Raw genomic sequence first — 57,671 nt, forward strand, 5'->3', positions numbered from 1 at the left:
GTTCGGCACCGTGCTGATGGGCCGCATGCAGGGCGGGGCGGGTGCCGACCGGGGGCTGGGGATGTTCATCAACACCTTGCCGCTGCGGGTCGACATCGGCGGGCAAACGGTGCGCGACGGGGTCAAGGCCACCCACGCGCAACTCACCGCACTGCTCGGCCATGAGCACGCCTCGCTGGCGCTGGCCCAGCGTTGCAGTGGGGTGGCCGCGCCGGCGCCGCTGTTCAGCGCAATGCTCAACTATCGACACAGCGCCGCTGAACCCCTGCATTCGCAGGCCCATGACGCCTGGCAAGGCATCGAGACCCTGACCGCCGAAGAGCGCACCAACTACCCGTTGAGCCTTAACGTCGATGATCTGGGAGCCGGGTTCCGGCTCACCGCGATCACCTCGGCACAGATTGGTGCGCAGCGGATCTGCGATTACCTGCAAACCGCGCTGAGCAATCTGGTCGAAGCGCTGGAGCAGGCGCCGCAACAACCCCTCGATCGCCTGTCGATCCTGCCGGACGCAGAGCGCCAGCGGTTGCTGTTCGGACTCAATGCCACGGCGGTCGATTACAACCTGGAGCAGACCTTGCACGGGCTGTTCGAAGCGCAGGTGGCGCGCACGCCGCAAGCGCTGGCGTTGCAGAGCGACGGGTCGCGATTGAGCTTCAAACAGTTGAATGACCGCGCCAACTGTCTGGCCCATCATCTGCGCAGCCTCGGCGTGGGGCCGGATTCGCGGGTGGCGATCTGCGTCGAACGCAGCGCGCACATGGTCATCGGCCTGCTGGCGATCCTCAAGGCGGGCGGCGGTTATGTGCCGGTGGACCCGGATTACCCGCCGGAGCGGATCGCCTACATGCTGGCGGACAGCGCGCCGGTGGCCGTGCTGGTTCACGCCGCGACCCGCGAGGTGCCGGGGGCGCTGGCGGTGCCAGTGGTCGATCTGGATCGGGCCGACTGGCACGAGCTGCCGGCGGACAATCCGCAAGTGCCGGGTTTGACGGCGGCGCACCTGGCCTACGTGATCTACACCTCGGGTTCCACCGGCCAGCCCAAAGGCGTGGCCAACGAGCATGGAGCGGTGGTCAACCGCTTGCTGTGGATGCAGGACGCTTACCCGCTGACGGCCGAAGATGCGGTGCTGCAAAAGACCCCGTTCAGTTTCGACGTTTCGGTCTGGGAGTTTTTCTGGCCGCTGATGACCGGGGCGCGGCTGGTCGTGGCCCGTCCCGGCGGGCACAAGGAACCGACCTACCTGAGTGACGTGATCGCAGCCGAACGGATCACCACGCTGCATTTCGTGCCGTCGATGCTCGATGTGTTTCTTGCCCATGGGCAGACCGCTCGCTGCGCCGGACTGCGTCAGGTGATGTGCAGCGGCGAGGCGTTGCCCGGCGGCCTGGTGCGGCGCTTCAAGCAGCAATTGCCGGTCAGTCGGTTGCACAACCTGTACGGCCCGACCGAAGCGGCAGTGGATGTCACCGCGTGGGATTGCGCCGGGCCGCTGGCGGACACGCCGGACAACACGCCGATCGGCAAACCGATCGCCAACACCCGGATGTACATCCTCGACGCCTTGCAGCAACCGGTGCCGCAAGGTGTGGCCGGCGAGTTGTACATCGGTGGGGTGCAGGTGGCGCGCGGTTATCTGAATCGGCCGGAACTGAGCGCCGAGCGCTTCCTCAAGGACCCGTTCAGTGCATCGGCGCAAGCACGGATGTACCGCACCGGCGACGTCGCCCGTTACCGCGCGGACGGCAACATCGAGTACCTGGGACGCAACGACGATCAGGTGAAAATCCGTGGCCTGCGCATTGAACTGGGCGAAATCCAGGCACGGCTGACGCAGATTGCCGGCGTCCAGGAAGCGGCGGTGCTGGCCCGTGAGGACGTACCGGGAGACAAACGTCTGGTGGCCTATTACACCGGGGCGCGGCTGGAGATCGACATCTTGCGCGGGCATTTGCTGGAGCACCTGCCGGATTACATGGTGCCCGCCGTGTTCATCCACCTCGATGCCTTGCCGCTCAGCCCCAACGGCAAGCTTGAGCGCAAGGCCTTGCCGGCGCCGGATCTGGCGGCGCTCACGAGCCGTGAATACGAAGCCCCGGTCGGCGAAATGGAAATCCTCCTGGCGCGGCTGTGGTGCGAGTTGCTCAACGTCGAACGGGTCGGGCGGCACGATCATTTCTTCGAGCTGGGCGGGCATTCCTTGCTGGCGGTCAGTCTGATCGGCCGGCTGCAACAGGAAGGTGTGGAAGCCGATGTCCGGGCGCTGTTCGAGCAACCGACCCTGGCCGGTTACGCGGCCCTCACGGAAAGAATGGAGATCGTCCTGTGAATGTGAATGAACTGTTGGCGACATTGAAGGCAAAGGACATCCAGCTGGCGGTCGCGCAGGGGCAGTTGCGGGTCAACGGCAACAAACAGGCCTTGAGCGAGCCGGCATTGCTGGCGGCGTTGCGCGAGCACAAACCGGAGCTGATCGAGATGATCGAGGCTGGCGCGTATGCCGCGACCCGCACGGGGCAGGTCGAGGTGCCGGCCAATGGCATCGTCGCCGGAACCACGCGGATCACTCCGGCGATGCTGACGCTGGCCGACGTCAGCCAGGACACCCTCGATCACCTGGTCGAGGCGATTCCCGGTGGCGCCGCCAATGTCCAGGACATCTACCCGCTGACGCCGTTGCAGGAAGGCATCCTCTACCACCACGCCAGTGCCGTGCAGGGCGATCCGTATGTGATGCAGGCGCATTTTGCGTTCAGCACGCGGGAGCGGCTGCAAGCGTTCGTCCAGGCGTTGCAGGCTGTGATCGAGCGCCATGACATTTTGCGCACCGCCATCGTCTGGGAAGGCCTGGATACGCCGCTGCAAGTGGTGCTGAGAAACGCCGAACTGCCGCTGGAAGAGGTGCAACTCGATGCCGCCGAGGGTGACGTGCTGATGCAGTTGCATGAGCGCTTCGACGCCCGGCATTTCCGCCTCGACGTTACCCGGGCGCCGTTGCTGCGGCTGGTGCATGCCTGGGACGCGAAGGCTGAGCGCATCGTTGCGATGCTGCTGTTTCATCACATGGCGATGGACCACTCGGCGCTCGCGGTGGTCAGTCAGGAAATGCAGGCCTGTCTGTCAGGGCAGGGCGCGAAACTGGGGCCGCCCGTGCCGTTTCGCAACTATGTGGCCCAGGCACGCCTGGGCATCAGCGAGGCGGGGCACGAGGCGTTCTTCCGCGAAATGCTCGGCGATATCGACGAACCGACGCTGCCGTTCGGCCTGCAAGGCGTGCATGGCGACGGCAGCGACATCGAAGAACTCAGCGTGCCGCTTGCGCCGCTGTTGGGCCAACGCCTGCGCAGCCGGGCGCGATTGCTCGGGGTGAGCGTCGCCAGTCTGTTCCATCTCGCTTGGGGGCAAGTGCTCAATGCGCTCACCGGCAAGTCCCCTGTGGTGTTCGGCACCGTGCTGATGGGGCGCATGCAGGGCGCTGAGTCCACCGACCGGGCGCTGGGAATTTTCATCAATACCCTGCCGTTGCGGGTCGAGGTCGGTGCGCAGTCTGCAAGCGACGCGGTGAAGGCGACCCACGCACGCCTGACCACCCTGATGCGCCATGAGCACGCGCCGTTGGCACTGGCCCAGCGTTGCAGCGGCGTGGTCGGGTCCGCGCCGTTGTTCAGCTCGCTGCTCAATTACCGGCACAGCGCTTCAAGCGCCAATGCCGACGCCGCAGCGCTGTCTGCGTGGGAAGGCATCAGCGTCCTGCGTTCGGAGGAACGGACCAACTATCCGCTGACCTTGAGCATCGACGACTTCGGTGATCGCTTCAGCCTGACCCTGCTGGCGACCCGGGCCGTCGAGGCGCAACGGATCTGCACCTACATGCTCTGCGCGGTGGAGCAACTGCTGCTGGCACTGGAGCAGGCGCCGGATAGCCCGGTGAATCAGTTGTCGGTGATGTCCTCCACTGAACGCGAGCAGGTGCTGACGCACTTCAATGCCAGCCAGGTCGAGTACCCACGGGGGCAGACGATTCATCAACGTTTCGAAGCGCAGGTCGTGGCCCGACCGGACGCACTGGCGGCGGTGCATCTGGGGGCGCAATTGACGTTCGCCGCGCTGAACCAGCAGGCCAACGCCCTGGCCCATCAGTTGATCGGGCTGGGCGTGCGGCCCGATGACCGGGTGGCGGTGGTCGCCCGGCGAGGCCTGGACACCCTGGCCGGATTGCTCGCGGTGCTCAAGGCCGGGGCCGGTTATGTGCCGGTCGATCCGGCGCATCCGGCCGAACGCCTGAGCTATCTGCTCGGCGACTGCGCGCCGGTGGCGATCCTGACCACCCGCGATCTGCTGGCACGCTTGCCGGCGCTGGAGTTGCCGGTCCTCGACCTCGATCCGCGCGACTGGCCGTCCGGCCATGGCGCCAATCCCGACGTGCCGGGACTGTCCGATGCACACTTGGCGTATGTGATCTACACCTCCGGCTCCACCGGGTTGCCCAAGGGCGTGATGGTCGAACACCGCACGCTGGCCAATCTGGTCGACTGGCATTGCGACGCCTTCGACCTGTGCGCCGGCCGCCACACCTCGAGTCTGGCCGGCTTCGGTTTCGACGCCATGGCCTGGGAAGTCTGGCCGGCGCTGTGTGCCGGCGCGACCCTGCATCTGGCCCCCGTGCAGGAGGGCAGCGAAGACGTCGACGGGTTGCTCGCCTGGTGGCGTGCGCAACCGCTGGATGTGAGTTTTCTGCCGACCCCGGTCGCCGAATACGCCTTCAGCCAGAATCTCGAACACCCGACGTTGCGCACGCTGTTGATCGGCGGTGATCGCCTGCGCCAGTTCTCGCGCAACCGGACTTTCGATGTGATCAACAACTACGGCCCGACCGAGGCCTCGGTGGTCGCCACGTCCGGGCGGATCGAGGCGGGGGATGCGTTGCACATCGGCAAACCGGTGAGCAACACCACGATTTACCTGCTCGACGAGCAGCAACGGCCGGTGCCGATTGGCGTGGCCGGGGAACTGTATATCGGCGGCAGCGGCGTTGCCCGTGGTTACTTGAACCGGGCGCAACTGACCGCCGAGCGGTTCCTGCTCGACCCTTTCAGCAGCGTACCGAATGCCCGCCTGTATCGCACCGGCGACCTGGCGCGCTGGCGCGCCGACGGGACCCTCGAATACCTGGGACGCAACGACGATCAGGTGAAAATCCGTGGCGTGCGCATCGAGTTGGGAGAAATCGAAACCCGCCTCAACCAGCTCCCCGGTATTCAGGAAGCGGTGTTGCTGGCGCGCGAAGACCAACCCGGACAGCCGCGACTGGTGGCCTATTTCACTGAACAGCCGCAGGTCGAGGCGTTGGCGGTCGCACAATTGCGCGCCCATCTGGCGAGCCAGTTGCCGGACTACATGGTCCCGGCCGCGTTCGTCAGGCTCGACGCGATGCCGTTGACCACCAACGGCAAACTGGACCGCAAGGCCTTGCCGAAACCGGAACGGGCGGCGCTGTTCACCCGCGAATACGAGGCGCCCCAGGGCGAGGTGGAAACCACACTGGCGCAGATCTGGGCCGAGGTGTTGCAGGTTGAACGGGTCGGGCGCCAGGACCATTTCTTCGAGTTGGGCGGGCATTCGTTGCTGGCCATGCGCATGGTCGCCCAGGTGCGTCAGCGGCTGGGCATCGAACTGGCGCTCGGCGAGTTGTTCGCCAGTGCCGAACTGGCGGCAGTGGCTCAGGTGCTGACCCAGGCCGGGCGCTGCACGCAACCGGCGATCCTGCCGGTTTCGCGCGAGGGCGTGCTGCCGCTGTCCTTCTCCCAGCAACGCTTCTGGTTTCTGGCGCAGATGGAAGGCGCCAACACCGCCTACAACATTCCGATCGGCCTGCGTCTGCGTGGTGCGCTCGATACCGACGCCCTGCAACGGGCGCTGGCCCGGATCGTCGCCCGGCACGAAAGCCTGCGCAGCCGTTTCGCGCCGCTCGACGGCGAGGCGCAGGTATTGATTGCCCCGGCGGACAGCGGCGTGCTGCTGCGCGTCGAGGATTTGCGCCGGCATCCGCAGGCCGACGAAACGTTGCAGGCCCTCGTACAGGGTGAAGCCTCGGGGCCGTTCGACTTGCAGAACGACCCGTTGATCCGGGGCCGACTGGTGCGGCTGGCCGATGATCACCATGTGCTGTTGATCACCCTGCATCACATCATCTCCGACGGTTGGTCGATGGACGTGCTGACCCGCGAACTGATGGCGCTGTACCAGGCGTTCAGCCATGGCACGCCAGATCCGTTGCCGCCACTGACCTTGCAATACACCGACTACGCGGTGTGGCAGCGTCGCTGGCTGAGCGGCGAAGTGTTGCAGCGCCAGAGCGAGTACTGGAAAAACACCTTGGCCGAGGCTCCGGCCTTGCTGACACTGCCCACCGACCGCCCCCGGCCATTGCAGCAGGACTACGCCGGCAGCAGCCTCGAGATAGCGCTGGACGAACGCTTGAGCGCCGGACTCAAGGCCCTGAGCCAACGGCATGGGGTGACGCTGTACATGACCATGCTGAGCGCGTGGGCGATGTTGCTCAGTCGTCTGTCCGGGCAGGCCGATGTGGTGATCGGCTCGCCGGTGGCCAACCGCACGCGGGCCGAAGTCGAGGGCCTGATCGGGCTGTTCGTCAACACCCTGGCGCTGCGCGTCGATACGTCGGGCGAGTTGAGTGGCGAAGCGTTGCTGGCGCGGGTCAAGGCCCTGACACTGGAGGCCCAGGCGCATCAGGATCTGCCGTTCGAGCAAGTGGTGGAAATCGCCAGGCCGGCCCGCAGCCTGGCCCACAGCCCGTTGTTCCAGACCATGCTCAACTGGCGCAACGGCGACGGTCCGGCACTGACTTTGGGGGATCTGACCCTGGAGGCGGTGGCCGAGCCAAGTCATTTCGCCAAGTTCGACCTGACCCTGACATTGGGCGAGACGCAAGAGCGGATCGGTGGCTGGCTGGAGTACGCCACGGCACTGTTCGATGAAAGCACGGCGCAGCGATATGTCGGTTACTTCACGCGGCTGCTGGAGGCGATGGTCGCCAACGATCAGACGGTCCTTGAGCATGTGCCAATGCTTGACGATCAGGAGCGGCAACGGCTGCTGAGCGATTTCAACGCCACCGCGCGGACGTTTCCGCAAGCGCTGACGGTGCATCGGGTGTTCGAGCAGTACGCGGCGCAGCAACCGCAGGCTGTAGCGGCGGTCCACGGCGCGCGCTCGATGACCTACGCCGAACTGAATCGCAGCGCCAACCAGCTCGCCCATCATCTGATCGCCCAAGGCGTGCAGCCCGGCGATCATCTGGCGATCCTGCTGCCACGCTCGCTGGAGCTGTTGATCGCGCAATTGGCCGTGGGCAAGTGCGCGGCGGCGTATGTGCCGCTGGACATCAACGCGCCCGCCGAGCGCCAGGCGTTCATGGTCCAGGACTGTCAGGCGGTCGCGCTGCTCACCGGCAGTGGCGTGACAGTGGATTACCCGGTGCGCCGAATGGATCTGGACACCCTGGACCTCGCCGGGTCGGCTACCCACGATCCGGCACTGGCGCAGTCCTCCGAATCGCTGGCGTACATCATGTACACCTCCGGCTCCACCGGCACACCGAAAGGCGTGATGGTGCCGCATCGGGGCATCACCCGACTGGTGATCAACAACGGCTACGCCGACTTCAACCAGGATGACCGCGTGGCATTCGCCTCCAACCCGGCGTTCGACGCCAGCACCATGGACGTCTGGGGGGCGCTGCTCAACGGTGGGCAGGTGGCGGTGATCGATCACGCGACCCTGCTCGATCCACAGGCCTTCGGTCGCGAGCTGAGCCGGTGCGGGGCGACGATCCTGTTCGTCACCACCGCGCTGTTCAATCAATACGTGCAGTTGATTCCGCAAGCCCTCAAGGGCCTGCGCATTCTGCTGTGCGGTGGTGAGCGCGGGGATCCGGCAGCGTTCCGCAAACTGTTGGCCGACGCGCCGGAGCTGCGCCTGGTGCATTGCTACGGCCCGACCGAAACCACCACCTATGCCACCACTTTCGAGGTGCGGGACGTGGCGGCGGACGCCGACAGCGTGTCGATTGGCGGCCCGATTGCCAACACTCGGGTATATGTGCTCGACGCGCGGCAGCAGCCGGTGCCGCTCGGCGTCACCGGCGAGTTGTACATCGGCGGCCAGGGGGTTGCCTTGGGCTACCTGAACCGGCCGCAACTGAGCGCGGAAAAATTCCTCGACGATCCGTTCAGTGACGAACCCGAGGCGTTGATGTACCGCACCGGCGACCTGGTGCGCTGGCTGGCGCCGGGGCAGCTGGAGTGCATCGGCCGCAACGACGATCAAGTGAAAATCCGTGGTTTCCGCATCGAACTCGGGGAAATCGAAAGCCGCCTGCTCGGCTGCCCGGGCGTCAAGGAATCGGTGGTACTGGCCCGGCAAGAAGGCCAGGAACCGACCCGGCTGGTGGCATATTACACGGCGCACGATCCCGCGCTGGAAAGCGCGACCCTGCGCGCGTTGCTGCAAGCGCGACTGCCGGAGTACATGGTGCCGACCGCGTGGGTGGCGCTGGCAAGTCTGCCGCTGAACAACAACGGCAAAGTCGACCGCAAGGCGTTGCCGGCGCCAACGCAGCAAGCGTTGCTCAGCCGCGTCTATGAGGCGCCGGCCGGCCCGCTGGAAGAGTCTCTGGCGCAATGTTGGGCCGAGGTGCTGCAGGTGGAGCAGATCGGTCGTCACGACAACTTCTTCGAACTGGGCGGACATTCGCTGTTGGCGGTGCGTCTGGTGGGTCTGATGCAGCAGGCCGGCATGGCGATGTCGCTGGCCGAGTTGTTCCAGGCGCCGAGTGTCGAATCCGCCGCCACGCTGCTCAGCCGGCGCAATGGCGCGCTCGATCAGCAGGACGGATTGATCGTGGTGCGCACTGGTGAGCAGGGCACGCCGTTGTTCCTCGTCCACGAATTCAGCGGCCGGGAGCTGTACTTCCCGGCGCTGGGCATGCACATCGGCGGCGACTTCCCGATCTATGGCTTGCCGGGCATCGACCTCGGCCAGCCGCAACTGCGCACCATGGAATGCTTGGCGAGACGACTGGTCGGGATCATTCGCGCCCGTCAGCCCCACGGGCCGTACCGGCTGGCGGGGTGGTCGTTCGGTGGCGTGCTGGCCTATGAGATTGCCCAGCAACTGCTCGGCATGGATGAGGTGGTGGCTTTCGTCGGGCTGATCGATACCTATGTGCCGCGCCTGGCCGATCCTGACAAGGCGCGCTGGAACGATGCGCACGTACACAAGCGCCAATTGCTCCTGCACTGCACGGCGCATTGGGCCGGGCATGAAGCGCAGGGGCAGGAGGCTTTGGCTCGTCTGGCGCTGCTCCAGGCCGAACTCGAACACCTGGAGTTTGCCGAACTGTTCAAGCGCTGCCGGCAGCAAAAACTGCTGCGGCCCGAGTTGGCGGTGGTCGCTGCGGCGGACGCCTGGCATTACCTGGATCGCGAAGTGGCCCACGGGCATGCGCTCGCGCATTACCGGATCAGCCCGATCCCTGCGCCTTTGCATCTGTTGCGCGCCGAAGAGCGCTCGGCGCAAATGTCGCAGCTGAGCCTCACCCGGGGCTGGGCCGAAGAACTGCCAGGCAGCGAACTGCATTGCATCGAGGTGCCCGGCGATCACCAGAGCATGATGAAGGCGCCGCACATTCAGGCGTTGGGGCGTGCGCTGGGTGAGGCACTGGAGACAGCGGCCGCAACCGAATGCGCGGCGTATCAACCGCTGCTGACGATTCAGACCGGCCATCCCGGGCACGCGCCGATTTTCTGCTTGCCGGGGGCCGGCGACAGCGTGACCGGGTTCATCCACCTCACCGAGGCGCTGGGGCCGGAGTGGCCGATTCATGGTCTGCAACCCCGTGGCCTCGACGGCATCAGCGTGCCCCACAGCCAGGTGGAAAGCGCCGCCGGGTTTTATCTGCAAGCCATCGAAAAACTCTACCCGCAAGGGCCGGTGCATCTGATCGGGCACTCGTTCGGCGGGTGGGTGGCGCATGCCATGGCGACGCAGTTGCAGGCCGCCGGACGCGAAGTGGCGTCACTGACGCTGATCGACAGCGAGTCCCCCGGTGGCAATGGCGTGGTCGGCAAGCCGTATACCCCCACCGCCGCGTTGCAACGCTTGATCGAGACGCTGCAACTGTCCGTCGGCAAGTCGCTGGGGATCGACCCGGCGACGTTCGCCGAAGCCGATGACACCACGCAAATGCGCCTGTTGCACGAAGGGATGGTGCGCGCCGGGGTGCTGACTGAACGGGCGGCGCCGAATGCGATGTCCGGCCCGGTGCGCACCTTCGCCACCGCGTTGCGCACGGTGTATCGGCCGACTCGGGCCTACAGCGGTCCGGTGCGCCTGGCGCTGGTGGATGACCCGGTGCTGGACGCGGCGGGCAATCAGCGCGAGCAGGCGGCGATGGTCGAGGGCTGGCGGCGGCAGGTCACGGATCTGGCGGTGTGGTACGGGCCGGGCAACCACTTCACGATCCTCAAGGCACCCAATGTCTTCAGCCTCGCGGCGTGGTGGCATGACGGGCTGACGGTGCCGGCCGGCGAAGTGTTGTCCTGAACGATGTTTTTCTCCTGGAGCCCGGCCACTGGCCGGGTTCAACCCTGAACGGAATTGTGGTCATTTATGGAACGGACGAAGTTGCGCAAAGTCGGCATGGGGTTGGCGTTGGCGGTAGTGGCCGGTCTGGTTTTCTACACGGTGCAGGCGCCGGCCGAAGCGCCGCAGTACCTGACCGCCACGGTCGAACGCAGTGATATTGAAAGCGCGGTACTGGCTACCGGATTGCTCGAAGGCATCAAGCAAGTGGATGTCGGTGCGCAGGTCTCGGGGCAGTTGAAGTCGCTCAAGGTCAAGGTCGGCGACAAAGTGAAAAAGGGCCAGTGGCTGGCGGAAATCGATCCGCTGGTGTTGCAGAACACCTTGCGCCAGGCCCAGGTCGACGAGGAAAACCTCCAGGCCCAGCGCCGCGCGACTCAGGCGCAGCTCAAGCAGACCAAGGCGATCTACGAGCGCTATCAGGATCTGCAGCAGGATGCTTCGATCTCCCGCCAGGACTTCGAAACCGCGCAATCGAACTACGAAGTGCAGGCGGCGAATCTGTTGTCCCTCGATGCGCAGATCAAGAGCGCGCACATCCAGATCGACACGGCCAAGGTCAACCTGGCCTACACGCGGATCGTCGCGCCCATCGACGGCGATGTGGTGGGCATCGTCACCCAGGAAGGCCAGACCGTGATCGCCAATCAGTTGGCGCCGATCCTGCTGAAACTGGCAGATCTCGACACCATGACCGTCAAGGCTCAAGTGTCGGAGGCCGACGTGATTCACATCGAGCCGGGACAGGCGGTGTATTTCACTATCCTCGGCGAGGACCGGCGCTACTACGGCAAGCTGCGCGGCACTGAACCGGCGCCACAGAACTTCCTCGAAACGCCGCCCGCCGGCACGCCGAAGCAGACCACAGCGGTGTTCTACAACGCGTTGTTCGACGTGCCGAACCCCGATCATCGCCTGCGTATTTCCATGACCGCCCAGGTGCGGGTGGTGCTCGACACCGCGCAATCGGTACTGACCATTCCGGTGGCGGCGCTGGGGCCGCGCAACAGTGACGGCAGCTTCCCGGTGCGCGTGCTGGACGCCAAGGGCCAGGCCCAGGCGCGTAACGTACAGACCGGCATCAACAACAACGTCAAGGTGCAGATCAACGAAGGCCTGGCCGAAGGCGACCGGGTGGTGATCGGTGATCCGGTAACGCCCGTGGCGGGGTCTTGAACATGACTGAACCTCTGCTGCAACTGACCGGCATCAGCCGCAGTTTCATTGCCGGCGACCGCGAGTTTCTGGCGCTGAAAAACATCAACCTGACGATCAATGCCGGGGAGATGGTGGCGATCATTGGCGCTTCCGGCTCCGGCAAGTCGACCCTGATGAACCTCCTCGGTTGCCTTGATTACGCCACGGCCGGCAGCTACAAAATCAACGGCCGGGAAACCCGTGATCTCGACAACGAGGCCCTGGCCGAATTGCGTCGTGACTACTTTGGCTTCATCTTCCAGCGCTACCACCTGCTGCCGCACCTGAGTGCGATGCACAACGTCGAGATGCCGGCGATCTACTCCGGAACGCCGGAGCCGCAACGCCATGCCCGTGCCCGGGAGCTGCTGGCACGGCTGGGACTGGACGGTCACCTGACTCATCGGCCGAGCCAGCTCTCCGGCGGCCAGCAACAGCGGGTGAGTATTGCCCGGGCCTTGATGAACGGCGGCGAAGTGATCCTCGCGGATGAACCGACCGGCGCCCTCGACACCGCCAGCGGCAAGGAGGTGATGCGCATCCTGCTGGAGCTACACGCTGCCGGGCACACGGTCATTCTGGTGACCCACGACCCGAAAGTCGCGGCCAACGCCGAGCGCATCATCGAGGTCAGCGACGGTGAAATCCTCAGTGACCGGCGCAATGAGCGTGACACTGAACAGCTATCGGGCGACGAGACGCCACCACCGAAAAACACGGCGGCGCGACGCCTGGTGGCCAGTCTCGGGTTGTTCAAGGAAGCCTTCAACATGGCGTGGGTGGCGCTGATCTCGCACCGCATGCGCACCTTGCTGACCATGCTCGGGATCGTCATCGGCATCACCTCGGTGGTGTCGATTTCGGCCATCGGCGAGGGCGCCAAGCGCTATGTGCTCAAGGACATCGAGGCGATCGGCAGTAACACCATCGATATCTATTCCGGCACCAGTTTCGGTGACAGTCGCTCGACCGCCATCGAAACGCTGGTGCCCGCCGATGTCGCCGCGCTCAATCAGTTGTATTACGTCGACAGCGCCACCCCGGTGGTCGGGCGCAACCTGCTGCTGCGTTATCGCAACATCGATCTGGATGCGCAGGTCAACGGCGTGAGCGACCTGTATTTCCAGGTGCGCGGGATCAAGATGCAGGCCGGGATACCGTTCAGCGAAAGCGATGCCCGCCGCCAGGCGCAGGTGGTGGTGATCGATCACAAGACGCGCAATCGGTTGTTCGGCGAGCAGGTCGATCCGTTGGGGCAAGTGATCCTGGTCGGCAACTTGCCGTGTACGGTGATCGGCGTGGCGGCGGAGAACAAGAACCTGTTCGCCTCAAGCAAATCGCTCAACGTCTGGGTGCCCTACGAAACCGCCGCCGGACGCCTGCTGGGCCAACGTTATCTGGACAGCATCAGCGTGCGGATCAAGGACGGCCAGCCGAGCAAGGTCGTGGAAGACAACGTCAACAAGTTGATGCTGCAACGACACGGGACCAAGGATTTCTTCACCAACAACCTCGACAGCGTGATGCAGACCGTGCAGAAGACCAGCCGCTCGCTGGCGTTGCTGCTGTCGTTGATCGCGGTGATTTCCCTGATGGTCGGCGGGATCGGTGTGATGAACATCATGCTGGTGTCAGTCACCGAGCGCACCCGCGAGATCGGCATCCGCATGGCCGTCGGCGCGCGGCAATCGGACATTCGCCAACAGTTTCTGGTCGAGGCGGTGATGGTCTGTCTGTTGGGCGGGGCGATCGGTATTTCGTTGTCCTACGCCATCGGCTATCTGTTTTCGGTGTTCATCAAAGAGTGGGAAATGATTTTCTCGATGGGTTCGGTCATGACGGCGGTGATCTGTTCAACGCTGATCGGCATCGTTTTCGGCTTCGTGCCGGCGCGCAATGCGTCGCGCCTCGACCCGATCGAGGCGCTGGCGCGGGATTAGCCGGGAGAGCGCAGGTCAGGCAGCGGTGGAGGGATCGCTGTCGTCCTGCGGCGAGTACATCCAGCGCATGAGCGAGTGGCGACCGCTGATGCCCAGTTTGATCGCGGCGCGCTTGAGGTAGCTCTCCACGGTGTTGACCTTCAGTTGCAGCTGTTCGGCCAGTTCCGGGGCGGTACGACCGGCGAGCAGGCCGACGCAGACTTCCGTTTCACGGGTCGACAGGCGCAGGCCCAGTTGCTGCACGCGGTCGGCAAAGCGCAGGCGCAGGGTTTCCAGGCCTTGCCGGGCCGAATCCCGGGCCGACAGTGGTTGCCCTTCGGCGTCGTTACGGGCGGGTTGCAGGGCACTGATGTGTTTTTCCACCATCGGTAGCAGTACCGGGGAAATGTCTTGCAACAAACTTCGCTCATGGGCGGAGAAACGTTGCGACTCACCGTTGCGGTAGACCGAGATCACATAGCGGTATCCGTCCTTGCGCCGGGTCAGGTGCAATTGCGAGGCGTCGGCGACCCTCGCGGTTTCATGACCGGGCGAATCGCTGGAGGCGGGTGCGCTGCTGAGTTCCGAGAACACGGTTTCGGCGAGCAGTGCCGACTCCTTCGGGTGTTCGTTCTCGTTGCGCGGTTGCGCATGAGCGACCGGTTCGACCCGCATCTGGCGGATGTGCGTGGCGTCCACTGCCAGTTGGGCGCTGATCAGATCGTGCAGCATGCGCGGAAAATGGCGGCTGCCGGTGCTGGCAATGACCTTGCCGATGTGCGGAAACAGATGTGAGTTCATGTGGTTCATCCATGAGTTGCAAGGGGTGTCTCGCGATCCTGACGTGCCGGTATGAAGCTCCCTGGCCGGCGCAAATGCATCAGGAATTGGATCCTATCCTAGTACAACGTTTCAGCGACCGTTTAATGAAGGGGTTATTAGCTAATAACCGGAGTACGGCAATTTCTTCGACGGCCGGCAGGCGCGCAAAAAACTCGAACCAATGGAAATCGGCACCGGTCTGTCTCGTAACGGTCACCGTAAAACGGGTGGCTCATCGGGCAGGCAGGAGCATGCAAATGATCGGCGTCGTCATCCCCGCACACAATGAAGAAACCTTGCTCCCATACTGCCTCGCCTCGGTCATCGCCGCCGCGCGGCATCCGCAACTGACTGAACCGGTGCAGATCCTGCTGGTGCTCGACAGCTGCACCGACGGCTCGGCGCAGGTCGCCCGGCAGATGGGCATTCAGACCCTGGCGACCGAAGGGCGCAATGTCGGCGAGGCGCGGTGCGCAGGTGCGGCGGCGTTGATTGCGGCGGGTGCGCGCTGGCTGGCGTTCACCGATGCCGACACGGTGGTGTCCCCGCAATGGTTGATTCGGCAGTTGGCGTTTCAGGTCGATGCCGTGTGTGGCACGGTCAGTGTCGACAGTTGGCAGGAGCATTCGCCGCAGGTGCAGGCCCGTTACGAACACCTCTATCAAGCGGTCGAGGGGCACCGGCACATCCACGGTGCCAACCTTGGAGTGTGTTCGATCGCCTACCAGCGGGCGGGTGGTTTCCGGCCCTTGCCGGCGCACGAGGATGTGCATCTGGTGCGCGATCTGGAGCGGGCCGGGGCGCGTATCGTCTGGACGGCGACAAACAGCGTGATCACCAGTGCGCGCAAACACAGTCGCTGCCGTGAAGGATTCGCTGATTACCTGCTGTCGCTGGCCATGGCTTGAGCGGGATGGCCGTCCGTCGATCCTGCTGAACACCGATCATTTTGCAGCTCTCTACCGGATAACTTCCTGACGAGGTAATCACTATGATGTTCGATCAGCGCAAGCAGGATTCACTGGCGGCATGGCACAAACTGGCGACGCAGGCACAACAGTGGATGGACCCGGAGCAACAGTACGACGAGCTGCTCAAGGCTGCGGATGAAATGGAAGAGAAGGGCCTGATCACCAGCAGTGAATGGCGCCAGCTGGTGCGCGACGCGGGCAGTGTGTTCACCGGATCGCAAGAGCATAAAACCCATTGACGAAAAAAGGCCCGGCAGATGCCGGGCCTTGGTCGTTCCAGGCTTCACGCCGCCATATTGCCGGCGGCCATTTCCTTCTTGTACGTGGCTTTCATCGCTTCCATCTGCACCCCCAGCTCATCGAGTTTGGCTTTGCCCAGCAGCTTTTTCGCCTGAGGAAACATTTCCGTTTCTTCCTCTTCGATGTGGTGTTCCAGCAATTCCTTCACTACTTTCACGCGGCCGGAAAACTCGGGTGTGCCCGGATCGGTCAACTTCAGATCGGGCAGCACCAGCGAGTCCACGGTGCGGTGTTCTTCCTTGGCTTCGTAATACATGACGTCCTCTTCCTTGCTGCCGGCAGCCTTGAACGCCGGGTAGAGGATTTCTTCTTCGAGGCGGGTATGGATGGAGATTTCCATCTCCAGTTTGCCCAGCAGTTCGGTACGTTTTTTCAGCGCCCGATCCGTCGATTCGCTCAGTTGGGTCAGGATGGTTTTGACTTTTTCGTGGTCGGCTTTGAGAAGGTCAATGGCATTCATGGTGGTTGCCTCTGCTGTCACGGAGTGGACACAGTCCGTTGTCTCACGGCGCTGTGAATTCCCTGAGGTCATCGCATTTGTTGTGCCAGACAGTGACCAGGAAAATATTCATCCGGATCAATGGGTTGTGGCGGTGAAGGCATAACGCTGTCGTGCAGCCTGCCTGAAGAGCACAGGGCGGGCATTGCAGATTACAGTGCGCCAACCGTCGCTAGGCTACCCGGCCTTTCCTTTGCCGGGAGTGGTTGGGCTGCACGGTCTTGGAAACCTTCAACAATTGCGCGAAAGCCGTCTTGTCCACAGGCCGGCTCATGAAGTAACCCTGCACCTCGTTGCACTGATCCTTGCCGAGAATTTCCAGTTGTTCCTCGGTTTCCACGCCTTCAGCCGTGACGGTCAGACCCATGGCTTTGCCCAGGCCGATGATCGCCTGCACCACAGCGCGGTCATTGGCGCCGCTGCTGATTGAGGCGATAAAGCGTTTGTCGATCTTGATGCCGTCGAACGGATAGGCACGCAGGTAACCCAGCGAGGAATAACCGGTGCCGAAGTCATCCATGTTCAACCGCACGCCCAGTTGCTTGAGCGCATTCATGGTGGTGAGTGCGCCGTCGGTGTCGTTGAGCATGACATTTTCGGTGATTTCCAGCTCCAGGCGACTGGCCGGAAAGCGGGTTTGCACCAGCACTTCACGCACGTCTTCGACCACGTCGCTGAGGGCGAATTGCGCAGGGGAAAGGTTCACCGAGAGCAGAATGTCTTCCGGCCAGGCCAGCGCCGTTTCACAGGCCTCGCGCAATACCCAGCGGCCCAGCGGCACGATCAGGTCGGTCTGTTCGGCCAGCGGAATGAACACATCGGGACCGATCATGCCCTGAGTCGGGTGCAGCCAGCGTACCAGCGCTTCGACCGACACGATCTGCTTGCCGTCGACCTTGTAGCGCGGTTGATAGTGCAGCACGAACTCGTCGTTCTTCAGCGCGCGGCGCAGATCATCCTCCATTTGCCGGCGGGTCTGGATCTGGTCGCTCATGTGCGCTTCGAAATAGCACCAGGTGTTCTTGCCCTCGGACTTGGCCTGATAGAGCGCGATATCCGCGCAGCGGATCAGCTCGGCGGGCACGAAGCCGTGACGCCGGCTCAGGGCGATGCCGACGCTGGCGCCGATATGCAGGGGTTGATGCTCGAAGGTCACCGGCTGATGCAGGCTGCCGATCAGGCGCGTGCAGAACTTGTCGATTTCGTGGTGGGTGTCCATGCCGTGGAGCACCACCACGAATTCGTCGCCGCCGAGTCGGGCGACGATGTCCTGGTCGCGGGTGCATTCGCGCAATCTTGCGGCGACCTCCTGCAGCACCGCATCGCCGGCCGGATGCCCGAGTGAGTCGTTGATCGGCTTGAAGTTGTCCAGATCGATCATCAGCACCGACAGGGGCGGCGCGTGTTCCTTGAGCAGCAGCGCGTCATCCAGATAACGCGCGAGTTTGTTGCGATTGGGCAGGCCGGTCAGGGCATCGTGCATCGACAGGTGCTGGATCTGCGCATGGGCGGCGACCTCGTCAGTGATGTCACTGGCCGTGCCGCGATAGCCGACCACCTCTTGCCCGTCGAAAATCGGCCGGGCGGAGAGACGGCAGTGACGGGGCTGACCCGACTGGTCGCGATAGGTACACCGCAGGTCACCGGCGCTGGACTCCTCCGACAGTGTGCGCAGCCACAAGGCCAGCGGGGTCGTGTCGCAGGACAGCAACTGGCCGATGTCCTGCCCCAGCCACTGCGCTTGAGGGTAACCGGTCACCTCGCCGAAGCGGGCCGAGAGGTAGGTGAGGTCCAGATCGCGGTCGATTTCCCAGATCCAGTCCGACGCCGCCTCGGCCACGGCGCGAAAGCGTTCTTCACTGGCTTCCAGCGCACGGTTGGCCGTCTCCAGCGCCTGGTTCGAAGCCTGCATCGCGCTGAAGCTGTTATCGACATAACGCGACGAACGCATGGCGTGGCGGAAAAAATAGGCGGTCAGCAGCATCAGCACCACCAGCGTGGTGCCGAGCGTCGGCATCAAGGACCACAACAAGTGCTGCCCGGGTCGGTCTAGATCAGCGATCAGGCTGTATCCGGTGCTGTCCAGCGGCACCCGTGGCTGTCCCGGCTCGATCGTGTCGTCGGGGGCCAGGGTCAGATTGTTCAGGCCATAACCGCTGCCGATCTTGCGTAGTTTGGTGGGCGTCAGCTTGTCGACGAACACCAGCACCGAGATCTTCCCCGGTTCATCCATAGGACGTTCGTCGTTGGGAATGATCGCGGCGGCGGTCACGAGCGCCGGCCAGCCTTCGAAGAGTGAATAGGCATTGACGGGTTTGGTCAGGTCGGTCTGGTTCTGTACTTGCGCCACCAGAGCCGGGGCGGAGGCCTGCAGGTATCCGGCAATGTCGGTTTCCAGCAGTTGCCCGCGTATCACCGCGTATTTGGTTTTGTCCCGATCCAGCACGAACACACCGTCATAGCCGTCACTGGTGAACAAGGTCTTGCCCATGTTCTGCTCGGTGTAGGCCCAGTTCGTATCTACCACACCGCTCAAATGCTCGTAGGCCGACGTCCAGTAGGCGTAACTGGTGATGTAGTTTTTTGACGCGGTGATCCGGTTTTCCAGAGCTCGGGCCGAGTAGAACCGGTTGTCATTGACATCGTCGTTATCGAGCTGGGTGGCGATACCGAGCAAGGCGCCGGTCGCGGCGATGACACCGGCAACGAACAACGCGCCGACTGCGACGGCAAGGCGTCGGGTGACGGCACTTTGAGGATTGGGAAGGGGGGCAGCGGAAGTGGAAAGGTCCATGTGCTCGTCCTTGATCCGGTGTCTTCTGCATCTAGAACAATGGTTGTGCTGCGATGTTCAGATTGTTTCTTCCCGCGACTGCTGAACTCAATGGCCTGAAGCATAGTTAACCTGTCAGGGATTTGCTTTTTTCAGGTTTGAAACTGTTCACGTTTATTCAAGAAAAACGAAGATTGAATGTAGGAATATTTTCCGGTTGCAACTTACTTACAAGTGATAAAGAAACGTCTTACAGTTCATTTCGCCATGAAATATATAAATATTATTTTTGACAGTGTTGGCGCCATTAAAAAGCCCGTTTCAACCGAGGCTGAAACGGGCTTTTTCCGTATCGACGATGTTTACTTCAGATCGTCAAAACGGTCTCGCAGGAACTCGTAAAAGCGAAATGCTTGAAACGATTTCCAGACGAGGCTCAGCGTACGCAGCAAGTGCTTCATACGTTTTGGCCTCCAGGGCTGGGGGCCAAACCTCCAGCGCACTTACCGGATCACGTGGGCCTTTGGACATCCACGTCAATGTTGTCCGTGAGGTGGCCGGTTGAAATCCCTCCGAGCCATCATCCGGCACGGTTGCAAGGCCGTGTCGAAGGGCGTGAAACCGGTATGCCACCAGCCAGGCCCCACTGCTTCATTGACGAGTGAGCGCCGGCATCTTAACCCGGAAAAGTCGCGAAAATGACGTATCCGTGTAAATCGTTAAGGCTGTTTTTGTAAGTCGCTATTTCTGACAATTTTTCCATCTGAATGACTTGCCAAAAACTATCTGTAGAGCATTTGTAGTCGGTATCGGATCCCGACAAAATTACGTTGCAAGCTTGAGCAGAGATCAATAAGATTCTGCCCACGTCAGTGTTGTCCGTGAGCTGCACCAAGGCCCAGCCGCAAACTGAGGCTTACAGAAAAACCGCCCCGCAAAGGCGGTTTTTTTTCGCCTGTGATTCGGGTGTCAGTCATAGACTGGTCATCGCGGCATCCACCATCTCGATCCAATGCCTGACCGGTGTTCGTCCCGCGCCATCAAGGTGCGACTGACAACCGATATTCGCCGTGACAATCACCTCGGGACGACCGCTTTCCAGGGCATTGAGCCTGTCGTCACGCAGTCTTCGCGCCAGGTCCGGCTGGGTGATCGAATAGGTGCCCGCCGAACCGCAGCACAGGTGTCCATCCGGAACGGCCGTCAGGTTGAAGCCCAGTCGGAGCAGGACCTGTTCAACCGCGCCGCCGAGCTTCTGCGCATGTTGCAGCGTGCAGGGGCAATGAAACGCCAGGCGTTGATCGCTCTGGACTCGCAGCTTTTCCAGCGGCTCATCGCGCAGCACTTCCACCAGGTCTTTGGTCATGGCGCTGACTCGCCGGGCCTTTTGCGCATAGGCAGGATCGGTGCAGAGCAGGTGACCGTAATCCTTGATGAAAGCGCCGCAGCCGCTGGCGGTCTGCACGATCGCCTCGACACCTTGTTCGATGGCCGGCCACCAGGCATCGATATTATGGCGGGCGCGATCAAGGCCGGTGGATTGGCCGTCGAGGTGATAGTCCACCGCTCCGCAGCAACCGGCCTCGCGGGTGGGGGTGACAGAGAGGCCCAGCCGATCCAGCACCCGTGCCGCTGCGGCGTTGGTATTGGGTGACAGTCCCGGTTGCACGCAGCCTTCGAGCATCAATACCTGCCGGGTGTGGCGGGGCGTCGGTCGCCAATCCGACATGGCTGGCTGGCGCGGCAGCTTGGTTTGCAAGGCGTCGGGGAGCAATGCGCGCAATACCTGTCCGCTGCTGACCAGCCTTTTGAACAATCCGGGATTGGGCACCACGCTGCGCAACCCTTCACGCAACAAGCGCTGGCCGAGCGGGCGCGGCACGGCGGCGTCGACCACGGCCCGACCGATATCCAGCAGGTTGTGATAGTCCACCCCCGAAGGGCAGGTGGTCTCGCAATTGCGACAGGACAGGCAACGATCCAGATGTTGCTGGGTTTTCTGCGTGACCTGATTGCCCTCCAGCACTTGCTTGATCAGATAGATGCGTCCTCGTGGGCCATCGAGTTCATCGCCGAGTAACTGATAGGTCGGGCAGGTCGCGTTGCAGAAGCCGCAATGCACGCAGGTGCGCAGAATGCTTTCGGCTTCGGCGGCGCGGGGCAGTTGACGGGCCTGTGGGCTGAGGGTGGTTTGCATGATTCAGAGCTCCGCATACAGGCGACCGGGGTTGAAGATGCCCCGAGGATCGAGCTGGCGCTTGAGGTTCTGGTGGTAGAACAACAGGGCCGGTGACAAAGGATGGAATGGCTCGTCGCTCAAGCCGTGGCTGTAGCAGGTCGCATGTCCGCCGACCTCTTCGACCACCTTGCGAATGAACGCCGCCTCGGCAGCGGACTTGAGCCAGCGCTGGGCGCCGCCCCAGTCGATCAACTGCCGGCCGGGCAGGGCCAGCGGTGGCGTATTGGGTGCAACGGACAGGCGCCAGAGCGGCTGATCCTGATCAAAGAAACTCAGGCGTTGCTCATTCAGATCGGCCCAATACGAGGCCTCCAGCCGCTCGCCGCCGAGGCGCTCGTGGGCCGCCGCCACCGAGCCTTCGCCGCCCTCAAGGCGCAGATGCAAGCGTTCGCCATCGTGGCACGCCGCGCTGATCGGCAACGGTTGCTGCCCCCACTCGGCCAGACGCTGCAAGGCCCGCTCGCTGCCTATCTCCAGGCTGATGCTCAGGCTCTGGCGCGGCTTGGGCAACACCTTGAGTGAAACCTCGGTCAGCACTCCCAGCGCACCGTAACTGCCGACCATCAGGCGCGACAGGTCGTAACCGGCGACGTTTTTCATCACTTCGCCACCGAACCGCAAATGTTTGCCGTGACCGGTGATGACCCGCGTACCCAGGACAAAGTCGCGCACCGAACCTGCCCACGGACGTCGTGGCCCCGACAACCCGCTGGCGATCATGCCGCCCAGCGTGGCGTCGTCGGCGAAGGCCGGCGGTTCGCAAGGCAGCATTTGCCGGGCGGCGTCCAGTACCTCGAGCAGTTCGGCCAGGGGCGTGCCGCAGCGCGCGGTCACCACCAGTTCGGTCGGGTCGTAGCTGACGATGCCGCGATGGGTGCGGGTGTCGAGAATCTCACCGGCAACGATGCGTCCGAGAAACGCCTTGCTGTTGGCCCCCTGAATGCGCAGTGGCGTGGCGTCCTCCAGCGCCTGGCTGACCTGTTCGAGCAGCGCGGCGCTGTCGTCGAAATCCTGTGGGTGCCCCATCAGAAGCGCTCCAGTTCGGGAAAGGGCAATTGCCCGCCGTGGACGTGCATGGCACCAAACTCGGCGCAGCGGTGCAGGGTCGGAATGTTCTTGCCCGGATTGAGCAGCCCACCGGGATCGAACGCAGCCTTGACCGCATGAAAAACCGTCAGCTCATCGCTGTTGAACTGCACGCACATCTGATTGATTTTCTCGCGGCCCACGCCATGCTCGCCGGTGATGCTGCCACCGACCTTCACGCACAGTTCGAGGATCTTGCCGCCCAGGGCTTCGGCGCGCGCCAGCTCACCCGGTTGGTTGGCGTCGAACAGAATCAACGGATGCATATTGCCGTCACCGGCATGAAACACGTTGGCGACGCGCAGCCCATAGTCGGCAGACAACTGCGCGATGGCTTGCAGCACCCCCGGCAATTCACGGCGAGGGATCGTGCCGTCCATGCAGTAATAGTCGGGCGACAATCGGCCGACCGCCGGAAAGGCATTCTTGCGCCCGGCCCAGAAACGCACCCGCTCGGCTTCGTCCCGCGCCTGACGCAGCTCCGTGGCCCCGGCCTGTTCCAGCACCTGGCGAACCCGATTGCATTCATCGTGGACGTCGGCTTCGACGCCATCGAGTTCGCACAGCAGAATGGCCTCGGCGTCGACCGGGTAGCCGGCGTGGATGAAATCTTCGGCGGCGCGGATCGCCAGGTTGTCCATCATTTCCAGGCCTCCCGGAATGATCCCGGCGGCGATGATGTCGCCGACCGCGCGGCCGGCCTTCGCCACGGAGTCGAACGCGGCCAGCAGGACTTTCGCGGTCTGCGGTCTGGGCAGCAGTTTGACGGTGACTTCTGTAATGACCCCGAGCATGCCCTCGGAACCGGTGAACAGCGCGAGCAGATCGAAGCCGGGAGCATCGAGGGCGCTGGAACCGAGGGTCAGGCGTTCGCCATCGACGGTCAGGATCTCGACCTTGAGCAGGTTGTGGACGGTCAGACCGTACTTGAGGCAATGCACGCCGCCGGCGTTTTCCGCCACGTTGCCGCCGATGGAGCAGGCGATTTGCGAGGACGGATCGGGTGCGTAGTACAGACCGAACGGTGCGGCGGCCTGGGAGATCGCCAGGTTGCGCACGCCGGGCTGAACCCGTGCGGTGCGGGCGGCGGGGTCTATGTGCAGGATCTGGTTGAAGCGTGCCATCACCAGCAGCACGCCTTTCTCCAGCGGCAAGGCGCCACCGGAGAGTCCGGTGCCCGCGCCACGGGCCACCACGGGTACGCGGCGCTCGTGGCAGAGCCGCAACACGCCCTGAACCTCATCGATATGCCGGGGCAGTACCACCATCAACGGCGTGGTGCGGTAGGCGGAGAGCCCGTCACACTCGTAGGGTTTCAGCTCTTCCTGCTGATGCAGCACTTCCAGGCTCGGCCACTGGCTGTGCAAGGCCTGCAACAACGCGGCGCGGTCGACGTCCGGCCGCACACCGTCGACCTGTTCGTCGTAAAGAATGTTCATGTTCGGTGACGACCCTCCGTGTGTTGTTAGAGGTCTGGTTCCATGCTGCACAGTGAACCGTTCGTACTGAACATTAGCCTGCTATTCGATTCGCGGGTGCTGCTGCGCCAAATGCTCGCGTTTGGCTTGCAGTTCGGCGATCTGTGCGTCGATGTCTTCGATCTTCTGCTCGATGTTGTCGTGATGCTCCTGTAGCAGCTCGCGCGCCTCCTCGATGTCGGAAGCGGCCGGTGCCGCGCCGCGCAGCGGTTTGTTCGCGGTTTCCTTCATGGTCACGCCGGTGATCAGACCGACCACGGCAATCACCATCAGGTAGTAGGCCGGCATGTACAGGTTCTGCGTGCTTTCCACCAGCCAGGCCACGGCGGTCGGGGTCAGCCCCGCGATCAGCACCGAAACGTTGAAGGCACTGGCCAGGGCGCTGTAGCGGATGTGGGTGGGAAACATCGCCGGCAGGGTCGAGGCCATCACGCCGATGAAGAAATTGAGCAGCACCGCCAGCACCAGCAATCCGGAGAAGATCAGGCCGATCTTGCCGCTGTTGATCAGCATGAACGCTGGAATGGCGAAGATGAACAGCCCGACGCTGCCGACAATGATGAACGGGCGACGGCCGACCTTGTCGCTGATGAAGCCGATCAGCGGCTGCACGAACAGCATGCCGACCATGATCGCGATGATGATCAGCACGCCATGGTTTTCGCTGTAGTGCAGGTTGTGAGTGAGGTAACTCGGCATGTAGGTGAGCAGCATGTAGTAGGTGACGTTGGTCGCCGCCACCACGCCGATGCAGGTGATCAGACTGCGCCAGTGCTTGGTCGCAACCTCCTTGAACGAAACTTTCGGGCCACCGGCCAGGCCTTCGCGGTCGCCCTGTTCGAGTTTTTCGACGTGCTGCTGGAAGGCCGGTGTCTCTTCGAGGGCGTGACGCAGATAGAGGCCGATCATGCCCAGTGGCAGGGCGAGGAAGAACGGCAGACGCCAGCCCCATGCCTCGAATTGCTGTTCGCCGAGGATCGTCGAAATAAGCACCACCACGCCCGCGCCGAAAACGAAACCGGCGATCGAGCCGAAATCCAGCCAACTGCCGAGGAAGCCGCGCTTGCGATCCGGTGCATACTCGGCGACGAAGATCGAGGCGCCGGTGTATTCGCCGCCGACCGAAAAGCCTTGGGCCATTTTGGCCAGCAACAGCAGGATCGGCGCCCAGATGCCAATCGAGGCGTAAGACGGGATCAGCCCGATGGCGAAGGTGCTGAGGGACATGATCACGATGGTCGCGGCGAGGACCTTCTGCCGCCCGTACTTGTCGCCCAGTGCCCCGAAGAACAGGCCGCCAAGCGGCCGGATCAGGAACGGCACCGAGAACGTCGCCAACGCGGCGATCATCTGCACGCCGGGATCGGCGCCAGGGAAAAATACCTTGCCCAGGACGTAGGCGACGAAGCCGTAGACGCCGAAGTCGAACCACTCCATGGCGTTGCCCAGCGCCGCGGCGGTGATCGCCTTGCGCATCTTCGCGTCGTCGACGATGGTGATGTCCTTCAACCCGATGGGATTGACGTTTTCCTTTACTGATTCCATGCGTGTCACTCGGTATCCGATCTGTTTTCATGCAAGCCGCCGAAGCGCTTGCCTGGGGCCACGCCATCTATTTGATGGCATGGCTTCTTTCAGCTCAGATACAAGCGGACACGAAAAAATTCAGCGCTCGCCGCGTTTTTCTTTTTTTCGGGTTGTCGGGGGATGAGGCTCACCGCACCCATGCGATTACCATGGACGCCGGTTCAACAGGAGGCAGGCAATGGATCTGAAGTTCAGTCACGTAGATGTTCTGGTCGAGAATCTTGAAGAAGCCTGTGCGTATTACGCGCAGATTCTCCAGGCGAGGATTTCCCGCACGCTGGTCTGGGAGCGCGGCGGTCTGCACGTGCGCTATGCGATTGCGCTGATCGGGCAAGAGCGCTTCATGCTGGTACAGCCGCTGGCGGGCAATCTCAGGGCGCTTCTGGATCAGGCGGGCGAGGGCATGATCTATCGCCATTGCTACACGACGCCCGATATCGAGCAGGCCTATGACGAATTGCTCGGCAGCGGTGTCCAGCCAGAAGACGAGAACGGCAACCCGCTGACCCGCGAAGATCTGCAATCGCCGGCCGGGGCGCGGATCATCTGGTTGCCCAAGCGTTTCGGGCACTTCTCGATCGAGATTCTGGAAGAGAAATCGCTGGAGGCGGCCATCGAGGCGGCGTTTGCCTGAGATCGCCATATGAAAAAGGCCCGGACGATAGATGTCCGGGCCTTTTTCGTTACCTCATGGGAGCGGTTTTTTAGGCCGCATCGCTCAAGGCGTTATCGCTGGCCTTGCTTCGTCCGCCAAGCCAGACCAGCAGCAGTCCCGCCGCCGCCAGCACGCCACCGGCGACCGGAACGGCGGCATAGCCCAGCCCCTGGCTGATGACTGCGCCACCGAGTGCGGCGCCGACCGCGTTGCCGAGGTTGAAGGCGCCGACGTTGATCGACGAGGCCAGGCCCGGGGCTTCTGCTGCGGCAATCATCACGCGCATCTGCAGTGGCGGAACCACGGCGAAGGTGAACACGCCCCACACCAGCAAGGCCAGCGCCGCACCGACGTGACTGCCCAGTACCAGCGGCATCAGCACCATGATGGCTGCCAGGGCGCCGAGGAAGATGCGCGCCGAACCGTCCAGCGACCAGTCCGCCAGACGACCGCCCAGGCTGTTGCCAATGGTGAAGCCGACGCCGATCAGCACCAGACCGAGGGTGATGAAACTGTCGGATGCGCCGGTCAGTTCGGACAGCACCGGGGCCACGTAGGTGTAGAGGGTGAACATGCCGCCTGCGCCAAGCACAGTCGTCGCCATGGCCAGCAGCACGTTGGGGCGGGCGATGACCGCCAGCTCACGGCGCACATTCGGCACGGCGCCGCGTTCACCTTTGGGCAGCGCGTACCACAGGGCCGCGATGGCGAGTAATCCGAGCACCGCAGTGCCGGCGAACGCCATGCGCCAGCCGACCTGTTGGCCGAGCCAGGTGGCGGCGGGTACGCCACCGATGTTGGCGATGGTCAGCCCCATGAACATGGTGGCTACGGCGCTGGCCTGTTTGTCTTTCGGCACCACGCTGGCGGCGACCACCGCACCGAGGCCGAAGAACGCACCGTGGTTGAGGCTGGTGACCAGACGCGAAGCGAGCAGGGTGTAGTAGTCCGGCGCCAGGGCCGACAGCAGGTTGCCGAGGGTGAAGATGCCCATCAGCATCATCAGGGCGGCGCGCTTGCCGAAACGGCTGAACAGCAGGGTCATGATCGGCGCGCCGACCATCACGCCGATGGCGTAGGCGGTGACCAGCATGCCCGCGCTGGGAATGCTCGCGCCCACGCCTTCGGCGATCACCGGCAGCAGGCCCATGGGGGTGAATTCGGTGGTGCCGATGCCGAAGGCACCGATGGCCAGCGCGAACAGGACGCGTCCGGATTTCATTGGGGTTGCTCCTCTGAGACGAGTTGGATGCCGTAGAGGTTCATGTCGCTGGCGATGAAGCAAACCGGATAATGGTCGTCGACAACACGCTTGCGACACGCCCCAGGCGATCGGTTGAATGGCGCCCAGTATGTCCACCTGATGTCGCGGGATTAAGCCGCCGATGCACCAAAGTCCTTTGACCGCAAGTCACGAATCGATGAAAGCAACGTGCGTCCCTGGCATGGATGCCCAGAGACGCAAGTCCCTTCGTCGTTAATTGAACGCTGGCCTTTTACAGGGTGTTTACTTCTATTCAGGCCCTGTACGCACGCAGAGGTGAATCCGATGAGCAACGAACGTCCCGCCCCCGAAACCCAAGGCGTCACCGTGCAGCTATTGGCAACGATCGATCTTGGCACCGAGATCGAGGGCATGGCCGGGCGGCAACTTCGAATGCGACTGGTGACCATCGAAAGTGGCGGGGTATTCGGGCCGGTGCATGACCACATCGACAGGCCCGGCGTTGTGTACATATTGCAAGGAACCATCACCGACCATCGAAACGGCGTCGCCACGGACTACGGGCCAGGCGTGGGCTGGCCCGAGGACCACAACACCACGCACTGGCTCGAAAACAGAGGAGCGGTCCCGGCGCGGGAGATCTCGGTGGATATTGTCAGGCTGGGATGAGCGCAGGCGGATCGCTGACGGTTTCCCGTGCCCGTCAAGGCGCGACGCTACGTTCGATAAGCCAGTTGCACGCACACCTTCGCCAGCTGGGTTGTCGGGTCGACCAGCGCGACGCAATGGCCGTTGATCTCGAACGCTTCGCTGTGCCTGAGCACCAGCGGCAACTCCGTGCAGCCGAGGATCAGCACGTCGGCCCCCAGCTCACACAAATGCTCGGCGGCGATGAGCAGTTGGTCTTTGCAGATGCCCTCGGTAAACCCTGCCTTGATGCCGCGCTCGCCATAGATCGAGTCCATGACCAACGCCTGGTAGTCGACGCCAGGGGTGACGATGTGCAGCCCGGCCCGCCGCGCGGCCTCGTGGTAGACCTGGCTTTTGATCGTCCCGGAAGTCGCCAGCAGCCCCACGGTTTTGCCAGCGCCGTACTGCTGCACGATCGCTTCTACGGTTTCGGTCAGCATGTTCACGATGGGCACGCGCAAGTGTGTCTGGATGCGCTCGACAAACGCGTGAGCGGTGTTGCACGGGATCGCGATCGCATGGGCACCGGCACTTTCCAGACGCTTGCAAGTGGCGTACATCGCCATCGTCGGATCCGTTTCCTCATACAGCAGGTTGGCCGTGCGATCGGGAATCTGCGGGTTCTGTTCCACCACCATTTTGAGGTGTTCCTGATCGCGATCCGCAGGCGTGTTGGCAACCACCTTGCCCATGAAGTCCACGGTTGCAGCCGGGCCGACGCCTCCGACGATGCCGAGTTTGAAGGGCGGGCGGGTCGTGCCTCCCTCTTCCTGTGTTGCGAAACCGGCGTACACCTCGTTGATGTCCAGCACGCGGATGCCGCGCCGTTGCAGGTCGCCGCAGACCAGCGAGAGCTCGGTCATGCCCGGCAGGACAATCGACGCCCCCTGATCCTGCAGCGACAGGCAGGCTTGATACACCGTCTCCAATGGCACGCCTTGCAGGTTGCCATCCTTGACCCCGTTGAGGCCGTACATCGCGTGCATCAGCGCGGCCTGTTCGTCGCTGCCCGGATAAACCAGTTTGAAGTCCCCAAAGTAGCGTTCGAACAGGCCTGAGTGGCGAACGTAGTCCGAGGCGACAATACCCAGGACTGCGCCGGGTTCGGCCAGGTGTTCGACGTGCCGACGCAGCGCCGTCAGCATGTCGAGCACCGGGATGTTCAGTTCTTGCTGGATTTCATCGCGAAACGTGTGGCTGGCGAAGCACGGCAGCATCACCGCATCCACGCCGCTGTCCTCGAAGGATTTGCAGACCTGGAAAACGTAGAACTTCCTCGAGGTCATGTTGGCTTTGCGGTCCAGCGGCAGCAGCACATCCTTGAACGGGTGTTGCTCGAAGAGGAAGTGATAGCGGCCCTGATCCTCAAGCACCGCTCTGGATTTGACCAGTTTGTAAAACAGGTCACCGCCGGCCAGAGACCCGAGGCCACCGACGATGCCCAGTTTGCGTACGCGGCCAGGGGCTGATGTGCTTTGCATGATCGTCATCCTCAGGCCACGGTGGCCGAACGTTTGGACAGCGCAGCCGTCTCTCGCGAGCCTTCACCCTGAGGCGCCTCGCCGGGTTCTTCATGGGGTTCGGATTTCGCCACCACGGCGGTGGCGATGCTGTTGCCCACGACGTTGGTGGCGGTACGTGCCATATCGAGGAACTGGTCGATGCCAATGATCAGCAACAGCCCGGCTTCGGGAAGGTTGAACATCGGCAACGTGGCGGCGACCACCACAATCGAGGCGCGTGCCACGCCGGCCATGCCTTTGCTGGTAATCATCAGCGTCAGCAGGATCAGCAGTTGCTGGGTGAAGCTCAGGTCGATGTTGTAGGCCTGGGCGATGAACATGATGGCGAACGCCTGGTACATCATCGAACCGTCGAGATTGAACGAGTAGCCCAGTGGCAGGACGAAGCTCGACACCCGTTTCGGCGCGCCGAATTTCTCGAGGGCCTCCATGGTCTTCGGGTACGCCGACTCACTGCTGGCGGTGGAAAACGCCAGCAGGATTGGTTCGCGGATGAGTTTGCCAAGGCTGAACACCGAGCGCCCGAGAAACAGGTAACCGGCGCCAAACAGCACGGTCCACAGAATCAGAATGCCGAAGTAGAACTCGGCGATCAGCTTGCCGTAATCCACCAGCAGACCGATGCCCTGGGTGGTGATGGCCGAGGCAATCGCCGCGAACACGCCAATTGGGGCGAAGGCCATGACGTAGTCGGTGATCTTGAACATCACCTTCGCCAACTCCTCGATGCTGTCGACCACCCGGGTGTAGCCCGCGCGTTTCACGCCGGCCAGGGCAAAACCGAAGAACAGCGAAAACACCACAATTTGCAGAATCTCGTTGTTGGCCATGGCTTCGGCGATGCTGCGGGGGAATACGTGGCTGATGAACACCTTGAGGCTGAAATCGCCGGTGTTGACCACCACCGGGCTCGCCGCGTGCTGAACTACCTCCATGTTCAGTCCGGCGCCCGGCTGGAACAGGTTGACCAGGCCCATGCCGATGGCCAGAGATACCGCCGAGGCGCTGACAAACCAGATCATCGCCCGCAGGCCAATGCGCCCGACAGCTCGGGAGTTGCCCATGCTGGCGATGCCGCCGACCAGGGTGGCGAAGACCAGCGGCGCAATAATCATCTTGATCATGCGCAGGAAAATATCGGTGACCATCGAGAAGTAGGCGGCGATCTCTTTGGCGCTTTGTTCGCTCCCTGCGAAATGGTGGCAGGTCCAACCGACCAGCACGCCCAGGGCAATGCCAATGGCGATTCGACGCGGAAGTTTGTTGTTCTTCACGGAGCTTTCCTCAAGTGGTTTTTGTGCTTTTTCTACTTGGCAGGACGCCAGTGCATCGGGGCGCAGCGATGGGCTGGCGCCTCGATGTTTTCGATTCTAGGGGCGTGTTGGCACCCCGTTGATGAGTAATCCCGATGGCCCTATGCGGTTTTGGAATAGTTTTGCAAAGGCGTGTCTGGCACCGGAAAACGCGACGTACACTGTGGTTTCACCGCGTGAGGCGCCGATATGCAAATCAAATGGCTGGACGATCTTCTAGCGATCTCCGAATGGAAAAACTTCTCCCGTGCGGCGGAGGTTCGCTGTGTGACGCAATCGGCCTTGTCACGGCGCATACGTTCGCTGGAAGAGTGGGTCGGCGCCGAGCTGGTGGATCGCGGCACCTATCCGGTTCAGCTCACCCCGGCGGGGCGTACGTTCTGCACGGAAGGGCGTGAGGCGCTGGCGGGGTTGTTGAGGCTGCGTTCGGCTTTGCGCGAGGGCGAGCGGATGCCCGGACGGTCGATTCAGGTCACTGCCGGCCACAGCCTTTCAATGACTTTCCTGCCGAAGTGGCTGACGCAGTTTCAGCAGCACAATGAGCAGTTCAATGCCCGGGTGGTTGCGGCCAACATCCATGACGCGGTGATCGCGCTGGAAGAGGGCGGCTGCGATTTGATGATCGTCTATCACCACCCTCTGGCGCCGATTCTTCTGGACCCGGAAAAATTCGGCAGCCTTACCCTGGGGCACGACGCCTTCATCCCGTTATGTGCGCCTGACCCACAGGGTCAGCCGCTCTACCGCCTGCCGGGCACCACCGCCAAACCCGTGCCGCACCTGGCCTACACCGCCACCACTTTCCTCGCTCGCGTTGCCGATATCGTCATCCGGAACGGTCCCGGTGCCAGTGTTCTGGAACGGTGCTATGAGGCTGACATGGCGATGCTGCTGATGCGCATGGCGATCGAAGGTTATGGCGTGGCCTGGCTGCCGCAAAGTGCGGTGGTCGACGAGTTGCAACGAGGGCAGTTGGTCAGGGCCGGCGGCGACGAATGGAGTACGCGCCTGGAAATTCGCACCTACTGCTCGATCACCAACGAAAACCCGACCATGCGCAGCCTGTGGAAGACCCTCGAAGGGGCCTCGCGCAATCTGCACGGGAATGCGTCGGCTCACTGAGCCTTGGGTTTGCGACCGCGCGCGGACGGTTTGACCGGCACGCTTTTGCCGTACTCGCTCCACCATTGGGTGAGCGCCTCCATGGTCGGGCCAAGTGCCCGAGCCTTGGCGGTCATCTCGTATTCGACGCGCGGAGGAACTTCGGCAAAGACTGTCCGGGTGATCAGCCCGTCGTTTTCCAGCTCGCGAAGTTGCGCCGTCAGCATGTGCTGGGTGATGCCATCGATCGCCTTGCGCAGCTCGCCGAAGCGGTAGATCCGCTGGTTCAGCAGCCACATGATTTCCAGTTTCCACTTGCCCGAAAGCAGCGCGAAAGCCCGGCGCATTTCTTCGTGCATGTTGACGTTTTCGGCGTCATTAGTCTGGTTTTCCATACTAAGTTCCAGTTTTTCATCCTGCTTGTGGACTTTCATGTTAGGCGACATCGTAGGGGCAAGCCATCCCTCAACACCCTGACTGACTGGAGATTCACATGTCCCGACTCAATGAAAAAGTAGCCTTCGTCACCGGCGCCGGCCGTGGCATCGGCCGCGCTACGGCCAGGCTCTTCGCGGCGCAAGGCGCGAAGGTCGCGGTGGTTTCGCGCACGGCTGAAAATGTCGACCAAGTGGTGGCGGAGATCCGCGCGGCGGGCGGCGTTGCGCTGGGTGTGGTGTGCGATCTGGGCGATCCCGAGCAGATCACCGCAGCGGTCGCCAACGTGGCGCAAACCTTTGGCCGGATCGACATTCTGGTGAACAACGCGTTCGATCCGTCGGTGGTGTTTTCATCGGTGCTCGACCTGTCGACCGATCAATTGCAACGCAACTTCGAGATGGGGCCGATTGCCTATCTGAGAACCATGCAAGCCTGCTATCCGCACCTCAAGGCCAGCGGCGCGGGCCGGGTCATCAACTTCGGCTCGCTGGCCGGCGTCATCGGCATGCCGGGATACGCCCCGTACAACATGGCCAAGGAAGCGGTGCGCGCGCTGACCCGTTCGGCGGCCAGGGAGTGGGGTGCCGACAACATCACGGTGAATAACGTCATGCCGGTCGCCGACACCTGGGGGGCGGCGGCCAACGTACCGGCGCCCACCAACGTGCTGGGCCGTTATGGCTCGCCTGAGGAAGACATTGCCCCGGTGGTGCTGTTCCTCGCCAGCAAGGACGGGCAATTCCTCACCGGTTACAGCCTGACGCCTGACGGCGGACAGATCATCGACAGCGCGCGGTAACGTTCAGGGGCGCGGACTTGCTCGCCAATTGCGCTGTATCCCGCCATCAAACGCTGGCGGATGCGACGCCTTCGCGCGCAAGTTCGCTCCCGGCCGTTTGGCGGTGGTGGGCCTTGCGAGCCGAACGTGCGGCAAGCAAGGCCAGGACAGCCGCCACGCCAAGCAGCAACGCGCTCAACTCGAACGTCGCCCGATAGCCGTTCAAGTCAAACACCAACCCACCCACGGTCGCACCGGACGCAATCGCCAATTGAACGATTGCCACCATCAAACCGCCTCCGGCCTCGGCGTCATTCGGAAGCGTTCTCGCCAGCCATGTCCACCAGCCGACGGGCGCGGCCGTTGCGACCAGTCCCCAGAACCCCAGCAGCACGGTCGTGGTGATCGCCGAGCTGCCGAATGACACCAGCCCTAGCGCGATGACGGCCATCAGGACCGGGATGACAATCAGCGTGCGGTGCAGGCCCTTTTTCAGGAAGGCCTCAATCAGGAAGGTGCCGGCGAGCCCCGCCAGCCCCAGTACCAGCAACATCAGCGAGAGCATGGACACGCTGACATGCGTAACCGTTTCCAGGAACGGGCGCAGGTAGGTGAACAGCATGAACTGGCCCATGAAAAATACGCTGACTGCCAGCATGCCCAGCGCCACCGGCATGCGTTTCATCAGGTTGAAGACATTGCCGGTGCCGGAACGGGTCTGCGCCTTCATGGTCGGCAGGCTGACCAACAGCCAGACCGTCGTGATCAACGCCACCGGCACCACGCAAAAGAACGCGCCGCGCCAGCCGATCAGCGCACCCAGATAGGCGCCAAGGGGCGCGGCCACCACGGTTGCCAGTGCATTGCCGCCGTTGACGATGGCCATGGCCCGGGTGATCTGGTCTTCCGGAACCAGGCGCATGGCGGTCGCCGCCGAGAGCGACCAGAAGCCGCCAATCGCCACGCCGATCAGTGCGCGGCCGACCATGAACATCCAGTAGCTCGGGGCAAAGGCGACCACCGCGCCGGACAGGATCATCAGCAGGGTCAGGGAAAGCAGCAGCGGCTTGCGGTCGACGCGCGCGGCGAGCATCGGGATCAGCAGGCTGGTGAACAGGGCGAACAGCCCCGATACGGAGATGCCCTGGCCGGCCTGGCCCTCGGTGACCTGCAAATCGGCGGCAATCGGCGTCAGCAGGCTGACCGGCATGAATTCCGAGGCCACCAGCACGAACGCGGCCAGCGACATCGCCAGGACCGCGCCCCATGAGTGCCGGACTTCACGGGTGGCGGGAAGGGAGTGATGAGTCATTGTCTGAATCCTGTATTGCGTGAAGCGTCGCGGCTTCGGGAGCGAAGCCGCGAGAGGGAAGAGGTGCCCGCTGCGGGCACCGAACGGGCGTGCTCAGCCAGCCAGCGTTGCGTTGTCGATCACGAAGCGGTACTTCACGTCACCCTTGAGCATGCGCTCGTAGGATTCGTTGATCTGGTCGGCGCGGATCAGTTCGATGTCCGAGACGATGCCGTGCTCGGCGCAGAAATCGAGCATCTCCTGGGTTTCGGGAATGCCGCCGATCATCGAGCCGGCCAGCGTGCGGCGCTTCATGATCAGGTTGAACACGTTGGGTGACGGATGCGGCGAGGCCGGCGCGCCGACCAGGGTCAATGCCCCGTCGCGCTTGAGCAGCGCCAGGAATGCGTCGAGATCGTGCGGTGCGGCAACCGTGTTGAGGATGAAGTCGAAGCTCTTGGCATGCGCGGCCATTTCTTCGGTGTTGCGCGACACCACGACTTCATCGGCGCCCAGTTCCCTGGCGGCTTCACGTTTGGACTCGGACGTGGTGAACGCCACGACATGGGCACCCATCGCGTGAGCCAGTTTGATGCCCATGTGGCCCAGGCCACCGATGCCGACCACGCCGATCTTCTTGCCCGGCCCGGCGTTCCAGTGACGCAGCGGCGAGTAGGTGGTGATCCCGGCGCACAGCAACGGCGCGACAGCCGCCAGTTGTGCCTCGGGATGGCGGATGCGCAGGACGTAACGCTCATGCACCACGATGTTTTGCGAATAGCCGCCGAGGGTCCAGCCGGGGGCGTCCGGGGTCGGGAAGTTGTAGGTGCCGATCATGCCGTCGCAATAGTTTTCCAGCCCGGTTTCGCAGTCATCGCAGTGTTTGCAGCTGTCGACGATGCAACCGACGCCGACCAGATCGCCGACCCGGAAATCCGCGACATGGGCGCCCACCGCCGAAACGCGACCCACGATTTCGTGGCCCGGCACGCAAGGAAACTGCGTACCGGCCCACTCGGCGCGGACCTGGTGCAGATCCGAATGGCAGATGCCGCAGAAGGCGATATCGATCTGTACATCATGGGCGGCCGGCGCGCGGCGATTGATTTGCATCGGCTCAAGGGGTTTGTCGCCCGCGTGGGCACCGTAGGCTTGTACAAGCATGGGAACGTCCTCGATGAATTTCTCGAAGGGACATTCTCTCGGTCTTGTCGAAGCGGCTGTAGTTCATTCCAGTGGAATGCTTGCCCGATTCTCTGATTCTTGATTTCCGGCAGGGCGCTTGCCCATGCCGGGATGTTAAACCGACAGCCGCGCCGCTGCGCGTCACTCTATGGACTCGCCATACCTTGAACCATGGTGCCAAACTCTGTTGCAGTGTTCTCGCCGCGCTGCTTGTATCCTTGCGTCGGGCGAGGAAACGCCTGCAGTCGATGCCACAGAGCAGCCACTGCCACAACTGGAACCCGGACTGTCCATCAGGTACTGAAGTGAAGCGTGATATCCACCTCGTAATGCTTTTGCTGTTGATTGTCGGCAGTTCCCTGGCCTCATTGACTCTCTGGAAGGTCGTCGCCTCGCGTGATCGCGTGCTGGAGGAGGCGGATATTCATGGGTTGAACCTCACTCAAGCGCTCGCGACTTACTCCGAAGGCATCGTCAGGCAAAGCTCGCTGCTGTTGCTCGGTCTTGTCGAGCGCCTCGAAACCGAGGGCAGCGAGCCTGCGCAGATCCAGCGCCTGACCGCGCTGGTCGACCGTCAGGAACCCCTGATGCCGCAGTTGAGCGGGGTCACCATCTACGATAAGCACGGCCATTGGCTGATGTCCTCCAACCGGCCGATCCCGGTCGGGGCCAACAGCAGTGACCGTGCCTATTTCATTCATCATCGTGACGATCCCTCACGGGAGCCCTTCATCGGCCCGCCGATCCGCAGCCGGTCAAACCAGGAATGGGTGATGACCGTCAGCCGGCGTTTCAATGATGCACACGGAGAATTCGCCGGGGTGGTGGCGGTGACGCTGGGGGTGGAAAACTTCCTGCGGCTGTTCGGCAAGATCGACATCGGTCAGGAGGGCGCCATTGGCTTGTCCTATACCGACGGTACGCTGCTGGTGCGCTATCCCTTCCGCGAGCAGGACATGGGCCGCAATTTTTCCCAGTCGCCAATCTATAAAAAATTTCTCGTCGACAAATCGGTCGGCACCACTTCGTACACCTCCAGCCTGGACGGGGTGGAACGGCTCTACGCGTTCCGCAAGAGCGACACACTGCCGCTGATCACCACGGTGGCGCTGGGCAAGCGCGAAGTTTTGGCGGCGTGGCGGCTTGAGGCAATGTTGTCGATCGGGGTGGTAACCAGCCTGCTTGGGCTAACCGGCATCATCGGCTGGTTATTGATCCGTGACATTCGTCGGCGGATTCAGGTGGAAGGGGAGTTGCGGGTCACTCAGCAGCAGTTGCTCTGCTCCAATCAGCAACTGGAGTTGTTGGCGATGAAGGATTCGCTGACCGGCCTGGCGAATCGCCGTTGCTTCGACGAAACCCTGTCTATCGAGGCCCGGCGGGCGCAGCGTGAAGGCACTACGCTGGCCTTGCTGATGATCGATCTCGATTATTTCAAGCTGTACAACGATTCCCTTGGGCACGTTGCCGGCGATGCCTGTCTGCAATCGGTCGGTCGGGTGCTGGAGGCGTGCGTGCGACGGCCATCGGATCTGGTCGCGCGTTATGGGGGCGAAGAAATAGCCGTCATCTTGCCCAACACTGACGCCGAAGGCGCCGGTGCCGTCGCGCAACTCATCCTGACGCGCCTGGAGCAATTGAACATTCCCCATGGCGCCAGCCCTTTTGGGCGTGTCAGTGTAAGTGTCGGCATTGCTTCGGCCGTGGGCGCTGAGCAAGAGCCTTATCAGCGGTTGATCAAGGCGGCGGACCGGGCGTTGTACAGCGCCAAATCGGCCGGGCGGAACCGGTTTGCCATTGACTGAGAAGTGCGGCGAACTAATGCAATGCGCCAGGGTCAGCGCTTGAGAGCGGTTCCCCTTTCGGCTGGTCCATCGAGATTGCGCGCTTGAACACTCACCACACAGATCGTCGCAACGAATGGTCGCTGGACTGGCTCAACTTCTTTCTCGCCGACGTGCGCGATGGGCTGGGGCCTTATCTGGCTATCTATCTGCTGGCTGTTCACAAATGGGAACCGGCCAGCATCGGGTTGGTGATGACCCTGGCCGGGGTCGCTGCGCTGCTCGCGCAGACGCCGGCCGGCGCATTGATTGATCGCACTTCGGCAAAACGGTCGGTGGTGGTCGCCGCCGCGTTAATGGTGACTTGCAGCTGTTTGCTGCTGCCATGGGTGACGTCGTTCGGTGGGGTGGCATTGACGCAAACCGTCAGCGCGATTGCCGGTTCCGTATTCGCGCCGGCCATTGCCGCGATTTCCCTTGGTATCACCGGCCCCAAGGCATTCACCCGGCGTACCGGGCGCAACGAGACTTTCAACCATGCCGGTAACGCTTGCGCCGCGCTGCTGGCTGGTGGTTTTGCTTACGTGTGGGGGCCGATCGTGGTGTTCTACCTGATGGCGATGATGACGCTGGCCAGTGTCGTCACCGCGAGCATGGTCGACGCCAGGGCGATCGATCATGACGTGGCTCGCGGTTTCATCCCCGGGCCGGTGGGGGCACATGCACATCCGTCCGGTGTGAGGGTGCTGCTGGCCAATCGGCCGCTGCTGCTTTTCGCGGTTTGCTGTGGCCTGTTTCATCTGGCGAATGCGGCCATGTTGCCGCTGGTCAGCCAGAAGCTGGCCCAGGTCAATTTGCAGATGGCGACACCCTTGACCTCCGCCTGCATCGTTGCGGCGCAATTGGTCATGGTGCCGATGGCACTGCTGGTTGGCATCAAGGCTGACCGCTGGGGGCGCAAGCCGCTGCTGTTGGCCGGCTTCTTCATTCTGCCGTTGCGCGGGGTGTTGTATGTGGTGTCCGACGACCCTTTTTGGCTGGTGGCCGTGCAGTTGCTCGACGGCATCGGTGCCGGTATCTTCGGCGCGCTGTTCCCTGTGGTGGTCAAGGATCTGACCCAGGGCACCGGGCGCTTCAATGTCAGTCTGGGGGCGTTGTCTACCGTGTTTGGTCTTGGCGCGGCACTCAGTCCAGGGCTGGCGGGACTGGTGGTGCAGGCGGCGGGTTACGATGCCGCGTTTCTCACCCTCGCCTCGATTGCCGGGACGGCGTTCATTCTGCTCTGGCTGACGATGCCGGAAACCCGCAACGACTCAGACGCGGCCCGTAACGCGCCGGCCCCCGGCATACCGCCAACGCTCTTCAGTTGAGCAGAATCCGCCCCGTCTTCATTTGAGTAACCCGCATGCCTGTATTTGATCCTTCCTCGCTCATCTGGATCGTGGCCGCCGTCGCCACCTGCGGGGTGATCCTGCGCCCGTGGCGGGTGCCGGAGTATGTCTGGGCCGTCAGCGCTGCCGTGCTGTTGACGGTGTCCGGATTGATTTCGCCGCACACCGCGCTGGGGGCCGTCGCCGAGGGAACGGATGTTTACCTGTTTCTGATCGGCATGATGGTGCTGGCGGAACTGGCGCGCCGGGAAGGGCTGTTCGACTGGCTGGCGATGTACGCGGTGCAGCATGCCAAAGGCTCCGGGCAGCGGATGTTCGATCTGGTGTTTCTGGTCGGTACGCTGGTGACGGTGTTCCTCTCCAACGATGCCACGGCGGTGGTGCTGACGCCGGCGGTGTACGCGGCGTGCAAGGCGGCCCGGGCCGAGCCGTTGCCTTATCTGTTTGTCTGCGCCTTCATCGCCAATGCCGCGAGCTTCGTGCTGCCGATTTCCAATCCGGCCAACCTGGTGGTGTTCGGCAGCCAGATGCCGCCGCTGCTGGACTGGCTGCGCCAATTCACCCTGCCGTCGCTGGCCGCCATCGGCCTGACCTATCTGATGCTGCGTCTGGTCCAGCGCAAACAGATTCGCCAGCCGCTGGCGACGGTCATCGACGTGCGCCCGCTGTCCAGCGCCGCACGCCTGAGTGCGCTGGGTATCGCGTTGACGGGCGCAGTGTTGTTGACGGCTTCCGCGCTGGATTGGCAACTGGGTCTGCCGACGTTCTGCGCCGGTCTCGCCACGGCGGCGCTGATCCATCTGTTTGAACGGCGCAATCCGCTGCCGTTGCTCAAGGGTGTGGCCTGGGGTGTGCTGCCGTTGGTGGCGGGGCTGTTCGTGTTGGTGGAAGCGGTGGCGCAGACCGGTCTGATCGACCGCCTCGCCCATGGACTCGCTGAGCTGGCGCGTCACTCCGAGGTGCAGGCGAGCTGGAGTGCCGGGCTCATTTCAGCCCTCGCCGGCAATCTGATGAACAACTTGCCGACCGGCCTGATTGCCGGCTCCATCGGACACATCGTCGAACTGCCGGCGCCAACCACGGCGGCGTTGCTGATTGGCGTGGATCTGGGGCCGAACCTGTCGATTACCGGTTCGCTGGCGACCCTGCTTTGGCTGGTCGCGATCCGCCGCGAAGGCGAACACGTCGGCGCCCTCGATTTTCTGCGGGTGGGTGTGCTTGTCATGCCGCCCGCATTGATCGGGGCATTGGCGTTGCTGCATGTCTGAGGTCGATCCGCCCGCGATCAGTGTGAAGACACATAGATCGAGGGCGTGGTCGGCGCAGGCAAGGCATAGGTCGCCTTCATCCACTCGATCTCTGCCTGTGGTGTCCGGCCGAAGAAGCGTTTGAACTCGCGACTGAATTGCGAAGCGCTTTCGTAGCCCACGCTGAAGGCCGCCGCCGACGCGCTCATGGTGTGGCGCAGCATCAGTAGCCGCGCCTGATGCAGGCGCGTCGATTTCAGATATTGCATGGGTGACGAGTCCGTCACGCTGCGAAAGTGCAGGTGAAAATTCGGTACGCTCATGCTGGCTTCCTGGGCCAGTTGTTCAACGTCCAGGCGCTGCTGATAGCAGCTGTGGATCTTGCGGATGGCCCGGCTCACCTTGCCGAAATGCCCCTGACGATTGAGCGCGGCGCGCATGGAGCCACCTTGCGCGCCGGTCAGGATGCGGTAGTAGATTTCCCGCATCAGTGAGCGCCCGAGTATCTGCGCCTCGCCGGGAATACTCATCGCCTCGAGAAAACGCAAGGTCGAGCCACGCAGCGAATCGTCCATCGGCGAGGCGTACATGCCCTTGGGCTGAGCGTCGCTGGGGCCGTGGACTTCATCCACCTGCAACATCAACTCGCTGGCGAGCTGAAAGTCCAGGCGCATGTAGATCGCGAGCATCGGTTCGGCTTCACTGGCGTCGGTTTCCATGGTGAAGGGGATGGGCACGGACACCACCAGGTAGTGCTGGGCGTCATAGACATAGACATCATCGCCCAGGTAACCGCGCTTGCGTCCCTGGCAGAGGATCACGATGCCGGGGTCGTAGAGCACCGGCGTGCGGCTCAGCGGCTGATTCGAGCGCAGGAAACGCACGTCCTCCAGCGCGCTGAGGTTGTAGCCCTCGACCGGCGCAAGGGTGTGCATGAGCTGCACCATGCGCGCGGTGAGCAGATCGGTCTGGTTCATTGATACCCCTGCGGAGGACCGCTCAATGATCGGTGGAACGAGTCAGCGCTTCCCATTGATCGATCTCGTCGGCCGCGTGCTTCAGCTTGTCGCGCACCAGTTTCAGGGCATCGCTACCCAATAGCAGGTGAGCGGGTGGTGTCGGGCTGGCGATGATCTGCAACATCGCTTGCGCAGCTTTCTGTGGATCACCCAGCTGTTTGCCGCTCTTCTCTTCACGCGCCTTGCGGACGGGGTCGAAACTGGCGTCGTAGTCGGCAATGCTGCGCGCGGTGCGCTGCATCGAACGACCGGCCCAGTCGGTGCGAAACGAGCCCGGCGCCACGGCGGTCACGAAGATATTGAACGGGCGCAGCTCTTTGCTCAGCGTATCGGAGATGCCTTCCAGAGCAAATTTGCTCCCGCAGTAGTAGGCGATTCCCGGCATCGTGATCGTGCCGCCCATGGACGTGATGTTGAGGATATGCCCCGCACGACGCTGACGAAACCACGGCAGGAAGGCCTTGATCACCGCCACTGCGCCGAACACATTGACGTCGAACTGGCGGCGCATTTCTTCCAGCGACGACTCTTCGAAGATCCCTTCGTGACCGTAGCCGGCGTTGTTGACCAGCACGTCCACCGGGCCGTGAGTCGCCTGTACCGAGGCGACGACGCTGTCGATCCGGTCGAAGTCAGTGACATCCAGAATCACCCCGTAAGCGTTATCCGGGGACAACGCCTGGAAGGCCTGCAAGTCGGCTTCATTGCGCACGGTGCCGATAACGCGGTGGCCCGCCGCCAGGGCTTCCCTGGCCAGCGCGTTACCGAAGCCACTGCTGACGCCGGTGATGAACAGGGTTTTGCTGCTGTGCATGACGAACTCCAACGGGTTGGGTGTGACGCCATGGTAGCGATCGAGAAAACGCGTACCTATGTCGGATTGTCTTTGAACCTTGCCTATTCCTATCAGCGACAAGCCGGTTGGTGAACCTGAGCGGATGACGAGTCTTGCATTCGAGACGATTAAAGGTGAACTTTTGCCACGGTTCCGGGCATCCAACCTGAAACCCACCCGGACAGCTGACAGCATCAGCCAAGGACAGTCGATGACCTTCTTTATTTTTCTCGTCGCGTGCGGCGCCGCAGCGAGCACCGGCCTCTTTTTCAAACCGGGCGCATGGTACGAGTCCCTGACAAAACCTGGCTTCACGCCACCGAACTGGGCGTTTCCGGTGGCCTGGACGACGATCTACCTGCTGCTCGCCTGGGCCGGCTATCGCTTGACCCTGATACCGGGGAGCGAAACGGTCCTGGCGTTATGGGCCGCACAAATTGCGCTGAATACCCTGTGGACTCCGGTATTTTTCGGCGCACACCGTATCTTCGCCGGCATGCTCATCATCACGCTGCTGTGGCTGGTCGTCGCTGCGATGGTGGTGCTGGCATTGCGGCTGGACGTGATGACCGGTCTGATCCTGTTTCCTTACCTGGTGTGGCTGTGCGTTGCAGCGGCGTTGAATTTCTCCATTCTGCGCGGTAATCGAACATGAATTGCGGATGGGAGAAACCCGCGTCATGGCCGGTCGGCGAGGATGAGTTGGCGCAACTGCGGCGCTTCAACAAAACGCTTTCCCGGTTGCCGCGCTTGCGTATTCGTAATCGACTCGTACCGCGTGTGATCCAGGGATTGCTGAAAATCAGCCAAATCGGCGGTGCGCGCAAAGTCCGTGAACATGGACTTGAGGCGGAACAAAAGGTAATCGGCGTGGACGGCGCTACGGTGTCCGTTCGGATCATAAGGCCAAAAGGAAGCGTAAAAGGCGTTGTGCTCGATTTTCATGGTGGCGGCTGGGTCATCGGGAATGCGCAGATGAATGACCCGCTCAATATCGCCATGGTGAATACGTGCGATGTTGCGGTGGTGTCAGTCGATTACCGGCTTGCGGTATCGACACCGGTTGAAGGGCTGATGCAAGACTGTCTTACGGCTGCTCGCTGGTTATTGGGTGACGAGTCCAACGAATTTGCGGGATTGCCTGTGATCGTCGTCGGTGAGTCGGCGGGTGGGCATCTCGCTGCGGCAACCCTGTTGGCCCTGAAACAATGGCCCGGTTTGCTCAAGCGCGTGAACGGGGTGCTGCTGTATTACGGCGTTTATGATTTGACCGGAACGACGAGCGTCCGCGAAGCAGGGCCTGACACGCTGTTGCTGGACGGCCCCGGCATGGTTGAAGCGTTTCGGATGCTGACACCGGGTTTGAGTGACGAGGAGCGCCGGCAGCCACCGTTGTCACCACTCTATGGGGACTTTACGAACTTTCCGCCAGCGCTGATGTTTGCCGGTGAGCTGGACCCGCTACGAGACGACACGCTCGAACTGGCTGAACGGTGGGGGCGTTCGGCTCAGGTCGAAGCACACCTCTTGCCGGATGCCGCGCATGGGTTGATTCATTTTCCGGTTGCCTTGGCAGATCGCGTCCTTGCTTACAGCCGGGAGTGGATGACGGCCCGGATTCGCTGATTCAATTACCCGCCTCCCGCTCAGCCTCCAGAACCGAAGTCGCGAGTGAGCTGCCTGATCTGGCGAACCACCACAGTGCCACCGCGCCCAGCAGCGTGGTCAGCACGGCGAGGATCAGGATCACTTGTTGCGTGCCCAGTGGCGCGGCGAGCAACGCCACCAACAGACCGGCCAAAGGTTGCGACAGGTTGTTGAGCAAGGTGATCACGCCCACGGTCTTGCCGAAGTCCCGGGGCGGTATCACCCGTTGGCGGATGCTGCGCATGTAGACGTTGAACATCTTGTCGAAGCCGACGATCAGCAGGAAACCCAGCACATAACCGGCCAGGTTCGGGCTCAGGGCGCTGATGAAGGCGCCAGCGGCGATCATCGAGTAGCCGACGCCACCCAGTATCCGCAGCGGCAGCACCACCCGGGCGAGGAAAAACAGGATCACGATGGTGGTCACCGCACCCGCCGCCTGCAGCCCGGCGTAGTCATCCTTGCCGGCATTGTATTGACCGAGCACCATGGCCGCCGAAGTGGCCAGGGTGACGCCGACGATCAGGTTGACCCCGACGGCCAGGGTGATGATCTTTTTCAGCTCCGCCAGATCGCGGATATGCCCGAAAGCGATGCGCAGGGGCTGCAGCCAGATGTCCTGATGCTGCTCGAACACTTCCAGGGTGATGCGGCTGAAACGTTGCCACACCCGCATGCTCAGGTCGGCCAGGAGGAACAGCCCGGCGACCCACAGCACCACCCAATGCCAGGCCGAAATCTCCAACAGCAACGCCGCCACCAGCGGCCCGAGGACCAGCCCGGTCTGATCGGCAATCTGCGAATAGGACAGGGTCTTGGTGTAGCTGTAATGCTGGAAAATATGCGGCATCAACACTTCACGAGCCATGATGCCCTGGGTGGTCAGCACCCCGCACAGCGCTGACAGCACCACCAGCCAGGCGATGCCGCCGAAGATCGCGTAAAGCGCCACCGCCAGCACGCAGAGTAGTGCCCGGTAGACCTGACTGATGTGCAGGATCTTGATCGGCGAGAACTTGTCGCACAGCGCCCCGCACACCGGAAACGCAAGAAAGCGCGGCAGCGACTCGACGAAAAACGCCAGCCCGGCCCAGGAGGCGCTGTTGGTGGTCTGGAACACCACCAGTGGCACGATGAACAGCAGAATCTGATCCGCCAGCCGCGATAGAAACAGCGAGATGAAAAAAGCCAGGTAATCCTTACGCATCATGACACTCCTGTGATGGGCGGCGTGGCGGTCTGCCGCGACTTCAATAGGCCGAGCCCGAGCGGTCGTTGAGATTATGGCGCTCGTCGCCGCGCAGGGGCGGGTTGAACACGCTGACCAGGATCAGGTCCTGTTCCTTGCCGCCGCGCAGGTAATGGCGATCGTGCTGGTCGAGGACATACACGTCGCCCGGCCGGATAGGGTAGACATTGCCCTGCATGTCTTCGACTTCGCCTTCCCCGGCGATGCAATAACACGCCTCCAGATGATTGCGATAGTGCAACAGCGATTCGGTGCCGGCACGCACCACGGTATGGCACAGGGTAAAACCCATGGCGTCACGTTCGGTGAGCAGGCGATGGCTGGTGCCGGCGCCCCATTCGACAAAGTACGGGGTTTTCTCGACGTCGGATTTATTGCGAATGAACATATGAGCCTCTCTGGGAAAGTCGGTGGTGAAAAGGGAGATCAGGTCGGTTCGATGCCGGCATGGGCGGATTGCAGGAGGGTTTCGCCGCAGGCCAGCATCGCGTCGTTCCATGCCACGTCACGGTGCGCGGCCATGGCCTGAAGGTCGCGCCAGTGCCGCTGAAGCGGATTGGCGGCCACCAGTGACGATGCGCCGAGGCGCTCCACCAGGCGCCGTACCACCTGCACGCATTGCTGTGCCAGATAGGCGCGGTCGCGTTTGAGCTGCAACAGTTGCCGGGCGTCCAGGGCGCGGTTCTGCACACCGGCCTCATGCAGCCGGGAAACCAGCGAGTCATACAGCAACCCGGCGCTGTACAACTGCGCCGCCGAGTGGGCGGCCAGTTCGGCGATCCGTGGATCATGGGTCAGGGCCGAGCCGGCGAGTGCCGCCACATACGTGGCATGGGCGCCTTCGGCGCAACCCAGCAGCGGGCCGATGATCGAAGTGGTGAGATAGGGCACCAGGGGCACATGGTCGATGTAGTCGCTGGCGGATTCGGGCGTGCGCTGGGCGAATGTTTCGTGCAGGGCAAACACACGCTCGTGGGGCACCAGCAGCTGTTGGGTGAGCACGTCATGGGAACCGGTGGCGGCCATGCCGACGCTGTCCCAACTGTCGAGCTTCTGCACCTCCTGTGTGGCCACCAGCACCAGAAAGCGCGGGGTGTTTTTGGCCTGCGGGTGGTTGGGGCACGGCGCGTTGAGCATCAGCCAGGTGGCGTCCTCGATGCCCGAGCTGAAGCGCCAGCGACCACTCACCCGTATACCGTCGGCCTCCAGCGACAACTGGCTGTCGCTACTGCTGGAGGCTGAGGCGAACAACTGCCGAGACCCGGCGACGTAGAGCTGATCCTGGCAGCTCGGGGGCAGGCGTCGGGCGATGCAGCCGTGGCCGCCCACCAGGGCCAGCATCCAGCCGGTGGAGGCACAGGCTCTGGCGGCGATGCGCGCACTGTCCACCAGGGTTGGCCAATGCCCGTCCTGGGTGGCCGGGGCGCGTGGCGACAGCAAGTCCAGCCAGCCGCCGGCAAACAGTTCGCTGAACGTGCTGGCGCTCAAACGACGGTTTTTTTCCGCCGCTGCTGCTCGTTCACGCCAGGCCGGCAGATGCTGGATCGCGCGGTGGCAGAACGCGGGCAGGGCGGCAGGGTGGAACGTCGGTTCGCTGGAATCAGACATGGCCCGGCTCCTCGACGCGGGCATGGGAAACCGTCAGCCTGCCAATGCGCGCACCTTCGAAACAGAACGCTGCGGGCTGCACCACCGGGCCGAGCAGATCGAGAAAGCGTTCGATCTGTTGCGAATCGTCCGAGGCAACGAACTCGCAGAAGTTGCTGCTGCTCCACAGCAGGTGAACATGTTTGAAGCGCGCCGACAGAGCACTCACCAGCTCTTCCAGGGTGACCTGACCGTTTTGCATCTGTTCAAGCATCTGCTGGCGCTTCCAGCGGATTTCTTCCTCGCTGAAATAGCGGGTCTTGAACACCTCGTCCTTGATCTGTTCGCGGCGCTGGTATTCCTGCGGGTCGGGGTGGTTGAGCTTTTCCAGGAAAAACGCCAGTCCGCCGGGCTTGAGAAACTGCCGGATATGGGCGATTTGCCGATCGCGTTCGCGGGTGTAGAACTGGAACGCGGCCATTTCATAGATGAAGTCGAAGCCCTGGCTGAAGCTCTGGTATTCGGGAGTCTGCAGCAAGGCCGGACTGACTTTGAAGAACGACTGCGGATAAAACCGCGACAGGGCCGGGTCGGCATGCTGCTCGAAAGGTATCTGGTTGGCCCGGTTGGGCGACGCGGTCAAGCTGCGGATCAGGCCTTGGGAATGACCGGCCAGCGCACGGCCGTTAGCGCCGTCGAAGGCATCCACTTCGAACAGGCTGAAGGTCTGTCCGGCTTCCCGTGGGCTGGCCTGGGCCAGGCGGGTCAGGGCGACACCGACGCGGGACAGCTCTTCGAGGATGTACGGCACACTGGCCAGGAAGTGCGAGAACAAGGGCCCCGCGCCGGCGATCAGGCGATCGTGGTAGTCGAGGACGTGCGGGTCGTCGATCTGCGATCTCAAGTGGCTGTGCAATGACTGCAAGGGCACCTGGCTGGCGCCTGTGGCCAGGCTGTGGAAATGCTCGGCCAGTTTGAGCATGGCGCTTTGTTGCAGGTCCCGGTCGAGGCTGGCCTCGTCCATTGGCGGCGGGCAAGTATTCATGAGATAGCTCCTGCTGTCAGATCAGTCCTTTGGCGGTGAACTTGCCCGAGTCGGTTTTCGGCAAGGCCTCGAGAAATACGCAGTGGGCCGGCACCATGTGCCAGTCCAGGCGGGCCTTGCAGTAGTCGAGCAAGGCCTCTTCGCTGGTCTGGCGATGCTCGGCATCGAGCACGATGCAGGCCTTGGGGACGTGGCCGGCCGACTCATCGGGCACCGGCACCACCAGCACCTGCGCGACCGCCGGGTGCGCGGCCAGGCACTGCTCGATTTCCCGTGGGTTGACGTTCCAGATATTGCGCGCGAACACGTCGTCCTTGCGGGCTACGTAGTAGAGGTAGCCCTCGGCGTCACGCTTGAACAGGTCACCGGTGCGGTACAGCCGGGAATGGCCGAATGCGTCGTGGATAAAGGCATTGGCATTGGCCTCGGGCATGTTCCAGTACTCGAGCATCAGGTAGTCGCTGGTCACCAGCAGTTCGCCGACCTGACCCGGTTCGTCGATGGCCCGGCCCTGTTCGTCGATCAAGTACAGACTGACGCCCGGCAGGGGCTTGCCCACCGACGTCGGACGCTGGTCGATTTCCTCGGGCGGCAGGTAGCTGACGCGCTTGCATTCGGTGAGCCCATAGTTGGAGAAAATCTGCACCTGCGGCAGCGCCTGGCGGATCCGCTGGATATGCCGGGTGTGCAAGGCCTGACCGCTGCTGGAGATATAACGCAGGCCGGGAATCCGCGCCTGCCATTGCGGGCCGGTGTCGGCCAGCAGGAAAAACACCGGGGGGAACACATGCATCGCGGTGACCGCTTCACGCTCGACCACCGCGAGGACATCCTCCGCGCTGCTGGCTGGCCGGCTCTCGATGACGCTGGTGGCGCCAGCGAACAGCGGCATCATGACGTTGTAGACGCCATAGTCGGAGGCCAGCGTCGAGTAGCTGAGAATGCGGTCGTCCGGGCGGTTCTGCAGATAGGTGGTGACCCGGCTCGAAGCCGCCAGCATGATCCGGTGATTGACCAGCACGCCCTTGGGATTGAAGGTCGAACCCGAGGTATAGAAGATCGATGTCGGACGCTCGGGATCAGCGTCGAGAGGTGGAATGGCCGGGGCGTGTTGTGCCCGGTGCGCGGCAAGGGCGTCGGCCAGCTGGATAACCCGGGGTGTGGCCGTGGGGACGGGCACGGTGAGCAGGATCAACTCCAGCCCGGCGGCCTCGATCAGCGCTGGCAGGTCATCGGTGCGGTCGGTGATCAACACCCGCGCGCCGGAATGTTTGAGTTGATGAATCAGCTTGGCGCGACTCAGGGTGTGGTGGGTGGCGGCGGTGATTGCTCCGGCTTGCAGCACACCCAGGTAGGCGCCGATCAGTTCGACAGAAATGGGCGCATACAGCCCGACGCGATCGCCTGGCGCGACCCCCAGGGTCGGCAGCAGGGCGGCGAAATCATCCGCGCGTTGCTGCAATTGCTCATACGTGGTCGCGACCCCGTCCAGAACGATGGCCGATTTTGTCGGGTATTTTCTCGCGTTATCGGCGATGACCTGATGGAACAGTTGCATGGCTCAAGATCCTTTCAAGCACAAGTTGGGGAGTTATTGGCGCTTTCTGGCACACACCGAAACATAAGTGCCTTGCCAGGTATAAGGATCAATCGGCAAGTTGTCTGAGTTGCTCAGCGGCCAACTCTGTTTGTCGAAGAATTTATTGAACGAATAAATATCGAAGTCGCCGAGCCAGGCATCGAAGAAACCTTCGCTCTCCTGAATGGATAATCCGGCTTCCTTGTCCCAGATAAAGGGCTCGCCACTTTCCTGGAAATAACGGGTCAGGTCGGAGAGAAGATCGAGAAATATATAACCGCCTGGTTTCACTGCGCTGATGATTTTCGGAATGACCTGTAGGAGTTCTTCGCGGGTAAAGAAGTGCAGGACTTCGGAACAGACAAGTACGTCATAACTTTCATGGGCGGGGACATAGTTCAGGATGTCGGTCTGCTGAAAGTTCAGCTCACGCAGCCACGGGTTATGCTTGCGGCTCTGAACGGTGCTGTCGACCATGTCGACACCGCTCAGGCTGTAGCCCTTGCGCGCCAGGGCGGTGAGGTTGCGACCATCGCCGCAACCCAGCTCCAGAGCCTGGCCCGGACCGTCGGGCAGGCTGTCGAGAAACTGTTTGAATTCACCGCGAAGTTCACCGAACAGTGTGCCGTTGTCGCAGGCGCTGTATTCGCTGTCATACCATTCTTTCAGGACGCAACTGTTCACTACTTTCATAGTTGTTCTCGGACATCGATAGACGTGAGCACACAAGGAATCGCGCAGAGTGAAAGCGTGCGATCAATGAATCAGGTATGGCGTGGAAGATAGGAAAGCCAGATTCTGGGGCAGGAATGGAACGGGCGAGAGCAAGACATAATGAAACTCCATTTCATTGTTGTTCTGACGAGTGTCCATGGTTATCGGAAGTTGTGAATGACTCGATAACGCAGCGGATGTTTTCATCGCGCGGCTTTGCCTGTCAAGGCGAAGTACAAGCGCATATGGGTTATTTTTGTCACGGTGCAGTGACATTTTCCCTGACGGTTATTCATGGGTAAGATCCGGCAAGTGCCGCGTTTCCAATTTCCAATAACGACAAAAAACAGGAGTCATCGATGCTACCGATCCGTCTCGGTCTGGTGGGTTACGGCAAGATCGCCCAGGATCAGCACGTTCCCGCGATCAACGCCAATCCCGCGTTTCAACTGGTGGCGGTCGCCACCCAAGGCAAGCCCTGCGCCGGCGTGGAGAATTTTCAGTCTTTGAGCGAACTGCTCGAAAACGGCCCGCACGTCGACGCGATTGCGTTTTGCACGCCGCCCCAGGGCCGGTTCGCCCTGGTGCAGCAGGCGTTGGCCGCCGGCAAGCATGTACTGGTGGAAAAGCCGCCGTGCGCCACCCTGGGTGAGGCAATGGCATTGGTCAGTCAGGCCGAGGCGCAAGGCGTCAGCGGCTTGTTTGCCTGGCACTCACGCTACGCGCCGGGTATCGAAGCGGCTCGAGACTGGCTCGCCACTCGCACCCTGCAGAGTGTTCAGATCGACTGGAAAGAGGACGTGCGCAAATGGCACCCCGGTCAGGCATGGATCTGGCAGCCCGGCGGGCTGGGCGTTTTCGATCCGGGCATCAATGCCTTGTCGATCGCCACCCATTTGCTGGCGCTGCCGCTGTTCGTTGAGTCCGCCGAATTGCGTGTCCCGAGCAACTGTCAGTCGCCTATCGCCGCGTCCATCAGAATGTCGGACACGCGTCTGCTCGATGTCCGCGCGGAGTTCGATTTCGACCACGGCCATGACGAACTCTGGAGCATCGAGATCCGCTGTGCCGAAGGCCGCCTGCGACTGGACAACGGCGGCGCACTGTTGAGCATCGACGGTGTGCGCCAAGCGGTTGCGGAGGAGGGCGAGTACGCGGCGGTGTATCGGCATTTCCAGCAACTGATCGCCGACAAGGCCAGCGATCTGGATCTGCAACCGTTGCGTCTGGTGGCCGACAGTTTCTTCGTGGGCAGTCGGACGTCGGTCGAACCGTTTTACGATTGAGCGGGATACACAGACGCGGGCGACGAGCATTTCGAATCCGTGGTGTCCTGCCATTGGCAGGGCGGCCACGGTTCCGGCTCGAATATCAGAATGTGTAAGCGATCCCTGCCTGCACGGTTCTTGGCGCCCCAGGGTAGACGTAGGTATTGAAGGCACCCTCGTCGTAGCCCTTGTTGAAGATATTCTTCAAATCCAGATTGAGCCGCACGTTTTCGTTCACTTTATAAAAGCTCAAGAGGTCGACGACGCTGTATTGATCCATGTTGTAGGTCTGCGTAGCCGTCTGGCCGGCGCGGTCATCGACGTATTTGACGCCTACTCCCAGCCCCAGTCCCTTGGCCATGCCGTCCTGGAACTCATAGGTGTTCAGCAGGCTGAAACTGTTACGCGGGATATTGGCCAGACGTGTGCCGGTCGGTAGCGAGTTGTCCTTGGTGACCTCTGCGTCTACATAGGCGTAGCCGCCGATCACCCGCCATTCAGGAGTAAGGTTGCTGGCAACATTGATGTCCAGGCCACGGCTGCGAACCTGTCCGGCGGCGACACTGTAATTCGGGTCAACCGGATCGCGGGTCAGGACGTTTTCCTTGACGATATGGTAGATCGCCGTGTCCAGGCTCAACTGACCATCCAGCGATTCCCATTTGAGGCCCAGCTCATAGGATTTGCCCTTTTCCGGATCGAACCCGGCGCCGTCTCGGCTGGCCCCGGTGTTGGGTTTGAAGGAGCGGGCGGTGTTCGCATAAGCCGAGAGCGTATCGGTGAGGGCGTAGATCAATCCGAAGCGAGGGGTGACTGAGTTGTCCGCCGCTTCCCAGCCTTTTGTGCCCGGCAGGTAGTTATCGTACTGATGCTCGAACCGTTCGAAACGCACCCCGGCCAGTGCAGACAGGCGATCGGTCAGCGCCACCTGATCCTGTACGAATGCTGCCCACGTCTTGAGGTTTTCCTTGTCGTGGGTCGTGGTACGCGTCAACGCCGGCCGGGCCTGGCCCAGTGTCGGATTGAAAATATTGATCGGATAGGCGCCGGTACCTGCGGCAGAGCGCTGGATGATGGACTTGTAGTCGTAGTCTTCGTACTCAACGCCGGTGAGCAGGGTATGCGCGAGTCCACCGGTATCGAAATGGCCGGTCAGGTTCAACTGGTAGTCCTTGTCCGTCCATTCCAGTTTGCGGTAATTGAAGTTTCGTCCCAGGGTTTGCCCGTCGGCCTGCAGTCCGTTGGCTTCCACCGCGTTGCCTTTGAGGCTGCCATCCAGTACTTGCATGCCCCCACCCAGCGTCCAGTTGTCGTTGAGCAGGTGCTCGAAACGGATCTGGGCCATGTTGTTGTCGTTGTGCAGCAGATTGTCGCTGCCTTTTTCCCAGATGTTGGTATCACGTGAAGCGCTGCCGGCCTGATTGGGCAGGCGGGTGAGGCCGCGATCCAGAGGGTGATTGTTGCGCATGAAGTCACCTTCGAAAACGATCTTCGTGGTGTCTGAAAGCTGCCAGCTCAAGACCGGTGCCACGTCATAGCGCTCGCTGTCGACATCGTCCCGGAAGCTGTCGCCGCCTTCGCCCAGAATGTTCAAGCGATAAGCGAGTTTGCCTTCCTCATCGAGTGGGCCGGAAGCATCCAGCGTTGCGCGATGCATGCCCTGATCATCGAACTGGCTGCCCAGCGTGACTTTGCGCTCATTCAGCGGTTGCTTGCTGACAACGTTGAAAGTGCCACCGGGATCGCCGCGTCCGTAAAGGGCGGTGGAGGGACCACGCAGCACTTCCAGGCGTTCTACGGTGTTCGCGTCTGGCGCATTCGGATAGCCACGGTTGATGGGGAAACCGTTGCGATAGAACTCGCCGGTGGTAAAGCCTCGCACGGTGAATGTGGTCAGGCCCTGACCGCCGAAGTTGTTCGCCCGGCCAATTCCGCCTGCGTAATCCAGGGCGTCCTGCAAGCGGGTCGAGCCGGTGTCCTCAATTACATCCTTTGGCACAACGCTGACCGATTGCGGTGTTTCATGCAGGGCGGTGTCGGTACGTGTCGCGCTTTTTGATCGTGACGCCTTGTAACCGATAACAGGGCCGTCCGCGTTTTCGATTTCGCCGGCACTGATGCTCATTGAGGGAAGTTCGATTGAGTCCGGTGACGGGCGGGTAACGGAATCAGCCCAGGCGGATGGCAGAGCGGCATTCAGAACACACAATGAAGCAAGCGTGAGACGCACGATGAAAATCCTGATCGAGAAAGCGGGGGGCAGCATCTTACTGACAATCATTCTCTTTCGCGATAGCAGGTGTACGGTATACCGTATTTATTTGTGGGTTTCCTTGCCGTCAGGCCTTTGCAGGCGCCGGTTCGAGGACCGGAACGTGATTCCCGGTCTTGACGTCGCTCATCGAGACCAGGGTTTTGAAGCGCTTGACGTTGTTGTTCTGGAAAAACAACTCGCGGGTGATCTGCGTGTATTGAGCCATGTTCTGCACGAGCATGATCAACACGAAATCGCATTCCCCCGCCACGTAGTAGCACTGCTGAACCTGAGGGCAGGCGAGGAACGTGCGCTTCATCTCATCCAGCAAGTCGAGGCGTTCGGTCTCGACTTCGACTTCGGTGATCACCGTCAGCGTGTAGCCGAGTGCCTCGGCGTTGATGCATGCGACGGTGCCCTGGATGACGCCTTCGGCGGTCATTTTTTTCAATCGCCGGTTCACCGCCGCCGAGGACAGGTTGACCTTTTCACCGAGGTCGATCTGCGAGGTGCTGGCGTCGCGCTGTACGGCGTCCAGCAGGGCCAGGTCAAAGTGATCGAGGTTCATGTTGCTCATCCGTAATCGTTTGGCGACAAACGCCGCTTCGGTGCAATGGAAATTCACAAACGGGCCGTAAATCAAGATTTTCCTGCGTCGTGAGCTAATAGAATTTCCCCAGGTTGAATAAAGGGTGGGCGAAACCCTGTTTCGCTTGCCACAGGAGATTCAGATGGACGCGAATGATGCACTGCAGTTGAACGGCCCGCTGCTGCTGGAACAGATTCGGGCGCTCGGGCAGCTTGGGGTGGATGCCGAGCATGGCGGGCGGACGCGAATCGCGCTTTCCGACGCCGAAAAGGTGGGCCGCGATCTGCTCGTCGACTGGATGCACACGTTGGGCCTGGAGGTACAGGTTGATCGCATCGGCAATATCTTCGGTACGTTGCGTGGGGCGAACCCTTCACGCCCGCTCATGATGGGATCGCACATCGACACCGTCACCAACGCCGGTGCGCTCGATGGCTGCTATGGCGTATTGGCGGGGTTGGCGGTCATTCGGGCATTTCGTGCAGCGGGTGTGGTTCCCCAGCGATCCATCACGGTCGGCGCCTTCACTAATGAAGAAGGCGTGCGCTATCAGCCGGACATGATGGGCTCGCTGGTGTACGCCGGTGGTATGTCGGTGGACGCAGCGCTGGACACCCTTGGCACCGATGGCACCCGCCTGGGGGATGAGCTGGAGCGCATCGGTTACGCCGGCACACTGGAGCCGGGCACCATCGTGCCCCATGAATACATCGAGCTGCATATCGAGCAGGGGCCGATTCTCGAGGCCGAGAACACCTTGATTGGCGTGGTCGAGAATCTGCAAGGCATTTCCTGGCAACAAGTCGAAGTCAAAGGCAATGCCAACCACGCCGGTACGACGCCGACTCGTCTGCGCCACGACGCGGGATTCGTGGCCTGCTCGATTGTCGCTGAACTGCGGGCGATTGCCGAGGATGCCGGTTCGACGCTCGCCACCGTGGGCTGCATGAAGTTCGAGCCGGATGTGATCAACGTCATTCCACGCAAGGCAACGTTCACGGTCGACCTGCGTGACCCGGATGAAGGCCGGTTGGTCAACGCTGAACGTCGCTTGAGCCAATACCTGGACGACATCGCGGAGCGCGAAGGGGTGAGCATTACCACCGAGCGCCTGGTGCGCTTTCAGCCGGTGATGTTCAACGCCGGGCTGGCGAATGAAATCGAAGCCTCGGCCAAGCGCCTGGGTTTCTCCAGTCGGCGGATGACCTCCGGGGCCGGCCACGATGCGCAGATGATCGCCCGCATTGCGCCCGCCGCGATGATCTTCGTGCCCAGCCGCGGCGGCATCAGCCACAACCCGCGCGAACACACCGACGACGATCAATTGATTCAGGGCGCTCAGGTATTGCTCGATGTTGTCAGTCGCCGCCTGAACGCCCGTTGAGTCCGAATTTTCATGCCTGCCCGCTGAGCGCCCTTCAGCGGCAACGGCGTCCTGATGCCTGTTTGAAAGGAGTTGCCCATGTTGATCGCAAACCCCAAAGCGACCCGCCAGCCGTACCCGGATTCGTTGAAGTCGGTCATGAACATCGAAAAGGCAGGGGAGAGCCGTCAGTGGTTGTCCCGCTGGGCACGTTTGAATGCCGGTGCAACGCCGCTCTATTCGTTGCCCGATCTGGCGCATGAACTCGGCGTTGCGCAGTTTCTGGTCAAAGATGAATCCGTACGTTCCGAACTCGGTAGCTTCAAGGCGTTGGGCGCGCCTGTTGCGCTGGTGCGTTTGATCCTGAGGACGTTCCCTGAACAGTGTTTCGACCCACGCGGGTTGCTGGATGGCAAGTATGCTGCTGCGCTGGCGGACTTCACGGTCATCAGCGCCACTGACGGCAATCACGGCAAAGGGTTGGCGGCGGCCGCGCAGAGTATCGGTTGCCGTTGTGTCATCGTGATTCATGCCCATGTCAGCGTCGAGCGCGAAGAGGCGATTGCCGCCTATGGCGCGCAGATCATCCGGATCGAGGGCAACTACGACGAATCGGTAGCCGAGGCGGCTGCGCTGGCGATGCGCAACGACTGGATTGTCGTCTCGGACACGTCCTATGAGGGCTACGAAGTGATTCCCCGGGATGTCATGCAGGGTTACGGCACCCTGGCGGCGGAAATCATCGAAGCGGCGGCACCGGTTTTCACTCATGTCTTTTTACAGGGCGGGGTCGGTGGTCTGGCGGCGGGCGTTTCCAGTTACTTCTGGGAGCATGACGGCAAGGAGCGCCCTATCTTTGTCATGGTTGAGCCGCAGCAGGCCGATTGCCTGTTCCAGAGCGCCCTGGCCGGCAAGGCGTCGAGCGCGACCGGTTCGGTGGACTCGGTGATGGCCGGGCTGGCCTGTGGCGAGACGTCTGCGCTGGCCTGGCGCTTTCTTGAACCGTGCGTGGACTTCTTCATGACGATCAGCGATGGCGAAGCGGTGGCCGCCATGCGTCGTCTGGCGGCTGGCAGCGAGCGTGATATTCCATTGGTTGCCGGTGAGTCCGGCGTGGCCGGGCTGGCGGGTCTGGTACGTTTGGTCAGGGACGGGCGCGCGGCGGACGTCGGTCTCGACGCGAACTCGCGGGTGCTGATTATCAGCACCGAAGGCGCAACGGCTCCGGGGGTGTATGCCGAGCTGGTGGGGGAGTCCGCTACGGCGGTTCTGGCCCGGCAAACCGCCTGGGTTTTGAAGCGTTGAGCGAGTACGCGCCGTCCCTGCCGCCCATTCGCTGAGCCAAGGCTAGCGTCAGGCAGGAATGCGGCTGTCCGGATTCAACCCGGATGGCCGCATCGTTATCCGGGTGCTGTGCCTTGTTGCAGCAGCCACTCCTTGAATGTCTGCGCAGCCTCGGAGAGCGGGCGGCTTGCATCATGAACGACGAACTCGGCGAATCCGGTGTCCGCCGCAAACCCGGTAACCCGTACCAGTTCACCTTTTCTTACCGCATCCGCGGCCATGAAGTCCCAGGCCAGGCTGATACCGGCCCCTTGGAGCGTCGCCGCGTAAGTCAGCGTAAGCTGGTTGAACGTCGGGGCAGACTTGGGCGATTGGTAGACGTGGTCGAAGTGGGCGAACCAATCCTTCCACTCCATGCAATCCCATGCCGATGACAACTGAATGAGCGGCAGGTCCGCCAGCGCTTGCAGCGTTGAGGCATCGGCTCCCGGGGTGCCGGGGCGAGCAACCGGGTAAACCACTTCGGGAATGAACGGGGTGGCGGCAAGGTTCGGCCAGTCACCCTTTCCGTAGAGGATCGCGACGTCGCAGTCCGGCACCATGAACGGCAGGATGTCATTGGTGGCGTTGACGTTGACGGTGATTTCAGGATGGATCGCGCTGAAGCCGAGCAGTCGCGGAAACAACCAGAACTGCGACACGGCATGTGTCGCCAGAACGGTGACCGTATTCGCTGCGCGGGTCGTGCGGACCCGTTGTCCCGCCGCATGGATGCGATGCAGGGCCGGCAGCACTTCGTCGTGGTAGAGCCGGCCTGAGGTGGTGAGCTTCACGCCGCGTGCCTGGCGGGTGAACAGTTCAACCTCCAACGTCTGTTCAAGTGTCCGGATCTGCTTGCTGACCGCGCTTTGCGTGACACAAAGCTCGTCTGCCGCGCGGGTGAAACTCTCCAGACGAGCCACGGACTCGAAGGCGACAAGTGTGTCGAGCGGCGGCATGTGCCGAAAACGTCCAACCATTTCGATACTCGTGAGGTATGCCGTAAGGGAATGGCAGTATGCGCCGTTTTCGTTAGAGT

43 protein-coding genes are annotated in these 57,671 nt (G+C 62.2%); 19 read left to right on the forward strand and 24 right to left on the reverse strand.

Annotated elements, in window-relative coordinates:
• The 4 genes from KVQ74_RS26135 to KVQ74_RS26150 all read left to right on the forward strand — a co-directional run.
• On the forward strand, window positions 1-2,332 hold a 2,332-nt coding region (locus tag KVQ74_RS26135; RefSeq protein WP_217834261.1), incomplete at its 5' end, for a non-ribosomal peptide synthetase.
• Window positions 2,329-10,629: a non-ribosomal peptide synthetase gene (locus KVQ74_RS26140; RefSeq protein ID WP_217834262.1), complete on the forward strand. Its 8,301-nt coding sequence runs from the start codon at window positions 2,329-2,331 to the stop codon at window positions 10,627-10,629. The genes KVQ74_RS26135 and KVQ74_RS26140, both read left to right, overlap by 4 nt.
• Window positions 10,630-10,695: 66 nt before the next feature.
• Window positions 10,696-11,844 carry a macrolide transporter subunit MacA gene (gene macA / locus KVQ74_RS26145; protein WP_217834263.1) on the forward strand — a complete coding sequence of 383 codons (1,149 nt, stop codon included), beginning with the start codon at window positions 10,696-10,698 and terminating at the stop codon, window positions 11,842-11,844.
• Between the two features lie 2 nt (window positions 11,845-11,846).
• The gene (locus KVQ74_RS26150) at window positions 11,847-13,805 is read left to right on the forward strand and encodes a MacB family efflux pump subunit (RefSeq protein WP_217834264.1); all 1,959 of its coding nucleotides are present in this window, start codon (window positions 11,847-11,849) and stop codon (window positions 13,803-13,805) included.
• Window positions 13,806-13,820: 15 nt separating this feature from the next.
• Here KVQ74_RS26150 and KVQ74_RS26155 read toward each other — a convergent pair whose 3' ends face one another.
• Window positions 13,821-14,585, reverse strand: a complete 765-nt coding sequence (locus KVQ74_RS26155) for a helix-turn-helix transcriptional regulator (protein WP_217834265.1) — start codon at window positions 14,583-14,585, stop codon at window positions 13,821-13,823.
• A gap of 278 nt (window positions 14,586-14,863) precedes the next feature.
• On the opposite strand from KVQ74_RS26155, the gene KVQ74_RS26160 reads away from it, so the two are divergent.
• Together KVQ74_RS26160 and KVQ74_RS26165 are read left to right on the forward strand one after the other, a co-directional pair.
• On the forward strand, window positions 14,864-15,514 hold the full coding sequence (locus KVQ74_RS26160; protein ID WP_217834266.1) for a glycosyltransferase: 651 nt from the start codon (window positions 14,864-14,866) through the stop codon (window positions 15,512-15,514).
• An 86-nt stretch (window positions 15,515-15,600) separates the two neighbouring features.
• Entirely contained in the window at window positions 15,601-15,816 is a 216-nt protein-coding gene (locus KVQ74_RS26165) for a hypothetical protein (protein WP_217834307.1), read from the forward strand.
• A gap of 44 nt (window positions 15,817-15,860) precedes the next feature.
• Here the strand turns inward: KVQ74_RS26165 and KVQ74_RS26170 are convergent, their stop codons facing one another.
• The 6 genes from KVQ74_RS26170 to proP form a co-directional block, all read right to left on the reverse strand.
• The gene (locus KVQ74_RS26170) at window positions 15,861-16,337 is read right to left on the reverse strand and encodes a hemerythrin domain-containing protein (RefSeq protein ID WP_217834267.1); all 477 of its coding nucleotides are present in this window, start codon (window positions 16,335-16,337) and stop codon (window positions 15,861-15,863) included.
• 211 nt (window positions 16,338-16,548) lie between these two features.
• The gene (locus KVQ74_RS26175; protein WP_217834269.1) at window positions 16,549-19,170 is read right to left on the reverse strand and encodes a bifunctional diguanylate cyclase/phosphodiesterase; all 2,622 of its coding nucleotides are present in this window, start codon (window positions 19,168-19,170) and stop codon (window positions 16,549-16,551) included.
• Between the two features lie 952 nt (window positions 19,171-20,122).
• Window positions 20,123-21,346: a glycolate oxidase subunit GlcF gene (gene glcF, locus KVQ74_RS26180; protein ID WP_217834270.1), complete on the reverse strand. Its 1,224-nt coding sequence runs from the start codon at window positions 21,344-21,346 to the stop codon at window positions 20,123-20,125.
• A 3-nt stretch (window positions 21,347-21,349) separates the two neighbouring features.
• A complete protein-coding gene (glcE, locus tag KVQ74_RS26185; protein ID WP_217834271.1) occupies window positions 21,350-22,414 on the reverse strand; it encodes a glycolate oxidase subunit GlcE in 1,065 nt (354 codons plus the stop codon).
• A complete protein-coding gene (gene glcD / locus KVQ74_RS26190; RefSeq protein ID WP_217834272.1) occupies window positions 22,414-23,913 on the reverse strand; it encodes a glycolate oxidase subunit GlcD in 1,500 nt (499 codons plus the stop codon). The genes glcE and glcD overlap by 1 nt, the downstream gene beginning before the upstream one ends.
• A gap of 81 nt (window positions 23,914-23,994) precedes the next feature.
• Window positions 23,995-25,497 carry a glycine betaine/L-proline transporter ProP gene (gene proP / locus KVQ74_RS26195; protein WP_217834275.1) on the reverse strand — a complete coding sequence of 501 codons (1,503 nt, stop codon included), beginning with the start codon at window positions 25,495-25,497 and terminating at the stop codon, window positions 23,995-23,997.
• Window positions 25,498-25,526: 29 nt separating this feature from the next.
• Between proP and KVQ74_RS26200 the strand changes: the two genes are divergently transcribed.
• Together KVQ74_RS26200 and KVQ74_RS26205 are read left to right on the forward strand one after the other, a co-directional pair.
• Window positions 25,527-25,727 carry a hypothetical protein gene (locus KVQ74_RS26200; protein ID WP_217834276.1) on the forward strand — a complete coding sequence of 67 codons (201 nt, stop codon included), beginning with the start codon at window positions 25,527-25,529 and terminating at the stop codon, window positions 25,725-25,727.
• A complete protein-coding gene (locus tag KVQ74_RS26205; protein ID WP_217834277.1) occupies window positions 25,718-26,173 on the forward strand; it encodes a VOC family protein in 456 nt (151 codons plus the stop codon). The genes KVQ74_RS26200 and KVQ74_RS26205 overlap by 10 nt, the downstream gene beginning before the upstream one ends.
• A 70-nt stretch (window positions 26,174-26,243) precedes the next feature.
• Here the strand turns inward: KVQ74_RS26205 and KVQ74_RS26210 are convergent, their stop codons facing one another.
• Complete coding sequence (locus KVQ74_RS26210) at window positions 26,244-27,416, reverse strand: MFS transporter (protein WP_217834278.1); 1,173 nt, start codon at window positions 27,414-27,416, stop codon at window positions 26,244-26,246.
• 327 nt (window positions 27,417-27,743) lie between these two features.
• Between KVQ74_RS26210 and KVQ74_RS26215 the strand changes: the two genes are divergently transcribed.
• The gene (locus KVQ74_RS26215) at window positions 27,744-28,088 is read left to right on the forward strand and encodes a cupin domain-containing protein (RefSeq protein ID WP_217834279.1); all 345 of its coding nucleotides are present in this window, start codon (window positions 27,744-27,746) and stop codon (window positions 28,086-28,088) included.
• A gap of 47 nt (window positions 28,089-28,135) precedes the next feature.
• Here KVQ74_RS26215 and KVQ74_RS26220 read toward each other — a convergent pair whose 3' ends face one another.
• Both KVQ74_RS26220 and KVQ74_RS26225 read right to left on the reverse strand, forming a co-directional pair.
• Window positions 28,136-29,590 (reverse strand): cysteate racemase, encoded by a 1,455-nt coding sequence (locus KVQ74_RS26220; protein WP_225930190.1) that lies wholly within the window; start codon window positions 29,588-29,590, stop codon window positions 28,136-28,138.
• A gap of 11 nt (window positions 29,591-29,601) precedes the next feature.
• Window positions 29,602-30,906 carry a dicarboxylate/amino acid:cation symporter gene (locus tag KVQ74_RS26225; RefSeq protein WP_217834283.1) on the reverse strand — a complete coding sequence of 435 codons (1,305 nt, stop codon included), beginning with the start codon at window positions 30,904-30,906 and terminating at the stop codon, window positions 29,602-29,604.
• A 228-nt stretch (window positions 30,907-31,134) separates the two neighbouring features.
• Between KVQ74_RS26225 and KVQ74_RS26230 the strand changes: the two genes are divergently transcribed.
• On the forward strand, window positions 31,135-32,067 hold the full coding sequence (locus KVQ74_RS26230) for a LysR substrate-binding domain-containing protein (protein WP_217834285.1): 933 nt from the start codon (window positions 31,135-31,137) through the stop codon (window positions 32,065-32,067).
• Here KVQ74_RS26230 and KVQ74_RS26235 read toward each other — a convergent pair.
• Window positions 32,061-32,441: a winged helix-turn-helix transcriptional regulator gene (locus tag KVQ74_RS26235; protein WP_225930191.1), complete on the reverse strand. Its 381-nt coding sequence runs from the start codon at window positions 32,439-32,441 to the stop codon at window positions 32,061-32,063. The two genes, KVQ74_RS26230 and KVQ74_RS26235, sit on opposite strands and share 7 nt — an antisense overlap.
• A 98-nt stretch (window positions 32,442-32,539) precedes the next feature.
• Here KVQ74_RS26235 and KVQ74_RS26240 point away from each other — a divergent pair, with 98 nt between their 5' ends.
• Window positions 32,540-33,283, forward strand: a complete 744-nt coding sequence (locus tag KVQ74_RS26240; protein ID WP_217834286.1) for an SDR family NAD(P)-dependent oxidoreductase — start codon at window positions 32,540-32,542, stop codon at window positions 33,281-33,283.
• 46 nt (window positions 33,284-33,329) lie between these two features.
• On the opposite strand, the gene KVQ74_RS26245 is transcribed toward KVQ74_RS26240, so the two are convergent.
• Entirely contained in the window at window positions 33,330-34,574 is a 1,245-nt protein-coding gene (locus tag KVQ74_RS26245; protein WP_217834287.1) for an MFS transporter, read from the reverse strand.
• A gap of 93 nt (window positions 34,575-34,667) precedes the next feature.
• A complete protein-coding gene (locus KVQ74_RS26250; protein WP_217834288.1) occupies window positions 34,668-35,717 on the reverse strand; it encodes an NAD(P)-dependent alcohol dehydrogenase in 1,050 nt (349 codons plus the stop codon).
• A gap of 326 nt (window positions 35,718-36,043) precedes the next feature.
• Here KVQ74_RS26250 and KVQ74_RS26255 point away from each other — a divergent pair, with 326 nt between their 5' ends.
• From KVQ74_RS26255 to KVQ74_RS26265, 3 genes are all read left to right on the forward strand, one after another.
• Window positions 36,044-37,543 (forward strand): diguanylate cyclase domain-containing protein, encoded by a 1,500-nt coding sequence (locus KVQ74_RS26255; RefSeq protein ID WP_217834289.1) that lies wholly within the window; start codon window positions 36,044-36,046, stop codon window positions 37,541-37,543.
• Between the two features lie 83 nt (window positions 37,544-37,626).
• Window positions 37,627-38,892: an MFS transporter gene (locus KVQ74_RS26260; protein ID WP_217834290.1), complete on the forward strand. Its 1,266-nt coding sequence runs from the start codon at window positions 37,627-37,629 to the stop codon at window positions 38,890-38,892.
• Between the two features lie 35 nt (window positions 38,893-38,927).
• Window positions 38,928-40,181 (forward strand): arsenic transporter, encoded by a 1,254-nt coding sequence (locus KVQ74_RS26265; RefSeq protein ID WP_217834291.1) that lies wholly within the window; start codon window positions 38,928-38,930, stop codon window positions 40,179-40,181.
• 17 nt (window positions 40,182-40,198) lie between these two features.
• Here KVQ74_RS26265 and KVQ74_RS26270 read toward each other — a convergent pair whose 3' ends face one another.
• Together KVQ74_RS26270 and KVQ74_RS26275 are read right to left on the reverse strand one after the other, a co-directional pair.
• Window positions 40,199-41,137, reverse strand: coding sequence for an AraC family transcriptional regulator (locus KVQ74_RS26270; protein ID WP_217834292.1), 939 nt, complete (start codon window positions 41,135-41,137; stop codon window positions 40,199-40,201).
• Window positions 41,138-41,159: 22 nt separating this feature from the next.
• Entirely contained in the window at window positions 41,160-41,993 is an 834-nt protein-coding gene (locus KVQ74_RS26275) for an oxidoreductase (protein ID WP_217834293.1), read from the reverse strand.
• A 232-nt stretch (window positions 41,994-42,225) separates the two neighbouring features.
• On the opposite strand from KVQ74_RS26275, the gene tspO reads away from it, so the two are divergent.
• A complete protein-coding gene (gene tspO, locus KVQ74_RS26280) occupies window positions 42,226-42,669 on the forward strand; it encodes a tryptophan-rich sensory protein TspO (protein ID WP_217834309.1) in 444 nt (147 codons plus the stop codon).
• Window positions 42,666-43,640: an alpha/beta hydrolase fold domain-containing protein gene (locus KVQ74_RS26285; protein ID WP_217834294.1), complete on the forward strand. Its 975-nt coding sequence runs from the start codon at window positions 42,666-42,668 to the stop codon at window positions 43,638-43,640. The genes tspO and KVQ74_RS26285 overlap by 4 nt, the downstream gene beginning before the upstream one ends.
• 1 nt (window position 43,641) lies before the next feature.
• Here the strand turns inward: KVQ74_RS26285 and KVQ74_RS26290 are convergent, their stop codons facing one another.
• From KVQ74_RS26290 to KVQ74_RS26315, 6 genes are read right to left on the reverse strand one after another with little or no spacing between them, the layout of a single operon-like run.
• The gene (locus KVQ74_RS26290) at window positions 43,642-44,868 is read right to left on the reverse strand and encodes an MFS transporter (protein ID WP_217834295.1); all 1,227 of its coding nucleotides are present in this window, start codon (window positions 44,866-44,868) and stop codon (window positions 43,642-43,644) included.
• A 43-nt stretch (window positions 44,869-44,911) separates the two neighbouring features.
• Window positions 44,912-45,298 carry an ectoine synthase gene (locus tag KVQ74_RS26295; RefSeq protein ID WP_217834296.1) on the reverse strand — a complete coding sequence of 129 codons (387 nt, stop codon included), beginning with the start codon at window positions 45,296-45,298 and terminating at the stop codon, window positions 44,912-44,914.
• Window positions 45,299-45,336: 38 nt separating this feature from the next.
• Window positions 45,337-46,518, reverse strand: a complete 1,182-nt coding sequence (locus tag KVQ74_RS26300; RefSeq protein ID WP_217834297.1) for an acyl-CoA dehydrogenase family protein — start codon at window positions 46,516-46,518, stop codon at window positions 45,337-45,339.
• The gene (locus KVQ74_RS26305) at window positions 46,511-47,542 is read right to left on the reverse strand and encodes a class I SAM-dependent methyltransferase (protein WP_217834298.1); all 1,032 of its coding nucleotides are present in this window, start codon (window positions 47,540-47,542) and stop codon (window positions 46,511-46,513) included. The genes KVQ74_RS26300 and KVQ74_RS26305 overlap by 8 nt, the downstream gene beginning before the upstream one ends.
• A 16-nt stretch (window positions 47,543-47,558) precedes the next feature.
• Window positions 47,559-49,100: a class I adenylate-forming enzyme family protein gene (locus KVQ74_RS26310; RefSeq protein WP_217834299.1), complete on the reverse strand. Its 1,542-nt coding sequence runs from the start codon at window positions 49,098-49,100 to the stop codon at window positions 47,559-47,561.
• A 33-nt stretch (window positions 49,101-49,133) separates the two neighbouring features.
• Window positions 49,134-49,814: a class I SAM-dependent methyltransferase gene (locus KVQ74_RS26315; RefSeq protein ID WP_217834300.1), complete on the reverse strand. Its 681-nt coding sequence runs from the start codon at window positions 49,812-49,814 to the stop codon at window positions 49,134-49,136.
• Window positions 49,815-50,194: 380 nt separating this feature from the next.
• Here KVQ74_RS26315 and KVQ74_RS26320 point away from each other — a divergent pair, with 380 nt between their 5' ends.
• Window positions 50,195-51,121, forward strand: coding sequence for a Gfo/Idh/MocA family protein (locus KVQ74_RS26320; protein WP_217834301.1), 927 nt, complete (start codon window positions 50,195-50,197; stop codon window positions 51,119-51,121).
• An 85-nt stretch (window positions 51,122-51,206) separates the two neighbouring features.
• Here the strand turns inward: KVQ74_RS26320 and KVQ74_RS26325 are convergent, their stop codons facing one another.
• Both KVQ74_RS26325 and KVQ74_RS26330 read right to left on the reverse strand, forming a co-directional pair.
• A complete protein-coding gene (locus KVQ74_RS26325; RefSeq protein ID WP_217834302.1) occupies window positions 51,207-53,333 on the reverse strand; it encodes a TonB-dependent siderophore receptor in 2,127 nt (708 codons plus the stop codon).
• A 109-nt stretch (window positions 53,334-53,442) separates the two neighbouring features.
• Complete coding sequence (locus tag KVQ74_RS26330) at window positions 53,443-53,925, reverse strand: Lrp/AsnC family transcriptional regulator (protein ID WP_217834310.1); 483 nt, start codon at window positions 53,923-53,925, stop codon at window positions 53,443-53,445.
• Between the two features lie 163 nt (window positions 53,926-54,088).
• On the opposite strand from KVQ74_RS26330, the gene KVQ74_RS26335 reads away from it, so the two are divergent.
• Together KVQ74_RS26335 and KVQ74_RS26340 are read left to right on the forward strand one after the other, a co-directional pair.
• The gene (locus KVQ74_RS26335) at window positions 54,089-55,330 is read left to right on the forward strand and encodes a Zn-dependent hydrolase (RefSeq protein WP_217834303.1); all 1,242 of its coding nucleotides are present in this window, start codon (window positions 54,089-54,091) and stop codon (window positions 55,328-55,330) included.
• Window positions 55,331-55,408: 78 nt separating this feature from the next.
• Window positions 55,409-56,614: a diaminopropionate ammonia-lyase gene (locus KVQ74_RS26340; protein WP_217834304.1), complete on the forward strand. Its 1,206-nt coding sequence runs from the start codon at window positions 55,409-55,411 to the stop codon at window positions 56,612-56,614.
• Window positions 56,615-56,709: 95 nt separating this feature from the next.
• On the opposite strand, the gene KVQ74_RS26345 is transcribed toward KVQ74_RS26340, so the two are convergent.
• Window positions 56,710-57,612, reverse strand: a complete 903-nt coding sequence (locus KVQ74_RS26345) for a LysR substrate-binding domain-containing protein (protein ID WP_217834305.1) — start codon at window positions 57,610-57,612, stop codon at window positions 56,710-56,712.
• Window positions 57,613-57,671 lie beyond the last annotated feature (59 nt).

The organism is Pseudomonas botevensis (genome assembly GCF_019145475.1).
GTDB classification, from domain to species: domain Bacteria; phylum Pseudomonadota; class Gammaproteobacteria; order Pseudomonadales; family Pseudomonadaceae; genus Aquipseudomonas; species Aquipseudomonas botevensis.

Coding starts and splice junctions, on each gene's coding strand:
- KVQ74_RS26215 (WP_217834279.1), top strand. CDS start 27,744: ATGAGCAACGAACGTCCCGCCCCCGAAACCCAAGGCGTCACCGTGCAG.
- macA (WP_217834263.1), top strand. CDS start 10,696: ATGGAACGGACGAAGTTGCGCAAAGTCGGCATGGGGTTGGCGTTGGCG.
- KVQ74_RS26235 (WP_225930191.1), bottom strand. CDS start 32,441: ATGGAAAACCAGACTAATGACGCCGAAAACGTCAACATGCACGAAGAA.
- KVQ74_RS26270 (WP_217834292.1), bottom strand. CDS start 41,137: ATGAACCAGACCGATCTGCTCACCGCGCGCATGGTGCAGCTCATGCAC.
- KVQ74_RS26170 (WP_217834267.1), bottom strand. CDS start 16,337: ATGAATGCCATTGACCTTCTCAAAGCCGACCACGAAAAAGTCAAAACC.
- KVQ74_RS26275 (WP_217834293.1), bottom strand. CDS start 41,993: ATGCACAGCAGCAAAACCCTGTTCATCACCGGCGTCAGCAGTGGCTTC.
- KVQ74_RS26165 (WP_217834307.1), top strand. CDS start 15,601: ATGTTCGATCAGCGCAAGCAGGATTCACTGGCGGCATGGCACAAACTG.
- KVQ74_RS26245 (WP_217834287.1), bottom strand. CDS start 34,574: ATGACTCATCACTCCCTTCCCGCCACCCGTGAAGTCCGGCACTCATGG.
- KVQ74_RS26160 (WP_217834266.1), top strand. CDS start 14,864: ATGATCGGCGTCGTCATCCCCGCACACAATGAAGAAACCTTGCTCCCA.
- KVQ74_RS26230 (WP_217834285.1), top strand. CDS start 31,135: ATGCAAATCAAATGGCTGGACGATCTTCTAGCGATCTCCGAATGGAAA.
- KVQ74_RS26345 (WP_217834305.1), bottom strand. CDS start 57,612: ATGGTTGGACGTTTTCGGCACATGCCGCCGCTCGACACACTTGTCGCC.
- KVQ74_RS26210 (WP_217834278.1), bottom strand. CDS start 27,416: ATGAAATCCGGACGCGTCCTGTTCGCGCTGGCCATCGGTGCCTTCGGC.
- KVQ74_RS26175 (WP_217834269.1), bottom strand. CDS start 19,170: ATGGACCTTTCCACTTCCGCTGCCCCCCTTCCCAATCCTCAAAGTGCC.
- KVQ74_RS26340 (WP_217834304.1), top strand. CDS start 55,409: ATGTTGATCGCAAACCCCAAAGCGACCCGCCAGCCGTACCCGGATTCG.
- KVQ74_RS26315 (WP_217834300.1), bottom strand. CDS start 49,814: ATGAAAGTAGTGAACAGTTGCGTCCTGAAAGAATGGTATGACAGCGAA.
- KVQ74_RS26285 (WP_217834294.1), top strand. CDS start 42,666: ATGAATTGCGGATGGGAGAAACCCGCGTCATGGCCGGTCGGCGAGGAT.
- KVQ74_RS26155 (WP_217834265.1), bottom strand. CDS start 14,585: ATGAACTCACATCTGTTTCCGCACATCGGCAAGGTCATTGCCAGCACC.
- KVQ74_RS26310 (WP_217834299.1), bottom strand. CDS start 49,100: ATGCAACTGTTCCATCAGGTCATCGCCGATAACGCGAGAAAATACCCG.
- glcF (WP_217834270.1), bottom strand. CDS start 21,346: ATGCAAACCACCCTCAGCCCACAGGCCCGTCAACTGCCCCGCGCCGCC.
- proP (WP_217834275.1), bottom strand. CDS start 25,497: ATGGAATCAGTAAAGGAAAACGTCAATCCCATCGGGTTGAAGGACATC.
- glcE (WP_217834271.1), bottom strand. CDS start 22,414: ATGGGGCACCCACAGGATTTCGACGACAGCGCCGCGCTGCTCGAACAG.
- KVQ74_RS26200 (WP_217834276.1), top strand. CDS start 25,527: ATGCAAGCCGCCGAAGCGCTTGCCTGGGGCCACGCCATCTATTTGATG.
- KVQ74_RS26250 (WP_217834288.1), bottom strand. CDS start 35,717: ATGCTTGTACAAGCCTACGGTGCCCACGCGGGCGACAAACCCCTTGAG.
- glcD (WP_217834272.1), bottom strand. CDS start 23,913: ATGAACATTCTTTACGACGAACAGGTCGACGGTGTGCGGCCGGACGTC.
- KVQ74_RS26320 (WP_217834301.1), top strand. CDS start 50,195: ATGCTACCGATCCGTCTCGGTCTGGTGGGTTACGGCAAGATCGCCCAG.
- KVQ74_RS26300 (WP_217834297.1), bottom strand. CDS start 46,518: ATGTCTGATTCCAGCGAACCGACGTTCCACCCTGCCGCCCTGCCCGCG.
- KVQ74_RS26335 (WP_217834303.1), top strand. CDS start 54,089: ATGGACGCGAATGATGCACTGCAGTTGAACGGCCCGCTGCTGCTGGAA.
- KVQ74_RS26290 (WP_217834295.1), bottom strand. CDS start 44,868: ATGCGTAAGGATTACCTGGCTTTTTTCATCTCGCTGTTTCTATCGCGG.
- KVQ74_RS26150 (WP_217834264.1), top strand. CDS start 11,847: ATGACTGAACCTCTGCTGCAACTGACCGGCATCAGCCGCAGTTTCATT.
- tspO (WP_217834309.1), top strand. CDS start 42,226: ATGACCTTCTTTATTTTTCTCGTCGCGTGCGGCGCCGCAGCGAGCACC.
- KVQ74_RS26220 (WP_225930190.1), bottom strand. CDS start 29,590: ATGCAAAGCACATCAGCCCCTGGCCGCGTACGCAAACTGGGCATCGTC.
- KVQ74_RS26305 (WP_217834298.1), bottom strand. CDS start 47,542: ATGAATACTTGCCCGCCGCCAATGGACGAGGCCAGCCTCGACCGGGAC.
- KVQ74_RS26240 (WP_217834286.1), top strand. CDS start 32,540: ATGTCCCGACTCAATGAAAAAGTAGCCTTCGTCACCGGCGCCGGCCGT.
- KVQ74_RS26330 (WP_217834310.1), bottom strand. CDS start 53,925: ATGAACCTCGATCACTTTGACCTGGCCCTGCTGGACGCCGTACAGCGC.
- KVQ74_RS26205 (WP_217834277.1), top strand. CDS start 25,718: ATGGATCTGAAGTTCAGTCACGTAGATGTTCTGGTCGAGAATCTTGAA.
- KVQ74_RS26295 (WP_217834296.1), bottom strand. CDS start 45,298: ATGTTCATTCGCAATAAATCCGACGTCGAGAAAACCCCGTACTTTGTC.
- KVQ74_RS26265 (WP_217834291.1), top strand. CDS start 38,928: ATGCCTGTATTTGATCCTTCCTCGCTCATCTGGATCGTGGCCGCCGTC.